Origin of the sequence: Actinomadura chokoriensis, from assembly GCF_041463665.1 — a bacterium.
Lineage (GTDB): Bacteria > Actinomycetota > Actinomycetes > Streptosporangiales > Streptosporangiaceae > Spirillospora > Spirillospora chokoriensis_A.
In genome coordinates this window covers 1-53696 of the sequence record NZ_JAXCEJ010000025.1, presented here as the reverse complement: position 1 = coordinate 53696, position 53696 = coordinate 1, and the positions used below count along the sequence as shown (strand labels likewise).

63 protein-coding genes, 1 tRNA gene and 1 pseudogene (1 of these 65 running past the window's edge) are annotated in these 53696 nt (G+C 71.5%); 32 read left to right on the top strand and 33 right to left on the bottom strand.

Going from position 1 to position 53696, the window contains the following annotated elements; genetic code table 11:
• The 4 genes in view from SM418_RS30690 to SM418_RS30675 are tightly spaced (at most 33 nt apart) and all read left to right on the top strand, a layout consistent with a single transcriptional unit that may run on beyond the window.
• On the top strand, positions 1 to 190 hold the 3' end of the coding sequence (locus SM418_RS30690) for an amino acid deaminase/aldolase (RefSeq protein ID WP_371944745.1). The gene continues 995 nt to the left of window position 1, outside the view; 190 of the gene's 1185 nt are visible here — the last part of the coding sequence; its start codon lies beyond the left edge, outside the window; it ends in the stop codon at positions 188 to 190.
• Positions 191 to 207: 17 nt separating this feature from the next.
• Positions 208 to 876, top strand: a complete 669-nt coding sequence (locus SM418_RS30685; RefSeq protein WP_371944743.1) for an SIMPL domain-containing protein — start codon at positions 208 to 210, stop codon at positions 874 to 876.
• Positions 873 to 2144 carry a family 4 glycosyl hydrolase gene (locus tag SM418_RS30680; RefSeq protein ID WP_371944741.1) on the top strand — a complete coding sequence of 424 codons (1272 nt, stop codon included), beginning with the start codon at positions 873 to 875 and terminating at the stop codon, positions 2142 to 2144. The genes SM418_RS30685 and SM418_RS30680 overlap by 4 nt, the downstream gene beginning before the upstream one ends.
• A gap of 33 nt (positions 2145 to 2177) precedes the next feature.
• The gene (locus tag SM418_RS30675; RefSeq protein ID WP_371944739.1) at positions 2178 to 2468 is read left to right on the top strand and encodes an anti-sigma factor family protein; all 291 of its coding nucleotides are present in this window, start codon (positions 2178 to 2180) and stop codon (positions 2466 to 2468) included.
• On the opposite strand, the gene SM418_RS30670 is transcribed toward SM418_RS30675, so the two are convergent.
• Positions 2419 to 2730: a DUF3618 domain-containing protein gene (locus SM418_RS30670; protein ID WP_371944738.1), complete on the bottom strand. Its 312-nt coding sequence runs from the start codon at positions 2728 to 2730 to the stop codon at positions 2419 to 2421. The genes SM418_RS30675 and SM418_RS30670 overlap by 50 nt on opposite strands.
• Before the next feature lie 151 nt (positions 2731 to 2881).
• On the opposite strand from SM418_RS30670, the gene bcp reads away from it, so the two are divergent.
• Positions 2882 to 3349 (top strand): thioredoxin-dependent thiol peroxidase, encoded by a 468-nt coding sequence (gene bcp, locus SM418_RS30665; RefSeq protein ID WP_371944737.1) that lies wholly within the window; start codon positions 2882 to 2884, stop codon positions 3347 to 3349.
• Between the two features lie 50 nt (positions 3350 to 3399).
• Here the strand turns inward: bcp and SM418_RS30660 are convergent.
• A tRNA-Leu gene (locus tag SM418_RS30660) sits at positions 3400 to 3484 on the bottom strand.
• On the bottom strand, positions 3447 to 5039 hold the full coding sequence (locus SM418_RS30655) for an MFS transporter (RefSeq protein WP_371944736.1): 1593 nt from the start codon (positions 5037 to 5039) through the stop codon (positions 3447 to 3449). The genes SM418_RS30660 and SM418_RS30655 overlap by 38 nt, the downstream gene beginning before the upstream one ends.
• A 38-nt stretch (positions 5040 to 5077) precedes the next feature.
• Between SM418_RS30655 and SM418_RS30650 the strand changes: the two genes are divergently transcribed.
• The 3 genes from SM418_RS30650 (at position 5078) to SM418_RS30640 (ending at position 7646) form a co-directional block, all read left to right on the top strand.
• The gene (locus tag SM418_RS30650; RefSeq protein WP_371944735.1) at positions 5078 to 5695 is read left to right on the top strand and encodes a TetR/AcrR family transcriptional regulator; all 618 of its coding nucleotides are present in this window, start codon (positions 5078 to 5080) and stop codon (positions 5693 to 5695) included.
• Between the two features lie 125 nt (positions 5696 to 5820).
• Positions 5821 to 6729 (top strand): MEDS and STAS domain-containing protein, encoded by a 909-nt coding sequence (locus tag SM418_RS30645; protein WP_371944733.1) that lies wholly within the window; start codon positions 5821 to 5823, stop codon positions 6727 to 6729.
• On the top strand, positions 6729 to 7646 hold the full coding sequence (locus tag SM418_RS30640) for an anti-sigma factor RsbA family regulatory protein (protein ID WP_371944732.1): 918 nt from the start codon (positions 6729 to 6731) through the stop codon (positions 7644 to 7646). Before SM418_RS30645 ends, SM418_RS30640 begins: the two co-directional genes overlap by 1 nt.
• Before the next feature lie 19 nt (positions 7647 to 7665).
• Here the strand turns inward: SM418_RS30640 and rdgB are convergent, their stop codons facing one another.
• The 10 genes from rdgB to clpS all read right to left on the bottom strand — a co-directional run bounded on the left by rdgB (position 7666) and on the right by clpS (position 14481).
• Positions 7666 to 8283 carry an RdgB/HAM1 family non-canonical purine NTP pyrophosphatase gene (gene rdgB / locus SM418_RS30635; RefSeq protein ID WP_371944731.1) on the bottom strand — a complete coding sequence of 206 codons (618 nt, stop codon included), beginning with the start codon at positions 8281 to 8283 and terminating at the stop codon, positions 7666 to 7668.
• On the bottom strand, positions 8280 to 8999 hold the full coding sequence (gene rph / locus SM418_RS30630) for a ribonuclease PH (protein ID WP_371944730.1): 720 nt from the start codon (positions 8997 to 8999) through the stop codon (positions 8280 to 8282). Before rph ends, rdgB begins: the two co-directional genes overlap by 4 nt.
• Before the next feature lie 20 nt (positions 9000 to 9019).
• Positions 9020 to 9769 (bottom strand): MBL fold metallo-hydrolase, encoded by a 750-nt coding sequence (locus tag SM418_RS30625; RefSeq protein WP_371944729.1) that lies wholly within the window; start codon positions 9767 to 9769, stop codon positions 9020 to 9022.
• A gap of 30 nt (positions 9770 to 9799) precedes the next feature.
• Positions 9800 to 10654: a glutamate racemase gene (gene murI / locus SM418_RS30620; protein WP_371944728.1), complete on the bottom strand. Its 855-nt coding sequence runs from the start codon at positions 10652 to 10654 to the stop codon at positions 9800 to 9802.
• Between the two features lie 143 nt (positions 10655 to 10797).
• Positions 10798 to 11604, bottom strand: coding sequence for a thioesterase family protein (locus SM418_RS30615; RefSeq protein ID WP_371944726.1), 807 nt, complete (start codon positions 11602 to 11604; stop codon positions 10798 to 10800).
• Between the two features lie 107 nt (positions 11605 to 11711).
• Positions 11712 to 12659, bottom strand: coding sequence for a PLP-dependent cysteine synthase family protein (locus SM418_RS30610; RefSeq protein WP_163052402.1), 948 nt, complete (start codon positions 12657 to 12659; stop codon positions 11712 to 11714).
• Positions 12660 to 12680: 21 nt separating this feature from the next.
• A complete protein-coding gene (locus SM418_RS30605) occupies positions 12681 to 12953 on the bottom strand; it encodes a MoaD/ThiS family protein (RefSeq protein WP_371944725.1) in 273 nt (90 codons plus the stop codon).
• Between the two features lie 257 nt (positions 12954 to 13210).
• Positions 13211 to 13630: a M67 family metallopeptidase gene (locus tag SM418_RS30600; RefSeq protein WP_371944724.1), complete on the bottom strand. Its 420-nt coding sequence runs from the start codon at positions 13628 to 13630 to the stop codon at positions 13211 to 13213.
• A 22-nt stretch (positions 13631 to 13652) separates the two neighbouring features.
• A complete protein-coding gene (locus SM418_RS30595; RefSeq protein WP_371944723.1) occupies positions 13653 to 14180 on the bottom strand; it encodes a DUF2017 domain-containing protein in 528 nt (175 codons plus the stop codon).
• 4 nt (positions 14181 to 14184) lie between these two features.
• Positions 14185 to 14481, bottom strand: coding sequence for an ATP-dependent Clp protease adapter ClpS (gene clpS, locus SM418_RS30590; protein WP_371944722.1), 297 nt, complete (start codon positions 14479 to 14481; stop codon positions 14185 to 14187).
• A 106-nt stretch (positions 14482 to 14587) separates the two neighbouring features.
• On the opposite strand from clpS, the gene SM418_RS30585 reads away from it, so the two are divergent.
• The 5 genes from SM418_RS30585 (at position 14588) to SM418_RS30565 (ending at position 18559) form a co-directional block, all read left to right on the top strand.
• Entirely contained in the window at positions 14588 to 15940 is a 1353-nt protein-coding gene (locus SM418_RS30585; protein ID WP_371944721.1) for a nicotinate phosphoribosyltransferase, read from the top strand.
• Positions 15941 to 16009: 69 nt separating this feature from the next.
• A complete protein-coding gene (locus tag SM418_RS30580; protein WP_371944720.1) occupies positions 16010 to 16591 on the top strand; it encodes an isochorismatase family protein in 582 nt (193 codons plus the stop codon).
• Positions 16592 to 16593: 2 nt separating this feature from the next.
• Positions 16594 to 17118 carry a gluconokinase gene (locus SM418_RS30575; protein WP_371944718.1) on the top strand — a complete coding sequence of 175 codons (525 nt, stop codon included), beginning with the start codon at positions 16594 to 16596 and terminating at the stop codon, positions 17116 to 17118.
• 124 nt (positions 17119 to 17242) lie between these two features.
• Positions 17243 to 17806 carry a Uma2 family endonuclease gene (locus tag SM418_RS30570; protein WP_371944717.1) on the top strand — a complete coding sequence of 188 codons (564 nt, stop codon included), beginning with the start codon at positions 17243 to 17245 and terminating at the stop codon, positions 17804 to 17806.
• A 156-nt stretch (positions 17807 to 17962) separates the two neighbouring features.
• Entirely contained in the window at positions 17963 to 18559 is a 597-nt protein-coding gene (locus SM418_RS30565) for a DUF1707 SHOCT-like domain-containing protein (RefSeq protein WP_371944716.1), read from the top strand.
• An 84-nt stretch (positions 18560 to 18643) separates the two neighbouring features.
• Here the strand turns inward: SM418_RS30565 and SM418_RS30560 are convergent, their stop codons facing one another.
• Positions 18644 to 18829, bottom strand: a complete 186-nt coding sequence (locus SM418_RS30560; protein WP_371944715.1) for a DUF397 domain-containing protein — start codon at positions 18827 to 18829, stop codon at positions 18644 to 18646.
• Positions 18820 to 19632: a helix-turn-helix domain-containing protein gene (locus tag SM418_RS30555; RefSeq protein WP_371944714.1), complete on the bottom strand. Its 813-nt coding sequence runs from the start codon at positions 19630 to 19632 to the stop codon at positions 18820 to 18822. The genes SM418_RS30560 and SM418_RS30555 overlap by 10 nt, the downstream gene beginning before the upstream one ends.
• Before the next feature lie 161 nt (positions 19633 to 19793).
• Here SM418_RS30555 and SM418_RS30550 point away from each other — a divergent pair, with 161 nt between their 5' ends.
• Both SM418_RS30550 and SM418_RS30545 read left to right on the top strand, forming a co-directional pair.
• Positions 19794 to 20195 carry an ATP-binding protein gene (locus tag SM418_RS30550; protein ID WP_371944713.1) on the top strand — a complete coding sequence of 134 codons (402 nt, stop codon included), beginning with the start codon at positions 19794 to 19796 and terminating at the stop codon, positions 20193 to 20195.
• A 56-nt stretch (positions 20196 to 20251) separates the two neighbouring features.
• Positions 20252 to 20533 (top strand): hypothetical protein, encoded by a 282-nt coding sequence (locus SM418_RS30545; RefSeq protein WP_371944712.1) that lies wholly within the window; start codon positions 20252 to 20254, stop codon positions 20531 to 20533.
• Between the two features lie 21 nt (positions 20534 to 20554).
• Here SM418_RS30545 and SM418_RS30540 read toward each other — a convergent pair whose 3' ends face one another.
• The 4 genes from SM418_RS30540 to SM418_RS30525 all read right to left on the bottom strand — a co-directional run bounded on the left by SM418_RS30540 (position 20555) and on the right by SM418_RS30525 (position 24361).
• Complete coding sequence (locus tag SM418_RS30540) at positions 20555 to 22297, bottom strand: DEAD/DEAH box helicase (RefSeq protein ID WP_371944840.1); 1743 nt, start codon at positions 22295 to 22297, stop codon at positions 20555 to 20557.
• Positions 22298 to 22333: 36 nt separating this feature from the next.
• Positions 22334 to 23275 carry a zinc metalloprotease gene (locus tag SM418_RS30535; RefSeq protein WP_371944711.1) on the bottom strand — a complete coding sequence of 314 codons (942 nt, stop codon included), beginning with the start codon at positions 23273 to 23275 and terminating at the stop codon, positions 22334 to 22336.
• Positions 23276 to 23508: 233 nt separating this feature from the next.
• On the bottom strand, positions 23509 to 23775 hold the full coding sequence (locus SM418_RS30530) for a DUF3039 domain-containing protein (RefSeq protein ID WP_131939198.1): 267 nt from the start codon (positions 23773 to 23775) through the stop codon (positions 23509 to 23511).
• A gap of 10 nt (positions 23776 to 23785) precedes the next feature.
• Complete coding sequence (locus tag SM418_RS30525) at positions 23786 to 24361, bottom strand: YqgE/AlgH family protein (RefSeq protein WP_371944710.1); 576 nt, start codon at positions 24359 to 24361, stop codon at positions 23786 to 23788.
• Between the two features lie 160 nt (positions 24362 to 24521).
• On the opposite strand from SM418_RS30525, the gene SM418_RS30520 reads away from it, so the two are divergent.
• Positions 24522 to 25151: a hypothetical protein gene (locus SM418_RS30520; protein ID WP_371944709.1), complete on the top strand. Its 630-nt coding sequence runs from the start codon at positions 24522 to 24524 to the stop codon at positions 25149 to 25151.
• Between the two features lie 30 nt (positions 25152 to 25181).
• Here SM418_RS30520 and SM418_RS30515 read toward each other — a convergent pair whose 3' ends face one another.
• On the bottom strand, positions 25182 to 26585 hold the full coding sequence (locus SM418_RS30515) for an NAD-dependent malic enzyme (RefSeq protein ID WP_371944708.1): 1404 nt from the start codon (positions 26583 to 26585) through the stop codon (positions 25182 to 25184).
• A 462-nt stretch (positions 26586 to 27047) separates the two neighbouring features.
• Positions 27048 to 28007, bottom strand: a complete 960-nt coding sequence (locus SM418_RS30510) for a tetratricopeptide repeat protein (protein ID WP_371944707.1) — start codon at positions 28005 to 28007, stop codon at positions 27048 to 27050.
• A 417-nt stretch (positions 28008 to 28424) separates the two neighbouring features.
• On the opposite strand from SM418_RS30510, the gene SM418_RS30505 reads away from it, so the two are divergent.
• Together SM418_RS30505 and SM418_RS30500 are read left to right on the top strand one after the other, a co-directional pair.
• On the top strand, positions 28425 to 29357 hold the full coding sequence (locus tag SM418_RS30505; RefSeq protein ID WP_371944839.1) for an ATP-binding cassette domain-containing protein: 933 nt from the start codon (positions 28425 to 28427) through the stop codon (positions 29355 to 29357).
• Positions 29350 to 30666, top strand: a complete 1317-nt coding sequence (locus SM418_RS30500) for a hypothetical protein (protein ID WP_371944706.1) — start codon at positions 29350 to 29352, stop codon at positions 30664 to 30666. Before SM418_RS30505 ends, SM418_RS30500 begins: the two co-directional genes overlap by 8 nt.
• Positions 30667 to 30780: 114 nt before the next feature.
• Here the strand turns inward: SM418_RS30500 and SM418_RS30495 are convergent, their stop codons facing one another.
• A complete protein-coding gene (locus tag SM418_RS30495) occupies positions 30781 to 31095 on the bottom strand; it encodes a DUF3817 domain-containing protein (protein ID WP_371944704.1) in 315 nt (104 codons plus the stop codon).
• Positions 31096 to 31225: 130 nt separating this feature from the next.
• Between SM418_RS30495 and SM418_RS30490 the strand changes: the two genes are divergently transcribed.
• Positions 31226 to 31909, top strand: a complete 684-nt coding sequence (locus tag SM418_RS30490) for a DUF4230 domain-containing protein (RefSeq protein WP_371944703.1) — start codon at positions 31226 to 31228, stop codon at positions 31907 to 31909.
• A gap of 23 nt (positions 31910 to 31932) precedes the next feature.
• Here SM418_RS30490 and SM418_RS30485 read toward each other — a convergent pair whose 3' ends face one another.
• Positions 31933 to 33123, bottom strand: a complete 1191-nt coding sequence (locus tag SM418_RS30485) for an acetyl-CoA C-acetyltransferase (protein ID WP_371944701.1) — start codon at positions 33121 to 33123, stop codon at positions 31933 to 31935.
• A 108-nt stretch (positions 33124 to 33231) separates the two neighbouring features.
• Here SM418_RS30485 and mce point away from each other — a divergent pair, with 108 nt between their 5' ends.
• From mce to SM418_RS30470, 3 genes are all read left to right on the top strand, one after another.
• Positions 33232 to 33666: a methylmalonyl-CoA epimerase gene (gene mce / locus SM418_RS30480; protein WP_371944700.1), complete on the top strand. Its 435-nt coding sequence runs from the start codon at positions 33232 to 33234 to the stop codon at positions 33664 to 33666.
• Between the two features lie 328 nt (positions 33667 to 33994).
• Complete coding sequence (locus SM418_RS30475; protein ID WP_371944698.1) at positions 33995 to 35308, top strand: DivIVA domain-containing protein; 1314 nt, start codon at positions 33995 to 33997, stop codon at positions 35306 to 35308.
• A gap of 92 nt (positions 35309 to 35400) precedes the next feature.
• Complete coding sequence (locus tag SM418_RS30470; protein WP_371944697.1) at positions 35401 to 36846, top strand: AI-2E family transporter; 1446 nt, start codon at positions 35401 to 35403, stop codon at positions 36844 to 36846.
• Positions 36847 to 36895: 49 nt separating this feature from the next.
• Here SM418_RS30470 and SM418_RS30465 read toward each other — a convergent pair whose 3' ends face one another.
• The 4 genes from SM418_RS30465 to SM418_RS30450 all read right to left on the bottom strand — a co-directional run bounded on the left by SM418_RS30465 (position 36896) and on the right by SM418_RS30450 (position 40413).
• Entirely contained in the window at positions 36896 to 37687 is a 792-nt protein-coding gene (locus SM418_RS30465; protein WP_371944696.1) for an alpha/beta fold hydrolase, read from the bottom strand.
• A 64-nt stretch (positions 37688 to 37751) separates the two neighbouring features.
• Positions 37752 to 38474 (bottom strand): alpha/beta hydrolase, encoded by a 723-nt coding sequence (locus SM418_RS30460; protein ID WP_371944695.1) that lies wholly within the window; start codon positions 38472 to 38474, stop codon positions 37752 to 37754.
• Positions 38475 to 38482: 8 nt separating this feature from the next.
• Positions 38483 to 38794 carry an Rv1322 family protein gene (locus tag SM418_RS30455; RefSeq protein WP_371944693.1) on the bottom strand — a complete coding sequence of 104 codons (312 nt, stop codon included), beginning with the start codon at positions 38792 to 38794 and terminating at the stop codon, positions 38483 to 38485.
• Positions 38795 to 38838: 44 nt separating this feature from the next.
• A complete protein-coding gene (locus SM418_RS30450) occupies positions 38839 to 40413 on the bottom strand; it encodes a 3-hydroxyacyl-CoA dehydrogenase family protein (RefSeq protein WP_371944692.1) in 1575 nt (524 codons plus the stop codon).
• Between the two features lie 55 nt (positions 40414 to 40468).
• Here SM418_RS30450 and SM418_RS30445 point away from each other — a divergent pair, with 55 nt between their 5' ends.
• Positions 40469 to 41452, top strand: coding sequence for an LLM class flavin-dependent oxidoreductase (locus SM418_RS30445; protein WP_371944691.1), 984 nt, complete (start codon positions 40469 to 40471; stop codon positions 41450 to 41452).
• 50 nt (positions 41453 to 41502) lie between these two features.
• Here SM418_RS30445 and SM418_RS30440 read toward each other — a convergent pair whose 3' ends face one another.
• On the bottom strand, positions 41503 to 41889 hold the full coding sequence (locus tag SM418_RS30440) for an SCO5389 family protein (protein WP_371944689.1): 387 nt from the start codon (positions 41887 to 41889) through the stop codon (positions 41503 to 41505).
• A 114-nt stretch (positions 41890 to 42003) separates the two neighbouring features.
• A complete protein-coding gene (locus SM418_RS30435) occupies positions 42004 to 42195 on the bottom strand; it encodes a hypothetical protein (RefSeq protein ID WP_371944687.1) in 192 nt (63 codons plus the stop codon).
• Between the two features lie 263 nt (positions 42196 to 42458).
• On the opposite strand from SM418_RS30435, the gene nucS reads away from it, so the two are divergent.
• The 7 genes from nucS (at position 42459) to SM418_RS30400 (ending at position 48644) form a co-directional block, all read left to right on the top strand.
• The gene (gene nucS / locus SM418_RS30430) at positions 42459 to 43139 is read left to right on the top strand and encodes an endonuclease NucS (RefSeq protein ID WP_371944686.1); all 681 of its coding nucleotides are present in this window, start codon (positions 42459 to 42461) and stop codon (positions 43137 to 43139) included.
• A gap of 97 nt (positions 43140 to 43236) precedes the next feature.
• Positions 43237 to 43644, top strand: a complete 408-nt coding sequence (locus SM418_RS30425; protein ID WP_371944685.1) for a DUF3224 domain-containing protein — start codon at positions 43237 to 43239, stop codon at positions 43642 to 43644.
• A gap of 30 nt (positions 43645 to 43674) precedes the next feature.
• Positions 43675 to 44259, top strand: coding sequence for a TetR/AcrR family transcriptional regulator (locus SM418_RS30420; protein ID WP_371944684.1), 585 nt, complete (start codon positions 43675 to 43677; stop codon positions 44257 to 44259).
• A 56-nt stretch (positions 44260 to 44315) separates the two neighbouring features.
• Positions 44316 to 45134 carry a site-2 protease family protein gene (locus tag SM418_RS30415; protein ID WP_371944683.1) on the top strand — a complete coding sequence of 273 codons (819 nt, stop codon included), beginning with the start codon at positions 44316 to 44318 and terminating at the stop codon, positions 45132 to 45134.
• Between the two features lie 42 nt (positions 45135 to 45176).
• Positions 45177 to 46532: a carotenoid oxygenase family protein gene (locus SM418_RS30410; protein WP_371944681.1), complete on the top strand. Its 1356-nt coding sequence runs from the start codon at positions 45177 to 45179 to the stop codon at positions 46530 to 46532.
• Positions 46533 to 46597: 65 nt separating this feature from the next.
• On the top strand, positions 46598 to 48097 hold the full coding sequence (locus tag SM418_RS30405) for an aldehyde dehydrogenase family protein (protein WP_371944680.1): 1500 nt from the start codon (positions 46598 to 46600) through the stop codon (positions 48095 to 48097).
• A 52-nt stretch (positions 48098 to 48149) separates the two neighbouring features.
• The gene (locus SM418_RS30400) at positions 48150 to 48644 is read left to right on the top strand and encodes a GNAT family N-acetyltransferase (RefSeq protein ID WP_371944679.1); all 495 of its coding nucleotides are present in this window, start codon (positions 48150 to 48152) and stop codon (positions 48642 to 48644) included.
• A 16-nt stretch (positions 48645 to 48660) separates the two neighbouring features.
• On the opposite strand, the gene SM418_RS30395 is transcribed toward SM418_RS30400, so the two are convergent.
• The 3 genes from SM418_RS30395 to SM418_RS30385 form a co-directional block, all read right to left on the bottom strand.
• Positions 48661 to 50046 carry an FAD-binding oxidoreductase gene (locus tag SM418_RS30395; protein WP_371944678.1) on the bottom strand — a complete coding sequence of 462 codons (1386 nt, stop codon included), beginning with the start codon at positions 50044 to 50046 and terminating at the stop codon, positions 48661 to 48663.
• 210 nt (positions 50047 to 50256) lie between these two features.
• A complete protein-coding gene (locus tag SM418_RS30390; RefSeq protein WP_371944677.1) occupies positions 50257 to 50706 on the bottom strand; it encodes a hemerythrin domain-containing protein in 450 nt (149 codons plus the stop codon).
• Between the two features lie 192 nt (positions 50707 to 50898).
• Entirely contained in the window at positions 50899 to 51042 is a 144-nt protein-coding gene (locus SM418_RS30385) for a hypothetical protein (RefSeq protein WP_371944676.1), read from the bottom strand.
• A 796-nt stretch (positions 51043 to 51838) separates the two neighbouring features.
• Here SM418_RS30385 and SM418_RS38045 point away from each other — a divergent pair.
• Both SM418_RS38045 and SM418_RS30375 read left to right on the top strand, forming a co-directional pair.
• Positions 51839 to 52347: pseudogene (locus tag SM418_RS38045) on the top strand (DUF5753 domain-containing protein).
• Positions 52344 to 52553, top strand: coding sequence for a DUF397 domain-containing protein (locus SM418_RS30375; protein WP_371944675.1), 210 nt, complete (start codon positions 52344 to 52346; stop codon positions 52551 to 52553). The pseudogene SM418_RS38045 and the gene SM418_RS30375 overlap by 4 nt, the downstream one beginning before the upstream one ends.
• A 24-nt stretch (positions 52554 to 52577) precedes the next feature.
• On the opposite strand, the gene SM418_RS30370 is transcribed toward SM418_RS30375, so the two are convergent.
• Positions 52578 to 53696, bottom strand: a 1119-nt coding sequence (locus SM418_RS30370) for an HNH endonuclease signature motif containing protein (RefSeq protein WP_371944673.1), incomplete at its 5' end; no start/stop codon positions are given.

Sequence of the window (53696 nt, the reverse complement as noted above, 5' to 3'; positions counted from 1 at the left end):
CGCCGGCGAGGTGCAGACGCCGCTGCTCGGCCGCGCCGCCGACCTGCTGGCCCTCGGCGACCGCGTCTGGTTCCGCCACACCAAGGCCGGGGAGCTGTGCGAACGCTTCGACGCCCTGCACCTCATCGATGACGGCCACCACGTCCGCACCGTCCCCACGTACCGGGGCGAGGGAAAAACGTTCCTGTAGCGCGTAGGTTGGGCCTCATGAGCGAGGCTCCCCTGATCTGTGTGCGCGGCGAGGCGGTGCTGGAGGCCGAGCCGGAGATCGCGCGGCTGTCGGTGCACGTCCAGTCGCAGGAGTCCGACCGGCGCGCCGCGCTGGACCGGCTCACCGAGCGGAACCGGCGCTGCCTCGACCTGGTCGAGTCCTACGGCGACGCCGTGGAGAGGGTGGAGACGGGCGGGCTGTCGATCATGCCGGTGCTGAAGTACCGGCGCCGCGAGGGCGACGTCCGCGGCTACCGCGGCACCGTCTGGATCAAGATCGCGGTCGTGGACTTCGGGGTGCTCGGCGAGCTGGTCGCCCGGCTCGGCGACCTGGAGCGGACGTACGTCGACGGCCCCGACTGGGAGCTGCGGCGCGACAGCGAGGTGTACGGGCGGGCCGCGCGGCAGGCGGCGCACGAGGCCGTCGCGCGGGCCCGCAGTTACGCCGAGGCGCTCGGGGCCCGGCTCACCGGCCTGGTGGAGCTGTCGGACGAGGGGCTGCACCGCACGCCGGAGGCGCCGGTCGCGCTCGCCGCCGCGTACGCGCCGGGGGCGGCCGAGGCCGGGGAACCGGAGCCGATCGACCTGGAGCCGGAGACGCAGATCGTCCGGGCCACGGTCCTGGCCCGCTTCACCGCGACGCAGCCCGACCTGGAACCGCGGTGAAGATCGCGATCGTCGGGGCCGGCAGCGGCTACATGCCGGGGATCGTCCGCGGGCTGCTGCACCGCGCCGACGACCTCGCCGGGGCTGAGCTGGCCTGCTACGACACCGACACCGCGCACCTGGAGGTCATGGCGCGGCTCGCGCGGAACATGTTCGCCGCGCGCGGCGCCGCGTTCACCGTGTCGTCGCACACCGCTCTCAAGGCGGCGTTGGACGGCGCGTCCTACGTCTTCACGACGTTCCGTCCCGGCGGTCTCGCGGCGCGGCATCTGGACGAGTCGATCCCGCTGCGGCACGGCGTCGTCGGGCAGGAGACGGCCGGGCCCGGCGGGTTCCTGATGGCGCTGCGGTCGGTGCCCGTCCTGCTGGACATCGCGGCCGAGGCCGACGCGGGCGCCTGGATCGTCAACTACACGAATCCGACGAGCGTGGTCACCGACGCCGTGGCCCGGCACACCGGCGCGCGGATCATCGGGCTGTGCGACCAGGCCATCGGCGACACCGAGATGTGGGCCGGCCTGCTGGGGTTGCCGTCCGAGGGGCTGGAGGCCGACTGGATCGGCCTCAACCACGCCACCTGGGCGCAGCGGCTCCGGCTCGACGGGCGGGAACTCGACGTCCCGCTCCTGCTGGAGGACCTGGAGGTCCCCGGCGGCGGGGCGACGCCGTGGCGCGACCCGTCCCGGATGGCGGAACTCGCCAAGACGCTCGGGTTCCTGCCGAACTCGTACTCGAAGTACTACTTCTTCCACGACGAGGTCGTGGCGGAGCTGCGGGCGAAGGACACGACCCGCGCGCAGGACATCCTCGTCATGCTGCCCGGCTACTACGAGCAGGTCACCGCCGAGGCGGGGAAGGCCGATCCCGACCCGTCCCGGGAGCGCGGCGGCGGCGAGCACGGCGAGTTCGCCGTCGACGTCATCTGCGCCCTGCACCGCGACGAGGGGCGCCGGATGATCGTCAACACGCGGAACAACGGGGCGATCGCCTCGCTGGACGCCGACGCGATCGTGGAGGTCCCGTCCCTGGTCGGACGGTCCGGGCCCGTCCCGCTGACGATGGGCCCGCTGCCCGGCCCGGTGCGCGGCCTCACCCAGGCGATCCACGGTTACGAGCGGCTCGCGTCCGAGGCCGCCGTCACCGGCGACCGCCGGACGGCGCTGCAGGCGCTCATGGCGCACCCGTTCGTCCGGAGCAAGCACACCGCCGAGAAGATCCTGGACGAGGGGCTCGCCGCCCACCGCGACCATCTCCCCCAGTTCGGCTGAACGGGGCGGGCCGCCGTCCCCGTACTGCATGACGTGGGAGGAACGGACTGCGGGGCGTACCGGGTGGGGCTCGGCGTCTACGCCATCGGGCGGCTCGCCGGCGCCGAGGCCGCCGAGCTGTCGGCGCACCTGCGCGGCTGCCCGCCCTGCCGCGCCGAGCTCGCCGAGCTGCGCGACGTCGCCGGGCTGCTGGCCCGCTCCGTCCGGGCGGGCGCCCTCCCGGCACGCGAAGGCGCCGGCCGCGGACCGCGGACCGGCGCCTCCAGGACGGGCCTCAGCGGCGCCTGCGCCTGCGGTTCCAGAGGACCAGGGCGGTCACGGTGACCGCGGCGCCGACGCCCGCGAGCACGAGCCGCCTGTCGATGCCGCCGCCCTGACCGTCGTCATCCTCGCCGGACGGCCGCATCAGCCCGCCGATGGCCTTGGCGACGTGGTCGGCCTCCTCCTTCAGCCGCTCGACGCCCCGGTGCGCGACGTTCTTCGGGTTGACCCGGTCAGCGAGCTCGTCGACATTGCGCGCCAGGTCCTTGCGGGTGCGCTCGATATAGCGTTCCAGCTCCTCCGGGTCGCTGAACCTGTCAGCCATGCCGTGTCCTTATCGTGTCGGGCGAACTCGCGGCGGGGCGGAACCGCGAGCGAAGCATGATCCGAACAGTGTGGCAGGTCTGGCCCCGGGACGCCCGGCCAACCCCGGCCGGTACGGTTGGTTCCACCATCCGAGCGAAAGGCGGGTCAGGGTGTCCGAGCGGCTGCAGCCGGGCGACGTCGCCCCCGATTTCGAGCTTCCCGACGCGGACGGGGCCGCGGTGTCGCTGGCCTCGCTGCGCGGCAGGCGCGTGATCCTCTACTTCTACCCCGCGGCCATGACCCCCGGCTGCACCAAGGAGTCCGTCGACTTCGAGGGCAGCCTGGCCGAACTGGAGGCCGCCGGCGTCACCGTCGTCGGCGTCTCCCCCGACAAGCCGGCGAAGCTCGCGAAGTTCCGGGAGAAGGAGGGGCTGACGTTCCCGCTCCTGTCCGACCCGGACGCCGAGGTCCTGCGGGAGTACGGCGCGTACGGCGAGAAGAAGCTGTACGGGAAGGTCGTCGTCGGCGTCATCAGGTCCACCTTCATCATCGACGCCGAAGGCAAGATCGAGAAGGCGTACTACAACGTGAAGGCGACGGGCCACGTGGAGCGGCTCCGCCGCGACCTCGGGGTCTAGCAGGCGCCTCGGCCCGCGCGTCGCGCGCGGGCCGGGTGCGGGCTCGTCCGTGCGGGCGGGGGGATTCGAACCCCCACGGTGTCTCCACCAGCAGGACCTAAACCTGCCGCGTATACCTGATTTCGCCACGCCCGCCGGTGCTTCCCTCGGGGAGCGCGTTCAGCTTATCGGCTTGATCCGCGGCCGCGGGAGCGGAATCGGCGGCCGCCCGGCGCGGCGCGCGGTACAGGGCCGCGACGGCGACGGCCGTGACGGCGAGCGCGATGGAGGCGGTGAGGAACGCGGCCTGGACGCCGTCGCCGAACGCCGTCCGCGCCTGCTCGGCGACCTCGGGGCCGAGCCGCGCCGCCGCCGCGAGCGACTCCCTCGCCTGCTGCGCGGCCGGGCCGGGCAGCCCGGCCGGGTCCAGGTTCGCGCGGTAGACCGACTGCAGGAGGCTGCCGAGGACGGCGATCCCGAGCGCGCCGCCGAGTTCGCGTGCCAGGTCGTTCATCGCCGAGCCCACGCCCTGCTTCTCCGGCGGCAGCGCGTCGGTGACGGACGCGGTCGCGGGCGTCATGGCGAGGCCCATGCCGGAGCCGAGCGGGATCAGCCCGGCGAGCAGCAGCCAGTAGGAGCTGCCCTCGTCCAGCAGGGAGAAGACCAGCATCGCGACGCTGACCAGCAGCAGGCCCGCCGTGATGACGCGGCGCGGGCCGAGCTTGGCGGTCAGCCTGGGCGCGATGACGCGGGCGGTCGGCATCATCGCGAGCGCCATCGGCACCAGGCTCAGCGCCCCGACGAGCGCGCTGTCGCCCTTCACCAGTTGCAGGTACTGCAGGACGATGAAGACGAAGCCGAAGAAGGCGAAGAACTGGAGGGTGAGCGAGAACGCGCCGGCGGAGAACGCGCGGATGCGGAACAGCCGCGGGTCGAGCAGCGGATTCGGCCGCTTCAGCTCCCAGACGACGAACCCGGCGAGGATGACGAGCGCGGCGGCGAGGCCGAGCAGGGTCCGGGCGCTGCCCCAGCCCTCGTTCGGCGCCTCGATGATCGAGTAGACGCCCGCGCCGAGCCCCGCGACGGTGATCGCGGCGCCGGTCACGTCCAGCCTGGGGGCGTCCGGGTCGGCGGACTCGGGGACCACCGCGAGCGTCACGACCAGCGCGACCACCGCGAGGACGACGTTCATCCAGAACACCGACCGCCAGGACCACACCTCCAGCAGGCCGCCGGACACCAGCAGCCCGAAGATCGCGGACGCGCCGGCGACGCCCGCCCAGGCGCCGACCGCGCGGGTGCGCTGCGCCTCCGGGAACGTTGCGGTGATCGTGGACAGCGTCGCCGGCATCACCAGCGCGGCGCCGGCGCCGAGGACGCCGCGCATCGCGATCAGCCAGTTCGGGTCGCCGGCGAGCGCGGCGGCGGCCGAGCCAGCACCGAAGATCACCAGCCCGGCGGTGAGCGCGCGGCGGCGCCCGTACCGGTCGCCGATGGCGCCGCCGAGCAGCAGCAGCGCGGCGAAGACCAGCGCGTACGCGTCGATGATCCAGGCCAGCTCGGTGAGCCCGGCGCGGGTGTCGCGGGCGATGGACGGCACCGCGGTGTTGAGGGACGCCACGGCCGACACGACGGTGGCGAGGGAGAGCATCACGGCCGGCAGCACCGCGCGGTGGACGGTGCCCGGGCCCTCCGGGATGGTCGTCTTCATGCCTCGAATCTCGCTCCCGCCCGGCCTATATTTCAATCATGATGAATAAACCGGGGGCGGGGCCGCGCGGCCGCCGGCGCGGCAGCCCCGACACCCGCGAGGCGATCCTCGCGGTGGCCCGCCGCCGCTTCCTCGCCGACGGCTACGGGCCGGTCACGATGCGGTCCATCGCCGCGGAGGCGGGCGTCGACGCAGCGCTGATCAGCTACTTCTTCGGGTCGAAGAAGGGACTGTTCGGCGCGGTGCTCGGCCTGATCGCCAACCCGCCCGAGGTCCTCGCCGGCGCGCTGCCCGGTGACCCCGCCACGCTGCCCGAACGCGTCCTGCGGGCGCTGCTGGCCGCGTGGGACGACCCGGCGGGCGGCGCGCGGCTCGTGCTGATGGTGCGGGCGGCGGTGCAGGATCCCGAGCTCACCCGGCTGGTGCGCGACCTCCTCGAACGGGAGATCATCGGCCGCATCGCCGACCACGTCGGCGGACCGGGGGCGAGCGCGCGGGCCGGGGCGTTCGGCACGCAGCTCGCCGGGCTCATCTTCGCCCGCTACATCATCGGCGTGGAACCCGTCGCGTCGATGACGCACGATGAATTAATCCGGCACCTCGCACCGGGGCTCCGCGCCGTCCTGTACCGCTCGCCCCGATCCCGCGTCCGGTGAGGGACGGGCGGCCGCCCCGGACCTGCCCGCATGGACGGAGGGTGAGGAACTCCGTGCGTTGGGCTTCCAAAACCTCTCCGGCGGCGTACGCTGAACGGATCCGCTGAGAACCCGATGGGCAGGCCATGGAGACACCCTGGTTCGCCGAGCGCGCCGTCAGCGCCGTCCGGCCCGGAGACCACGGCTGGCTGGCTTACAACGGCCCCGAGGAGCGCGACCGGGTCATCGGGCCCTTCGTCCGGGAGGGCCTGCAGACCGAGGAGAAGGTCGTCTACGTCACCGACCTCCCCGCCGAACGCCTCCCCGGGCTCGGCCGCGGCATCGACGTGGACGAGTGCGTCAGGTCGGGCCGGCTGCGCGTCGTCTCCCGGCGGGACTCCTGCCTCGACACGGCCGGCGCCTTCGCCCCCGCCAAAATGCTCGACACCATCGAGCGGGAGGTCGGCGCAGCGTTCGGCCAGGGTTTCCGCGCGGCGCGCGTCACCACCGACTACAGCTGGCTGCTGCGCGAGCCCGGACGCGCCGACCTCAACCGGATGCTGGGCTGCGAGCACCGGGTCGACGACGCCGTCTCGCCGAGCACGATGGCGATGGCGATCTGCCAGATCGACCGCCGCGCGTGCCCGCCCGACCAGCTCATCGCCCTCCGCGACACACACGAGGTCCTCGTGGAAGTGAACCCCGAATTCGACGACGGGATCCTGAAGATCGTGCGCACCTTCGAGCCGGCCGGGCTGCGGATCGAGGGGGAGCTGGACGCCGCCCGGCACACGGTGGTCGCCGAGAACCTCGCCCGGCTGGTCGCGCTGCGCGGCAGCGTCCACCTCGACCTGTCCCGGCTCGGCTTCATCGACCTCGGCGGGCTCAACCTGCTGGCGCGGCACGCCATCCGGCTGCCCGCCGACGGGTCGCTCGTCCTCGACCATCTCCGGCCGAACGTGCAGAGCGTCATCGAGACGGTCGGCTGGGACCGGCTGCCGGGCCTCACCCCCGGCGCGGCACTGGGCCTCCAGGAGACGGAGGGCCCCGCCTGATGGCACTGGAGCACAGCGCGTTCATGTACGCCGGCGCCGACGACTTCCTGGCGGTCACGGTGCCGTTCCTGCGGTCCGGCCTGGAAAGCGGCCAGGCCGTCGTCGCGGTGGTACGCGAACCCAACCTGACCGCGCTGCGCGACACGTTCGGGGAGGGCGACATCATCTACGTCGACTCCGCGGGCTTCTACCGGCATCCCGTCCACACCCTGCGCGACTACCAGACCATCATGAAGGACACGGCCCCGCGCAGCTTGTGCGCGGTCGCCGAACCGGTCTGGGAGGGACGCGACGAGCGGCAGACCCTGGAGTGGATCCGGTACGAGTCCCTCATCAACGTCGTGTTCAGGGACGCCGACGCGCGCGCCCTGTGCTCTTACGACGCCTCGACGCTGCCGGACGGCGTCCTCGCGGGGGCGCGGCGCACGCACCCGCTGCTGGTGCCCCCCGGCCGCGACGGCGCGAACGACGAGTACATCGACCCGGTGGTGTTCGGCTCCGGCTGCGACCGCGAGCTGCGCTTCGACCGTCCGGACGACGCCGGGTACCTGCCCATCGACGGCGCCGACCTGCACGCCCTGCGGGCGTTCGTCGCCGAACGGGCGGCCCGGCACGGCCTCTGCGAGCAGTCGGCGCAGAACCTCGTCACCGCCGTGAACGAGGTCGCGGCGAACGCGCTGCAGCACGGCACCCCGCCCATCGGCCTCTGGGTCTGGCAGGACGGCCCCGACCTGATCTGCGAGGTCGCCGACCACGGGTTCTGGCGTCCCGGCCCCGGCCCGCTCGTCGGCTTCGTCCCGCCGGAGTCGGCGCTCCAGAACGGGTTCGGCCTCTGGACCGTCCGGCTCCTGGTCGACCTGATGGAACTGCGGGCCGGCTGGGACGGCACCTTCGTGCGCCTGCACAAGCGCCGCTGACCCGCGCCGTCGCGGGAGGTCAGGGGCGGCCGGCCGCCAGGGCGTCCGGGATGAGGGCCGCGAGCTCGCGGAACGCCTTGCCGCGATGGCTGATGGCGTCCTTCTCGGCGGCGGACATCTCGGCGGTCGTGCGGGTCTCGCCGTCCGGGACGAAGATCGGGTCGTAGCCGAAACCGCCCGCGCCGCGCGGTTCGCGGATGACGGCGCCGTGCATGCGGCCCTCGACGGCGTGCTCGCCGCCGTCCGGGGTGACGAGGACGGCGGCGCACACGAAGGCGGCGCCGCGGTGGGCGTCGGCGACGTCGGACAGCTGGTCGAGGAGCAGCTGAAGGTTGGCGGCGTCGCGGTCGCCGGTGGCCGCGCCGAAGCGGCCCGACCACCGCGCGGACAGGATGCCGGGCATGCCGTTCAGCGCGTCCACGCACAGGCCGGAGTCGTCGGCGACGGCGGGCAGGCCGGTGAACGCGGCGATCGCGCGGGCCTTCAGGAACGCGTTGCCCGCGAAGGTCGACTCGGTCTCGGCCACGTCGGGGGCGCCCGGGAAGCCGTCCAGGCCCACGACGTCGAGGGAGCCGAGGATGCGGTGGAGTTCGGCGACCTTGCCCTGGTTGTGGGTGGCGAGGACGATCCGGGTCATCGGCCGAGGGCCTCCTTCTGGAGGCGGGTCAGGTCGGCGCAGCCGCCGGCGGCGAGGTCGAGCAGCGCGTCCAGCTCGGCGCGGTCGAACGGGGCGCCCTCGGCGGTGCCCTGCACTTCGACGAACCGGCCGTCGCCGGTGCAGACGACGTTCATGTCGGTTCCGGCGGCGGAGTCCTCCTCGTAGCAGAGGTCGAGGCGGGCCTCGCCGTCCACGACGCCGACGCTGACCGCCGACACCGAGGTGATCAGCGGGTCGCCCTTGAGGAGCCTGCGTTCCCCCATCCAGCCCACCGCGTCGGCGAGCGCGACGTACGCGCCGGTGATCGCGGCGGTGCGGGTGCCGCCGTCGGCCTGCAGGACGTCGCAGTCGAGCTGGACGGTGTTCTCGCCGAGCGCCTTCAGGTCGAGGCACGCCCGGATCGAGCGGCCGATCAGCCGGGAGATCTCGTGGGTGCGCCCGCCGACCCGGCCCTTGACGGACTCGCGGTCGTTGCGGGTGTTGGTGGCGCGGGGCAGCATCGCGTACTCGGCGGTGACCCAGCCGAGGCCGCTGTCGCGCCGCCAGCGCGGCACCGACGCCTGCACGGACGCCGCGCACAGCACGCGCGTCCGGCCGAACTCGACGAGCACCGAGCCCTCCGCGTGGTCGAGCCATCCGCGCTGGATCTTGACGGGACGGAGCTGGTCTGAAGCGCGATCATCGGGGCGGGCCATGCAATCAACCCTAGCGGGACTCAGAGGGTGTAGCGGGCGCCCACGCGGGCCAGCTCGATGTCGCCGTCATAGGCGGTGGCCTTGGCCTCCTTGAGGGAGAGGTCCGCGTCGTTCCACGGGACGAGGTGCGTGAGGACGAGCCCTCCCACCTCGGCGCGGGCGGCGTGCTCGGCGGCCTCGCGGGCGGTCAGGTGCAGCTCGGAGGGCAGGCCGGGCCCGTCCAGGAAGGACGCCTCGCACAGGAACAGGTCGGCGCCGCGCGCCAGCTCGACCAGCTCGTCGGACGGCCCCGTGTCGCCCGAGTAGGCGAGGGCCTTGCCGCCGTGCTCGATGCGGAACGCGTACGCCTCGACCGGGTGCGGCATCAGCGCGGTCGTCACCCGGAACGGTCCGATCTCGTAGGGGCCGCGGCGCAGGTGCCGGAAGTCGAACGTCTCCGACATGCCCGGCTCGGGGTCGAGGTCGTACGCGCGGGCCATGCGGGCCGCGGTGTCGGCGGGACCGTGCACCGGGATCCGCGGCGGCGGGCCGCCCGGGCGGTAGGTGCGCGCCACCCAGTACCCGCACAGGTCCAGGCAGTGGTCGGCGTGCAGGTGCGAGATGCAGACGGCGTCGATCTCGTACATCGAGCGGAACCGCTGCAGCGACCCGAGCGCGCCGTTGCCGAGATCGAGCACGAGCGCGTAACCGTCGGCCTCGATCAGGTAGCTGGACGCGGGGCTGTCCGGCCCTGGGAAACTGCCGGAGCAGCCGATCACAGTGACCCGCACGCTCACTCCTCCTTCGTGTCCCCCGAGGAATCAGGTGGTCAGTGCCTTGTTCGACACGGCCTCGCCCAATGTGGTCTCCACCGAGCCGATCTCCGGTCCGAGGAAGCGGCGGCCGAGCTCGGCGAACACGGCGGGGTCCCCGGTGGCGCGGAACCGGTGCCGCGGCCGGGGCGTCGCCTCGGCGCGGGTCAGTCCCCGGTCGTGCAGCACTCGGTACACGTCCTTGGCGGTCTCGTCTGCGCTTGACACCAGTGTGACCCCGTCTCCCACGACATACGAGATGACGCCGGTCAAAAGGGGGTAGTGGGTGCATCCGAGGATGAGGGTGTCGCAGCCCGCGTCCACGATCGGGCGCAGGTAGCCGCGGGCGGCCTCCAGCAGTTCCCCGCCCATCGTCACGCCCGCCTCGACGAACTCGACGAAGCGCGGGCAGGCGGCGCTGACCAGCTCGATGTGCGGGGCGGCGGCGAACGCGTCGTCGTAGGCGCGGCTGGTCACGGTCGCCTGCGTGGCGATCAGCCCGACCCGCCCGTTGGACGTGGCGCGGGCCGCCCGCCGGGTGGCGGGGTTGATGACCTCCACGACGGGGACCGTGTACCGTTCCCGGGCGTCGCGCAGCATCGCCGAGCTGGCGCTGTTGCAGGCGATCACCAGCATCTTCACGCCCTCGTCGACGAGCCGGTCCAGCATTTCGAGGGCGAAGGCGCGGACCTGCGCGATGGGGCGCGGCCCGTACGGCTGGCGGGCCGAGTCGCCGAGGTAGACGATCGGCTCGTTCGGGAGCTGGTCGAGGATGGCGCGGGCCACCGTCAGCCCACCGAAACCGCTGTCGAAGATCCCGATGGGAGCGTCTGGGAGGCCGTCCCCCCGGGATGGATCTGACATGGTGCACAAGGCTAAGCGACACCGCCCCGCCCGGGTGGGTCATGCGTCGGACATCACACCGTAACGCGCCGGAAAATCGTCCAGGTCACGCCCCTCGCGCGTGATCCGGTCGTTCCCCGGCGCGAAACGCCGAAGTCGTCGGTTCAGGAGCCGGTGCGGGGCACGCGGGCGATCTGGCGGCTCTGCGCGACGAGCCGGCCGGTGGTGTCGCGCACCTCGACCTCCTCGTCGAACCAGCCGTCCGCGAGGAGCCGGCCGGTGCCGTGGACGGCGAGCCAGCCGGGCACGGGGACGGCCCGCAGGTGCCAGGTCAGCTCGACGGTCGGCGCCCAACCCTGCGCGCCGAGGTTCAGCGCGACGGGCGGCAGCGCGTCCACGGCGAGGGCGAGGGAGAAGGCGTCGATCTCGTAGCCGTCGCGGTGCCGGAACCAGGCGCGCATCTCGGGGCTGCCGCTCGGCGTCCCGTCGAGCCAGCCCATCGTCCTGCGGTCGAAGCGCATGTCGACGCGGTCGGCGAAGCCGCTGCCGCCGGTCGGCGGCCGGAGGTCGGTGCACTCCTCCAGCGGCGGCACCGGTGTGGGCGGCGGGCCCGCGTAGATGGGCTCGGCGGCGGTGTCGAGCGTGCCGGTGGTGATCAGCGCGTCCACGACGGGACGGTCGTCCTGGACGAGCGTGACCAGCGCCGACGCGGCCGTGCGGCCCGTCTTGCGGGAGTCGACGATCACCTGCGCGGGGCCCGGTTTCGCGACCCGGTGGAAGTTCGTCGCGGTCGAGATCGGGTGCGCGTGCGGGGAGGCGTCCACGGCCGCGCGGGCGAGCACGACCATCAGGTAGCCGCCGTTGATGGCCCCGAGGATGCCGTAGCCCGGGTCCAGGACGGCCTCGTAGCGGCCGTCGTCCACCCGCTCGACGGCGGTCGCCTCGCCGAACCCGCTTCCGCTTGCGCTCATCCGCACACTCCCACGTCGCCCGGGGCGCGAGCGTCCCGCCGACACGCTTCTAGAATCACATTCGAAAATGCACTCTACCTGCCGGACGGGACTCCACGCGTGCGAGTTCAGGCCCAGAGCTGCCCTTCGAGGCGGGCCTCGGCCTCCTCCAGCGTCCCGCCGTAGGCGCCGGTGGACAGGTACTTCCAGCCGCCGTCGGCGACGACGAACGCGATGTCGGCCCGCTCGCCGGCCTTCACCGCCTTCTTCGCCATGCCGATCGCCGCGTGCAGCGCGCCGCCGGTCGAGATGCCCGCGAAGATGCCCTCCTGCTCCAGCAGCTCGCGGGTGCGGCGCAGCGCGTCCCCCGAGGTGACGGAGAACCGCGTGGTCAGCACCGTGTCGTCGTACAGCTCGGGGATGAAGCCCTCGTCGATGTTGCGCAGCCCGTACACGAGGTCGCCGTACCGGGGCTCCGCCGCGACGATCTTCACGTCCGGGACCCGCTCGCGCAGGAACCGGCCGACGCCCATCAGCGTGCCCGTGGTGCCGAGACCCGCGACGAAGTGCGTCACGGTCGGCAGGTCCTCCAGGATCTCCGGGCCGGTCGTCTCGTAGTGCGCGAGCGCGTTGGCCTCGTTGCCGTACTGGTAGAGCATCACCCAGTCGGGGTTCTCCGCCGCCAGCCCCTTCGCCACCCGCACGGCCTCGTTCGAGCCGCCCGCCGCCGGGGACGAGATGATCTCCGCGCCCCACATCTCCAGCAGCTGGCGGCGCTCGGCGGAGGTGTTCTCCGGCATCACGCACACCATCCGGTAGCCGCGCAGCTTGGCGACCATGGCGAGGGAGATGCCGGTGTTGCCGGACGTCGGCTCCAGGATCGTGCAGCCGGGCGTCAGCAGCCCGTCCTTCTCCGCCTTCTCGATCATGTAGAAGGCGGGACGGTCCTTCACCGAGCCGGTGGGGTTGCGGTCCTCCAGCTTGGCCCAGATCCGGACGTCCTCGCTCGGCGACAGCCGCGGCAGGCCGACCAGCGGCGTGCGGCCGAGCGAGTCCAGTAGCGAGTCGAAGCGCATGAGATGCTCGCCGGGCCCGGCTCAGCCGCCGGCCACGGCGGGAAGGATGGTGACGTTGTCGCCGTCGGCGACCTGCGTCTCCAGCCCGCTGAGGAAGCGCACGTCCTCGTCGTTCAGGTAGACGTTGACGAACTTGCGCAGGCCCTTGTCGTCCACCAGCCGGTCGCGCAGACCGGCGTGGCGGGAGTCCAGGTCGGTGAACAGTTCGTCCAGCGTGCCGCCCTTGCCCTCGACGGCCTTCTCGCCGTCGGTCAGGTTGCGCAGGATCGTCGGGATCCGGACCTCGATCGCCATCGCGGTGATCTCCTTCTACGTCGTACGGGGCTGCCCGCCCTCTGCGTCAACCGGGCGGGCGGCGGGATGATTCCAGGCGTGATCAGCGCGTCAGCGACAGTCGTAGACGACCTCGGCGCGCGAGTGCCCGAACAGGAAGCTCTGCACGGGGGGCACAGCCGCGGACCCGGCACGACGCCGAGCGCCGCCCGCCTCATGCCCGCTCGTCCACATGTCGACCAGTTTACCGGCCGCGACCATCCCGATCCGTTCCGGTTCTACGTCGTATAGGTGTCCACGAAGGTGACCTCTTCCTCGGTCACCTCGCCGTCCACGATCCGGAACGACCGGAACTCGGTGTCGCCCTCCTCGCGGGTCGACACGAGCACGTAGTGGGCGTTCGGCTCGGACGCATAGGAGATGTCCGTCCGGGACGGGTACGCCTCCGTGGCGGTGTGCGAGTGGTAGATCACCACGGGCTCCTCGTCCCGGTCGTCCATCTCCCGCCACACCTTCAGCTGCTCCTTGGAGTCGAACCGGTAGAAGGTCGGCGACCGCTCGGCGTTCTCCATCGCGACATACCGGACAGGACGGTCGGAGCCGATCGGGCCGGCGACGATGCCGCAGGCCTCGTCCGGATGGTCGGCGCGCGCATGCGCGATGATCTTCTCCACGAGGGCGCGCTCGATCGTCAGCATGGCCCCGAGCTTATGGCAACGGCTACCAGAGGACGCGGACGAGGCTCTCCTGGAGCATCGTCAGCCAGTCGTAGGCGGCGAACAGGGGGGCGCGGGGGTCGCGCGGATCCATCTGGTTCGTCTCCTCGTACCAGTCCTCGGTGATGTCGAGCCGGGTGCCGAGCGCCAGCCGGACGTCGTTCAGCGCGCGCAGCCAGCCCTGCGCCTGCTTCTCGTCCAGGACGATGTCGCCGCCCTCGTCGTCCAGCGCGCCGAGCACCATCCCCGCGGCCTCGCGCTTGCCGTCCCGCAGGCCCATCTCGGTGTAGCGGCGGAACTCCCCGGCCGCCTCGCCGTCGTCGCGGTAGGCATCCGGGAACAGCCGCGCCAGGACCGGATCGTCCGGCGTAACGGCGTTCTCGGCGATGCCCATCGCGGCCAGCTCGTCGTCCGCGCCGGGAGCGTCGCCGATCAGCGCGAGCATCTGCTCCATCAGGGCGCGCAGCAGCGCGGTCTCCTCGGCCTCCAGCCGCACCCGGATGCCCCGGCGGGTCTTGTCCACCTGGCTCATCGGCTCAGTCGTCCCGCTTCACGGTCGCCCACAGCCCGTAGGAGTGCAGGATCTCCACGTCCCGTTCCATCTCCTCGCGGGTGCCGTTCGCCACGACCGCGCGACCCTTGTGGTGCACGTCGAGCATCAGCTTCTCCGCCTTGGTCTTGGGGTAGCCGAACACGGCCTGGAACACGTACGTGACGTACGACATCAGGTTGATCGGGTCGTTCCAGACGATCGCCAGCCACGGCCGGTCGGCGCTCACGTCCTCTTCGGTCTCCGGCCGTTCCAGCTCGACCGGTGCGGGCGCCGTGCTCATGGCGCTCATTGCCCGGGACCGCCCCCTCTCTCGCACGCTGTCGGTCCGCCCACCGCACCCGATGCTATGCGGCACTCCCCCGCCGGGTGCGCGAGCCCGCACATCCATGGTGCCCACAGTCGGGCTTAAGGTTCCACTTGTGGACGATGGCGACGGCACGGCGCTGCTGACCGACCAGTACGAGCTGACCATGCTGCAGGCCGCGCTGCGCAGCGGGACCGCCGGGCGCCGGTCGGTCTTCGAGGTGTTCGCGCGGAGCCTGCCCGCCGGGCGGCGCTACGGCGTCGTCGCGGGCGTAGGACGGCTGCTGGACGCGATCGAGGCGTTCCGGTTCGAGGCCGCCGAACTGGAGTTCCTCGCCGCCAACGGCATCGTCGACGAGCCCACGCTGCGATGGCTGGAGAAGTACCGCTTCACGGGGAACGTCTGGGGCTACGCCGAAGGCGACTGCTACTTCCCCGAATCGCCGATCCTGGTGGTCGAGGGGACGTTCGGAGAGGCCGTCCTGCTGGAGACGCTCGCGCTGTCGGTCCTGAACCACGACTGCGCGATCGCGTCCGCCGCGTCCCGGATGGTGCAGGCCGCGCAGGGCCGCCCCATCATCGAGATGGGGTCGCGGCGCACCCACGAGCGCGCCGCCGTCGCCGCCGCCCGCGCCGCCTACGTCGCCGGGTTCTCCACCACGTCCAACCTGGAGGCGGGCCGGCTGTACGGCGTCCCGACCGCCGGGACGAGCGCGCACTCGTTCAGCCTCCTGCACGACAGCGAGCGGCACGCGTTCGAGGCGCAGCTCGCCTCGCTCGGCGACGGCACCACCCTGCTGGTCGACACCTACGACGTGGAACGGGCCGTGCGGACGGCGGTGGAGCTCGCCGGGCCGCCCCTCGGCGCCGTCCGGATCGACAGCGGCGACCTCGGCGTCATGGCCCGCCGCGTCCGCGCCCAGCTCGACTCCCTCGGCGCGCACGACACCCGCATCGTGGTGACCGGCGACCTGGACGAGTTCGGCATCGCCGCCCTGGCCGCCGCCCCCGTCGACGGCTACGGCGTCGGGACGGCCCTCGTCACCGGCTCCGGCGCCCCCACCGCTTCCCTCATCTACAAGCTCGTCGCCCGCGCCGACAGCCCCGACGAGGACGCGCCCATGCGCCCGGTCGCGAAACGCTCGCCGGGCAAGCCGAGCCGGGGCGGGCGCAAGACGGCCATCCGCCGCATCGACGGGCACGGCACCGCCTTCAGCGAGACGATCTCCACCGGCGAAGCGATGCCGGGCCAGCGCGACCGCCTCCTGCACGTCCCCCTCGTGCGGAACGGCGACATCGTCGGGCGCGAACCGCTCGGCTCGGCCAGGGAGCGACACGCGCGCTCGGTCGCGGAACTCCCCACGACGGCGATCCAGCTCTCCAAGGGCGAACCGGCCGTCCCCACCGAGTTCGTCCAGGGCGGCCCCCGCCCGTAACGGCACATCGGCGCGGCCCTGGGGTACGGTCAAGGTGATCCGGCGGGGCAACCGGTACAGGGAGCGGTCATGGGCAAGAAGGCTCTGATCATCGTGGACGTGCAGAACGACTTCTGCGAGGGCGGCTCGCTCGCGGTGGACGGCGGCGCCGACGTGGCCACCGCCATCTCCGCGCACGTGGCCGAGCACCGGCCCGAGTACGCGCACATCGTGGCCACCCGGGACTTCCACCTCGACCCGGGTGACCATTTCTCCGGCGAACCCGACTTCGTCGACTCCTGGCCGCCGCACTGCGTGATCGGCACGCCCGGCGCCGACTTCCACCCCAACCTGGCCCTCGCCCCCATCGAGACCGTCTTCAGCAAGGGCCGCGAGACCGCCGCCTACAGCGGCTTCGAGGGCTACGCCGACGACGAGACGCCCCTCGCCGACTGGCTCACCGCCCGCGGCGTCGACACCGTGGACGTCGTCGGCATCGCCACCGACCACTGCGTCCGGGCCACCGCCGTGGACGCCGCCCGCGCGGGCCTGAACACCACCGTCCTGCTCGACCTCACCGCCGGCGTCAGCAAGGCGACCGTCGACCGCGCCCTCGACGAACTGCGCAAGGAGGGCGTGAACCTCTCCGGCGCACCGGTGGTGAACGCCTGACCATGACGACTCCCCCCGAAGTCATCGTGATCGCCGGCGTCTCCGGCAGCGGCAAGACCACGGTCGGCGAGCTCCTCGCCGAACGCCTCGGCTGGGACTACGCCGAGGCCGACGCGTTCCACTCCGAGGCCAACGTCGCGAAGATGCGCTCGGGCCGCCCCCTCACCGACGCCGACCGCCTCCCCTGGCTCCGCGCCATCGCCGCCTGGATCGACGGACGCCTCGCCACCGGCCGTCCCGGCGTCGTCACCTGCTCCGCCCTCAAGCGCAAGTACCGCGACCTGATCTCCGGCGGCCGCCCCGAGGTCGCCATGGTCCTCCTGGACGGCGACCGCGACACCATCGCCGCCCGCATGAAGGCCCGCAAGGGCCACTTCTTCACAGAGGCCCTCCTCGACACCCAGTTCGCCGACCTGGAACTTCCGGGCCCAGACGAGGACGTCGTCCTCGCCCCCATAACGGGCACCCCCGAGGAAACGGTCACCCACATAGTCAAGGCCCTGAACCTGGCCCCCACCCCCCGCTGAACTCACCTCCCCCACCACGCTCGCCCCCGCGAGCGTGGCTGCTCAGCACCCGGCCGAACAGTCACGCGGTGTTAGGGTTTGCGCATACGGGGCCACCACCACTGAGATCATTAGGAGACCTCTGATGACGGCGATGCCCGGAGAGCCGCCGTTCGTCCGTGAGGACTTGCGCGAGGCTTTCGCCTTGCTCAACGTGCTGCCGGGTTTCCGTGCCGAGCTGGTGGATGGAGAGATCATCGTGTCGCCGCCCCCCGACGGGCAGCACGAGACCATCATCGTCGCGGTCCATGACTGGGTGCGGGAAGCGCACGGTCTCCGCCTGCACCGCAATCTGACGTTGATCAGCCCGGAGGGCGAGTACGTGCCCGACGGCATCGCCGCCCCCAAGGGAACGTTCGCCGGGCGCGAGTGGCACAGCAAGCCCGACGGCGTCGTGATGGTGCTGGAGGTGACCTCCGGACGGCGGGGCGATCGCAAGGCCGCCGAGCGCGACCGCGGGCCCAAACGCCGAGGCTACGCCGCCGCCGACATCCCGCTGTACCTGCTGATCGACCGGCTGGACGGCAAGGCCACGATCTTCTCCGAACCTCGCGGCGACGACTACACGCACAGCACCTCGGTCGCTCTCGGCGAAGACCTCCCCCTCCCCGCACCGCTCGAAAGCGTCCTCCCCACCGCTGAGTTCTGACCTCGCGTTGAATGGCGCGTCCACCTCGAAGACGGCGCCGGGCCCATTACGCCCACGCCCCGCATCTGAACCACCTCGTCTCGGTACTGTCTCCTTAGACCGATCAGTCCTGACTTGGGTGGCCCGGTGCCGCCACTTCACCGCCGGGGAGGCCGGATGCCGGCAGATCCGCCCAGCTCACCCTCGCTGCGCGCGTCCGACGCGGACCGCGACCGGGCCATCGACGTGCTGCGCGCCGCCGTCGCCGACGGCCGGCTCGACCCGGCCGAGTTCGACGAGCGGCTCGACGCTGCGCTGACCGCCCGCACCATCGACGCGCTGAAGCCCCTCATCACCGATCTGGTCCCGGCGCCGGGGAGCGGCGGCGCACTCACGCTGCCGTCGCCTGGGAAACCGGCCGTCGATCTGCTCACCATCAAGGAGAAGCACGGTTCAGTGCGCCGCGAAGGCCGGTGGACGCTGCCGCACCGGCTGGCGCTCCGCACCGCGTGGTGCGAGGTGAAGCTGGACCTGACCAGCGCGGTGCGCAGCGCACCCGAACTGGTCATCGACCTGCGGGTGAACGGCGGCAACGTGGAACTGGTCCTCGCGCCGGGCATGACGGTGGACGCCAACGAGCTGTCGGTGCGGCACAGCGCGCTGGCGATCAACCGGAGCGCTGGCGACGACACACCGGAGACGCTGCACGTCCGCCTGGTGGGCAAGTTGCGCCACGGACTGCTCACCACCCACTGGCAGGCCCCACCCCGGTAACGCCCCCCAACGGCCAAGCCGACCGGCCCCGCAGCTCCACCACCGGATGGGCGCCCTCTCCACTCGTAAGAGGGCGCCCGTGTACTACGCGTTCTTGAGGTCCTGGGTGAGGTCTCGGAGGGACTGGGGGGTGAGGAGGAGCTTGGGGCCGTCCGGATCCTTGCTGTCACGGATGGCCACGGTGTCGTCGATGCGCGCGAGTTCGACGCAGTTGCCGCCGTTGTTGGAGCTGCGGCTGGACTTGCGCCATGCGGCGGTACTCAGGTCCATTTCTCCTTCGCCACCTTTGCGATCAGTTCGAGGGACTGGTCCACGGGGTACGCGGCGGACTGGATTGACGCGAACAACTCGGTGAGCCGTTTGATTTCGAGGCGGTCGGTGGTCGTGTCGCCATTGAACGCGTTGTCTTTGTACCCTACCTCGCTTCCGTCCGGAAGCGCTCCGATGGCGAAGGCCCCACCGATGCCTTCGTGCAGGCAGAGCGGGGCGATCTGGATTCGGATGCGGCGGCAGGAGACCGCCAGGAGATGCTGGAGTTGGTCACGCATCACCTCGGGATCCCCGGTGCCGCGGTGGAGCACGCTCTCGTCGATCACGTACATCAGGTGCGGTGGCGTTTCACCGGCCAGGATCTCCTGCCGCGCCAGGCGGGCCTCGACGGCGGTCTCGTCGTTGTCGAGCAGGTGGGCGGCGTAGGCGGGCACCTGGAGAAGGCCGGGGATGACCAGAGGCTCGTAGCCTCGGATGGCGTCGAACTTCGGTTCCTGCATGGCCCAGTCGACGAACCACACCGGGACGGCGTTGGTGCCCTTGAACAGGCCGTCCCACAGGTGGGTCAGCGCCTCGCGGGTGTCGAGGACGCGGTCGCCGTTCACGGCGAGGAGCCTGTCGGGGCGAGACTCTCCGCGCTCCACGGAGCCGATGGTGCTCTTCGAGTAGGGGGCGCTGTCGTGGATCTGTTCACAGAAGGCGGCGATGCTCAGCGCCGCCGCCTCCCGGTAACGCCGTAGCTCGGAGCCGAAGAGCGCGTTCGGCGACTCCCAGGGGCGTAGATCGTTCGGTCGTTGTCCCATCTCCCTCTCCTTTGCGGACGGCCGGATATGACCGGCCATGAGCGGCGGCTGCCCAGGGATGCGCGGACCGTGGGCACTCATCGTGCATTGTCCATTGCACAGCGTGACACACGAGCGATGATTTCACCACCGGATTTCGCGAATCGACAGCGTTCTGGAGGGTGTTCGTCGTGATCAATTCAAATCTGGCCGCGGAGGTGGGAGCGATACTGCTCAATTCCTCCGCGCGCGCGCCGGAGAGCGCTCGAAAGTGGCTTGCAGATGTGTTCTGTCAGTGGGGCCTTGGGGACGACTACATCGGGCGTACGGTCGTCACCGAGTTGGTCACGAACGTCCACACACACACGGACACGGAAGTCATTCCCGTGCGTCTTCTCTTGGAGGACGGTCGCCCCGTGGTGGAGGTTGAGGACCGCTCCGACGAACTCCCCATCGTGCGGGACGAGGACGGCACGGCCGAGTCCGGGCGGGGGCTCCTCATGATGTCCATGCTCGTGGAGGAGTGGGGCGTCCGGGCACTGGACAAGGGCGGGAAGGTGACGTGGGCGCGGCTGGGCGGGTGAGGGTGCCGCGTGGCCGTCTCGGGGTGTGGTGGGTACGGGCTCGTTACCGGCACCACGTGGCCGAAGGGCATCTGGATGCCTTGGCCGATGAGTTGCGGGCGCGGGGCTGGGCTCGATTCAAGATGTACGCCGAATCCCCGCCGGTGTTGTGGGTCTTCCCCAAAGGGGGCGAAGGCACCGCGTTGGGCGTCGCCGCCGTGCGGGTCGACGGGCGGTGGGTTTTCCAGATCTCCCGCTTGATCGAATACCCGTGTGAGGCGGCCGTCCAGGTGGCGGACATCCTCGACAACGTCCTACGGGACCGCATGGGACGGCTCGATGCCCCGAGTTCGCGGTGATTCCCGGCCACGCCTGCGGGGTCAGTGGCGGCGTTTGGCGGCCCAGTCGCGGATTTTGGCTATGCGTTCGCGGATCTCGGCGGCGCTGGCCTGTGGGACGGGTGGGCCGCCGCAGGCACGGCGCAGCTCGTTGTGGATGACGCCCTGGGGCTGGCCCGTGCGGTGGTTCCAGGCGTTGACGAGGCCGTTCAGTTCGCGGCGGAGAGCGGCGATGTCCTCGGCGGTGGTGCGGTCGGCGCGGGGGTCGCCGGTCTTGCGCTTGCGTTCGCCGGCGAGTTGGTCCGCCTGTCTTTTGCGGAGCAGGGCCGACACCTGGTCGGGTTCCAGGAGACCGGGGATGCCCAGGTACTCTTCTTCCTCGGCGGAGCCGGGCTGGGCGTTCATGCCGAACTCGCCGCCGTCGTAGAGGACGCGGTCGAACGTCGCGGACGCCTCGACCGTCTCGAAGGGGAGTTCTTCGCCGACGTCCGGGGTGTCCTGCTTGCGGTTGGCCTCGGCCAGAAGGTCGTCGTCCAGGCCGTCCTCGCGGACGGGCCGGTCGAGGACGTGGTCGCGCTCCTCCTCCATCTCGGAGGCGTGGCCCATGAGGGTCGGCACCGAGGGGAGGAAGACCGAGGCCGTCTCGCCGCGCTTGCGGGCGCGGACGAAACGGCCGATGGCCTGCGCGAAGAACAGCGGCGTGCTGGTCGAGGTGGCGTAGACGCCGACGCACAGTCGCGGGATGTCGACGCCCTCGGACACCATGCGGACCGCGACCATCCAGCGGTCGTCGGTCTCGGCGAACGCCTTGATCTTCTTGGACGCGGTCGGGTCGTCCGACAGCACGATCGTGGCGCCCTGGCCGGTGACCGCGCGCAGCATCCCCGCGTAGGCGCGGGCGGTCTCGTGGTCGGTGGCGATGACCAGGCCGCCCGCGTCCGGGATGACGCGGCGCAGTTCGGTGAGGCGGCGGTCGGCGGCGCCGATCACCTGCTTGATCCAGTCGCCCTTCGGGTCGAGCGCGGCCCGCCACGCCTGGGCGGTCTGGTCCTGGGTGAGCGGCTCGCCGAGGGTGGCGGTGATCTCGTCGCCGGCGCGGGTGCGCCAGCGCATCTCGCCCGCGTACGCCAGGAAGATCACCGGGCGGACGACGCCGTCGGCGAGGGCCGGGCCGTAGCCGTAGGTGTAGTCGGCCTGGCTGCGGCGGACGCCGTCCGGTCCCTCCTCGTACTGGACGAACGGGATCGGGTTGATGTCGGTGCGGAACGGCGTGCCGGAGAGCGCGAGGCGGCGGGCCGCGGGCTCGAACGCCTCGCGGACCGCGTCGCCCCAGGACAGGCCGTCGCCCGCGTGGTGCACCTCGTCGAAGATGACGAGGGTCTTGCGGTCCTCGGTGCGGTTGCGGTGCAGGGCGGGCCGGGCGGCGACCGTCGCGTAGGTGACGGCGATGCCGTGGAAGTCCTTGCCGACGGGGCCCTGCCCGTTCTGGTACTCCGGGTCGATCCTGATGCCGACGCGGGCCGCCGACTCGGCCCACTGCCGCTTGAGGTGCTCGGTCGGGCACACGATCGTGATCGCCGCGATGACGCGGCGCTCCATCAGCTCACGGGCTAGGCGGAGCGCGAACGTCGTCTTGCCCGCGCCGGGCGTCGCGACGGTGAGGAAGTCGCGCGGACCGGGCTGGGAGCCGTCCGTACCGAAGTATGCCTCCAGCGCCTGCTGCTGCCAGGCGCGCAGGGACGACGCCGTCCCCCAGGCGGCACGCTCGGGGAACGCGGGGGGCATGCTCGATGCGGCGAAGGTACTCACGGTCGTTGAAGGCTACCGAGCCCCACCGACAGTTCGGGCCGCACCCGCCGCACGTGTGCCCGGATCCACACGCTGGCGGCCGAGCTTGCGGGACCGGTAGGCCGCCCAGGCCGCCCGGATGCGACGCCCCTGACCTGCGGTGAAGGCGTGCATGCAGTCGTCGTGGGCGTAGTCCATGAAGTTGTGGATCGGATCGTCGCCGCGCTGCGGGCACGTGTCGCGGTAGTCCGGGCATCCCGCCGCGGGCTCCGCCTCGTACGGGGTGTCGGCCACCCCGTCGCCCGGCGAGACGCAGCCGCCCTCGAAGGTGTGCAGCAGGCCGAGCCAGTGCCCGATCTCGTGGACGGCCGTGTGCCCGCGGCTGAACGGCCCGTACGACCCGCCCGGCAGGCTGCGGTAGTCGATGACGACGCCGTCCAGGCGCGGGTCACTGCGGTACCACTGGGGGAATGTGGAGAAGCCCAGGACGTCCGACCCGACGATGGCCGTGTAGACGTTGAGAGTGCCGCGCCCGCCCTTGCGCAGGCGCTTCTTCATCGGACGCTCGTACCGCTCCGGCTCGTGGAACCAGGCCGCCTTGTTCGTGCTGTCCAGGCCGGTGAGGCGGAACCGCACGCGCGTGTCGACACCGCCCTTCCGGCCCCCGTACGCGGCGTTCAGCGTGGAGATCTGCCGCTTGACGGCCCCCTTCGACAGCCGCCCCTTCTGCCCGCTGTGGACGACGTGGAACCGCACCGGGACGACGAGAGGCCTCGCCAGGCGGCGGGCGGAGTCGAGACGGCCCTCGTCGGATGTCCCGAACCGGTCGAGGAGCGTCCGGCGAAGGTCGGCGAGCATGCCGACGACCTGGTCGTGCCCGAGATCGGCCCGGACGCGCGGACGGGCCGCCCGGGCGTTCGAGCGCTGGAGGCACCCGCCGTCCCGCGCGGCGACCGGAACGGGCCGCACCCGCACCCCCTCACCCTCCGAGATCGGAACGGAGCACACCGTAACCGACAGTGCGCATAGCGAAACCCCGGCCAGCCGCCGCAATTCATCCCCCGTGTGTAGAAAGCGTGTGTGGAAAGCGTCTGTCAGAAAGCTCGTCGTGTCACGAGCCGCGGGCCCCGCGGCATGCCCCCACCGCGGGACCCGAAAGCGCGCAGCCCGAAATGGCGGCGCGCCGCCCGCCGCGTATCAGCGGCGGGTCATTCGCCCTTGTCGCCCTTGCCTCCCGGCTGCATGGACTCGTAGATCTCCTTGCACTCCGGGCAGACCGGGTACTTCTTCGGATCCCGGTTCGGCACCCAGACCTTGCCGCACAGCGCGATCACCGGCGTGCCGGTCACCGCGCTCTCGGTGATCTTCTGCTTCTTCACGTAGTGGGCGAACCGCTCATGGTCGCCGTCACCGTGCGAGAGGTCCGGCCGGACGTCCTGCTGGGTGTCACTCTCGGGAAGGATCTTCGTACTCACGTCGTTCACCTTAGTTCAGCGTGGGGTCGTCGGGGAAAGTGGAGACGAACGCCAGGTCACCGCCCTGCCTGCGCAGAACGTTCTGCCACAGCCGGTCGGGGTCGCCGGCGAAGACGTCGCCGGCCTCGGCCTGCACCAGGTACCACGAGCCCTCCTCGATCTCGGCGCGCAACTGCCCCGCCGACCAGCCCGCGTAGCCCGCGAACACCCGCAGCTGGAGCAGCTCGGCCGCCAGCAGCCCGGGCGGGGCCTCCAGGTCGACCACCCCGACCCGCGCGACCTCGGCGCCGCCGTCGAGGGCCCGCCAGCCGAGCGGCTGCTCCTCACCGGGGAGGCGGGCCAGGGCGAGCGGATGCTCCAGCGCGACGGGGCCGCCCTGGAAGACCACGGCGGGCCCGGTGGCGAGTTCGGCCCAGGGCGGGAGGACGCGGTCAACGGGAACCTCGGTCGGCCGGTTGAGGACAACTCCCAGCGTTCCTCCGCCGGCGTCGTGCTCGACCAGCAGGACGACACTCCGCCTGAAGTTCGGATCCTCCAGCTGAGGGGTCGCCACCAGCAGGAGCCCCACCCTGATGCCGTCTTCCATGGGATCCATCATGCGTTGCGCGGACCTCCGGCGGCACGTCTCCGCGCTCGTTAGCCTGTTACGCATTCCTATCGATGGGGATATCGGCACCACAAGGTCCTAGGTTAAGAATGATCTAGGATCATCGGCCACCCGCTTGGTGCGCGCCGGGAGGACAGCGATGCAGTTGCCCAGGGTCGTCATCGCCGCAGTGTTCGTCGTGATCGGGGCGCTGATCGCCATCCCGGCCCTGTTCAAGTCGGACGGGTCCGCGGAACCGGCGTCCAGCACGACGTCCGCGAGCCCGAGCCCGTCCGGCACCTCCGCGTCGGCCACGCCCAGCGGGTCCGGGACGCCGAAAGCGCCCGCGCAGCCGGTGACCGCGAGCATCGGGTCGGTCTCCTGCCCGGAGCGGACCGTGCACGTCAAGATCCGCAACACCGGGACGCAGACCGAGGACTTCTCCGTCGAGCGCGACGACGGCGCCGCCGCGATCCCCGGCCAGATCCGTCCGAACAACACCCGGACGCTCTCGGTCGACCTCCGCGAGGACCGCCGCACCGCCCTCAGCGTCACCTGGGCGAACAAGCGCATCGAGTCGAAGACGGTGCGGGCGAACTGCAAGAAGGCGGGCGGCGGGGCGCCGACCGAGACGCCGCCGACCAGCCTGCCGCACACCGGCCCCGACACCGTCCTGTGGGCGCGCGCGGCGACCGGCGTCGGCATCATCCTCACCGGCGTGATCATCTTCTGGTACGGCGGCATCTGGCCCCGCCGCCGCGAGAAGATGTTCGCCGGCGAGAACGACTGACCCGAGCCCCGGGCGCTACGCCCGGGGCCGCTACGCCTCGGTGCGGGAGCGGCCGCCGGCGGCCTCGCGGACCGCTCCGGCGACGCGGGTGGCCACGTCCGGGTGGAAGACGCTCGGCACGATGTAGTTCGGGCCGATCTCCTCCGGGGTGACGACCTCCGACAGCGCCGCCGCGGCGGCGGCCAGCATGTCGAGGGTGACGGCGCTGGCCTGGGCGTCCAGCAGGCCGCGGAAGACGCCGGGGAACGCCAGCACGTTGTTGATCTGGTTGGGGTAGTCGCTGCGGCCGGTGGCGACGACCGCGGCGTGCTCCCGGGCCTCGTCCGGGGACACCTCGGGCTCGGGGTTGGCGAGCGCGAACACGATCGCGTCGTCCTTCATGGTCGCGATGTCGTCACCGGTCAGGATGCCGGGAGCGGAGACGCCGATGAACACGTCGGCGTCCTTGACGGCGCCGCGCAGGTCGCCCGCGTAGCCGGACGCGTTGGTGTGCTCGGCGATCCAGCGGAGCGAGTCGTCCAGGTCGTCGCGGCCCCGGTGGACGGCGCCGCGGTAGTCGCACACGACGAGGTCGCGGGCACCCGCGTGCATCAGCAGCTTGAGGATCGCGGTACCGGCGGCGCCCGCGCCCGCCATCGTGATGCGGACCGTGCCGATGTCCTTGCCGACGACGCGCAGCGCGTTGGTCAGCGCGGCCAGCACGCAGATCGCCGTGCCGTGCTGGTCGTCGTGGAAGACGGGGATGTCGAGCAGCTCGCGCAGCCGGGCCTCGACCTCGAAGCAGCGCGGCGCGGAGATGTCCTCCAGGTTGATGCCGCCGAACGCGGGCGCGAGGATCTGCACCGTCCGGACGATCTCGTCGGCGTCCTGCGTGTCGAGGCAGATCGGCCACGCGTCGATCCCGGCGAACCGCTTGAACAGCGCCGCCTTGCCCTCCATGACGGGCAGCGCGGCCTCCGGGCCGATGTTGCCGAGGCCGAGCACCGCCGACCCGTCGGTGACGACGGCGACGCTGTTGCGTTTGATCGTCAGCCGGCGGACGTCCTCGGGGTTGCGGGCGATGGCGAGGGAGACGCGGGCGACGCCCGGCGTGTAGGCCATGGACAGCTCGTCGCGGGTGCGCAACGGCACCTTGGACTGCATCTCGATCTTGCCGCCGAGGTGCATCAGGAAGGTCCGGTCGCTGACCTTGTGGATCTTGACGGACTCGATGCGCTCCAGCGCCCCGGCGATCGCCTCGGCGTGCTGGGTGTCGCGGGTCGCGATCGTCACGTCGATGCGCAGCGTCTCGTGGCCGGCGGTGTTGACGTCGAGGGCCGTGACGATGCCGCCGGCGTTCTCGACCACGTGGGTGATCTGGCTCACGGCCTTGCCGCCGGCCGGGACCTCCAGCCGGACGGTGATGGAGTACGAAACGCTCGGCACGCTCGCCACGACGACTGCTCCTTCTGGGCTCCGGGTTGTTCTCGTCCCGTGCGCGCCGCCCGTGAACGTGGACGGTGCGTCCGGGGGCCGCGGCCCGGTATCGCCCCCGCGGCCCGGGAGGCCCGCGCCGCGGCGACGATCGGCTCGACGGTCGCGGGCACCGGCGGCCCCACGATGTCGATCGCGCACGATGTCGATCATGAAGTCGCGGTGCCGCGGATCGGCGGGTCCGGCCCCGTGAAAGCGCTGCGCACGGGCCGTCCGGGCACGGTCATCGGCATCGAGCATACGCTCAACACCAGGGCGAGGTGTCCCGATCGCCCCAGCTCATTCGCCTTTCGGCGCGGGTCGGATACGGCGTTGTGGCGGCGCGGAGAGCACCGATCCCGGAACAGCTCCGATCCCGGAACAGCTCCGCTCTCAGAACAGCTCCGCTCTCAGAACAGCTCCGGTCTCAGAACAGCTCCGGTCTCAGAACAGGGCGGACTGCAGGCCGCGGCGGGCCCTGCCGATGCGCGGGTCGTCCGGCGGCAGCAGCTCGAACAGCGACAGCAGGTGCTTGCGCGCCGCGTCGCGGTCGTCGCCCGCGCTGCCGCGCACGGCGGCCAGCAGCCGGTCGAACGCCGCGTCGATGCGGCCGGACACCATCTCCACGTCGGACGCGCTGATCTGGGCCTGGACGTCGCCGGGCTTGTCGGCGGCGTCCTGGAGGGTGCGCTCGGCGTCCAGCGCCCCTACGCGCAGGCTCAGCTCGACCAGAGCGAGGCCCTGCTTGGCCTGGTCGTCCCTCGGGTCGCCGGCGAGGATCCGCTCGAAGGAGGTCTTGGCGGCGGCCAGGTCGCCGCGCTGGAGGGCGTCCTCGGCCTCGGCGTACACGGGGTCGACGGCGGGCATGGCCCCCGCGTCGGCGGCCGCGGGCTGCTCGCCCTCGGGCGCGTCCGGCAGGATGCCCTCCTTGCGCAGCGCGTCGAAGAGCTGGTCGACGGCCTCGCGCACCTGCGGCTCCGGCGCCGCGCCGTTCAGGAACGGCAGCAGCTGTCCTGCGACGACCGCCGCGACGAACGGGATGCCGCGCACGCCCATCTGCTGCATGTACGCGGCGAGCTGCGGGTTCGCGTCGATGTCGACCTTCGCGAGGATCCACTTGCCGGCCGCCTCGGCGGCGAGCTTCTCCAGGATGGGGCCGAGCTGCTTGCACGGCCCGCACCACTCGGCCCAGAAGTCCACGAGGACGGGGACGGACTGCGACCGCTCCACGACCTCGGCGTTGAACGTCTGGTCGGTGACGTCCACGACGTACTGGCCGGCGGGCGCGCCCGCGCCCGCCGGCGCGCCGCCGCCCTGGGCGCGGCGTTCCTGCTGCTTCCTTGTGGCCGCCTGGCGCGCCCCCAGGTCGATGGCCCCGTGCAGCGAAAAGTCCCGAGAAGGCATGGCTCCATCCTGCCCCATGACCGCACCGGGCTGCGCCTCCGTACGCTCCCAGCGGAGCGCGCCGCCGGGGCCGGACGCCCGGACCGCCCCACCTCGGTGATAAAAATCGGGAATTGTCCGCCTTTCTCGAATTCTCACCTTCGGCGCGGTAGGCAAAGAATCCAGGCGTGCTGCCGTAAAGGCAAAAAGATTGCTGACACCGATCACCAAGCCCGGTTATAGTCACGATGTCGATGCATCGCGGCTCGGCAAAAGCGGCCGGTGCCCGCCGAACGGCGGCCCGGTCCGGCGGGCACCGCGTGGCGGGTTGGGGGACCCGGGGCCACCGGAGCGTCCGTGCCGGCGCCGCGACCGCATGACGAGCAACGGGGGGAAACACTTGTGATCGCGGAGCATTCCGTGATCGTGGCCCGAGGAATGGGTGTCCGCCGCGGGGGGCGGTGGCTCCTGCGCCCGGTGACCTTCGGCATACCCGAAGGCGTGGTCGGCTTGGCCGGTCCACCTGGTGCCGGTAAATCCACTCTGCTGGCCACGTTCGCGACCTTGCGCAGGCCGAATGCCGGCCTGCTGCGCATTCTCGGACATGACATATCGAACGCCGCGGGGCTGCGGGCCGCACGGGCCGGGATCGGTTACCTGCCGACCCGGTTCTCCCGCGCCGAGAACATGACGGCCGGCGAGTTCGTCGCCTACGCGGCGTACTACAAGCGGACGAGCGCGTCCGCCGCGCGCTCCATGCTGAGGCGGCTCGACCTCGCCGACGCCGCCGGGACGGAGCTCGCGCTGCTGCCGCCGGAGGTCCGGCTGCGCGCCGGGCTCGCCGCCGCGTGCGTCCACGAGCCCGCCGTGGCGCTGCTGGACGACCCGTTCGGCGAGCTGTGCGCCGCCGCCGAGCCGTGGCCCACCGGCGCCGCCGGACCCGACGAGCTCGGCGGGCTCGGGCTGACCGCCGCGATGGCGGAGCTGATCCCGGTGCTGCGCTCGCTGGCGCCGACGGTGGTCGTCACGGCCGACGCCACCGACACGCTCACCGGCTGGTGCGACCAGCTCTTCACGCTCGCCCGCGGCAGGCTGAGCGAGCAGCCCACGCACTCGGCCGGCGTGCGGCGCGGCCGGTCCGCCGCCGACCGGCGCGGCCTCGACGTCCTCGACCGCCACGACGCCCTCGACCGCCACGACGCGCCGCGGGACGCGGGCACGCCGCAGCCGCGGCAGGCCGCCGTCGACGTGATGAGCCGCCGGCCCGCCCGGCCGGCGCTGCCGCAGCTCGTACTGCCGCAGCTCTCGCTGCCGCAGCTGACCGTGCTGCGGGCGAGGCGGCCGCCCGCCGGGAGCGCCACCGGTGTCTGACCTCGGGCGGGTGCTCCGGCTGGACGCCCGTCGTACGGCACTGCTGATCGCGGTGCCGGTCCTCACCATGGTCGGGACGGCGGCGGCGCTCCCGACGCTCTGCCTTTCCGTTGCGTACTGGGACAACACGGTCGTCGCGCTGGTCAACGCCGTCCGTTTCCTCGGGCCCGTCGCCGCCGCGCTGGCGGCGTGGGCGGCGGTCCGCGAGCGGCCGCTCGACTACCTGCGCGACCTCACCGCGCGCTCGCCCGCCACGGGCGCGCTGTTCGACCTCCTGCTGCTGTCCACGGCGGTCCTGGTCTCCTATGCCGCGGTCACGGCGCTCGTCGTCGCCGTCACGCTCGCCCAGGCGGAGGTCGGACACCCCCACCCGCTGGGCGTGATCGCGGGCGCGGGCGCGCTCGTCCTGCACGTCGTCGTGGGCTACCTGATGGGACGCGTCGTCCCCCACCGTGCGACGGCGGCCCTGGCGTTCGGCGCGACGTCGATGTGGGCGGCCCTGCGCATCCCCGGCGTGTCGTGGTGGAGCCTGCTGCCCCCGGCCGCGCTCACCCGCATCGACCTGTTCACCACCCTGCGCCCCCGGATCTTCGCCGACCAGGTGCTGTGGACGGCCGGGCTCACGGCCGCGCTGATCCTCGGCTACGTGCTGTGGGCGACGCGGCGGTTCCTGCTCGTCCTGCCGCTGGCCGCCGCGCTGGCCACGACGGGCACCGCCACGCTCGGCCTCCAGGGCTCCGGCGGTGGGACGGTCCGGGCCGCCGCCGCGCAGCCCGTGTGCCGGCAGTGGCCAGTGATCGTCTGCGTGCATCCCGCCCTGCGGGACGCTCTGTCCCCGCTGATGGCGGCGATCGTCCCGCTCGCCGCGCGGCTGAACGGGACGCCGGGCGCGTTCACGGAGGTGCGGCAGCGTCCCGCCTGGGCGCCGGTCTCGGTGGCGGACGGCGTCGCCCTGATCCACCTCGACGAGAACCTGTCCCCCGGCTACGCGGCCCGGACCGTCCGGCAGATCGGCGAAGGGCTCAAGGACTCCCGCGCCTGCGCGGGCGACTCCCCCGCCGGCTACCAGGCGCTGGTCGACGCCTGGCTCCTCGGCGACGATCCCCCGTCCATCGGCGACACCGGCGCGGCCCGCCGCTTCGCGTCGTTGACCGAGCACCAGCGTCGTACGTGGCTGCGCAACCACTTCACCGAGTACCGCACCTGCGCCCTCGGCCCCGGGGACTTCCGCCCGAACCACCCGAGGAAACACCGGGCGACGGACAAGCCCCGCCACGGAACGCCGGATCAAACGAGTTACCCCGCCTGACCGCTCACCCCCGCGCGAGCGTGCACCCCCGCGTGACCGTGCACCCCTGCGTGACCGTGCACCCCTGCGTGACCGCGGGCGACCACCCCCAGCCGGCCGCGGTCACGCAGAGCTTCAGGCCCGTCCGGCCGGCTCCGGCTCGGCGGCGGGCGTCGCGGGCCGGGTCCAGTGACGCTCCACGAGGAACGGGGCCACCGGGAGGACGGCGGCGCCGAGGGCCAGGACCGTGCGCTTGAGGTCCCAGCCGAGCTGCTCGCGGACGAGGAAGACCAGGCCGATGTAGGCCATGAACAGGACTCCGTGCAGCGGCCCCATCAGATGGACGCCCACCGGCGCGTCGGCGCCGTACTTCAGCGGCATCGCGACGAGCAGCAGGAGCAGGAACGAGATCGCCTCGGCGACGGAGGCGAGCCGGAAAACACGGATCATGTCCACGCCCCGACAACGGACCGTCCACACCCGGGGTTTCGGTGCGCCGTATGGCCTTGATCACACAGATCCCACGCCGACCTCACCGGCCCGGCAGGTATGAGGGGGACATGCCGGGAATGTCATGTGCATGGCTCGCTCCGAACCGAAGACCGACGCACCCCCCAGACCCCCCCGGCGCGGTCTGCTCACCCCCGTCGTGCTGGTCGTCGCGACCATCGCGCTGGTCCTGGTGGCGCAGCAGGCGCTGCGCGGGCTGCCGCACTGGCTGAACCCGTTCGCCGAGGAGACGAAGGACCGCAGCGGGCCCGTCCTGCTGAAGTCGATCCGCGACCTGCACCGCTACGAGGCGGCGAGCGGCAGCTTCCAGGTCGTCGTGGACCTGGAGAAGGACGCCAAGTTCCTGCCCGGGTCGCTGCGCGGCAAGCGCACGCTGTTCGTCGGCAACGGCACCGTCGACGCCTACGTGGACCTCTCCGGCCTCGGCTCGGGCGCCGTCAAGGTCAACGAGAACCGGACGTCCGCGACGATCACGCTCCCGCGCGCCCAGCTGGAGAAGACCAACCTGGACACGAAGACCAGTTACGTCTACGCCACCGAACGCGGCCTCATCGACCGCTTCGGCGATTTCTTCAGCAGCAACCCGAACAACCAGCAGCAGCTCTACGTCGTCGCGTCCCAGAAGATCCAGACCGCCGCGCAGCAGAGCGGCCTGAAGGAACGCGCCGACGCCAACACGAAGACGATGCTGGAGAACATGCTCAAGGCGCTGGGCTTCACGACCGTCGTCGTCCAGCAGTCCAGCGCCCAGTGAGCGTTGCGAGCGCCCGGTGAGCGTTACGCGGTGGGGACGCGGAGGATGAGCGCGTCGCCCTGCCCGCCGCCGCCGCACAGCGCGGCGGCGCCCGTGCCTCCGCCGCGGCGCTTCAGCTCGTAGGCGAGGTGCAGGGCGATGCGGGCGCCGGACATGCCGACCGGGTGGCCGAGCGCGATGGCGCCGCCGTTGACGTTGACCTTCTCGGGGCCGACGCCGAGGTCGCGCATCGACTGGATGCCGACGGACGCGAACGCCTCGTTGATCTCGATGACGTCGAGGTCGTCGACCGTCAGGCCCTCCTTGCCGAGGGCGTGCCGGATCGCGTTGGACGGCTGCGACTGGAGCGAGTTGTCGGGCCCCGCGACGTTGCCGTGCGCGCCGATCTCGGCGAGCCAGGTCAGGCCCAGTTCCTCGGCCTTGGCCTTGGACATGACGACGACGGCCGCGGCGCCGTCGGAGATCTGCGAGGACGAGCCGGCGGTGATGGTGCCGTCCTTGCTGAACGCCGGACGCAGCCTGGCCAGGCCCTCGGTGGTGGTGTCGCCGCGCACGCCCTCGTCCTTGGCGAACACGATCGGGTCGCCCTTGCGCTGCGGGATCTCGATCGGGGCGATCTCTTCGTCGAGCACGCCGTTCTTGATGGCCGCGGCGGCGCGCTGGTGGGAGCGGGCGGAGAACTCGTCCTGCTCCTCGCGGGAGATGCCGAGCTTGGCGTTGTGGCTCTCGGTCGACTCGCCCATGGCGATGCCGTCGAAGGCGTCGGTGAGCGCGTCGTAGGCCATGTGGTCGAGGACCTCGACGGAGCCGTACTTGTAACCGCCGCGCGACTTCGGCAGCAGGTGCGGGGCCTGGGTCATCGACTCCATGCCGCCCGCCACGACGATGTCGAACTCGCCCGCCCGGATCAGCTGGTCGGCGAGGGCGATCGCGTCCAGCCCGGACAGGCACACCTTGTTGATCGTGATCGACGGGACGTTCATCGGGATGCCCGCCTTGACCGCCGCCTGCCGGGACGGGATCTGCCCCGCGCCGGCCTGGAGCACCTGGCCGAGGATCACGTACTGCACCTGGTCTCCGGCCACCCCGGCCCGCTCCAGCGCCGCCTTGATCGCGTGCGCCCCGAGGTCGGCCGCGGAGAAGTCCTTCAGCGAGCCCATCAGGCGTCCGATGGGGGTGCGCGCACCTGCGACGATCACGGACGTTGCGGTCATGAGGGGCCCCTCCAGGGTGGTGCTGCGGCGACGTTTGCCACCATACCCAGGGGAACGTCGTTCGGTTCCGTTCGCCCCCGCCTGGCCGCCCGAGTAGGGAGAAAGCCCATGCTGACCCGTATCGACCACATCGGCATCGCCTGTCATGACCTCGACGCGACGGTCGAGTTCTACAAGGCGACCTACGGTTTCACCGACGCGCATTTCGAGGTGAACGAGGAGCAGGGCGTCCGGGAGTGCATGCTCAAGATCAACGAGACCGGGGACGGGGCGGCGAGCTACCTGCAGCTGATCGAGCCGATCCGGGACGACTCGGCGGTCGCCAAGTGGCTGGCGAAGAACGGCGAGGGCGTCCACCACATCGCGTTCGGGACGGACGGGACGGTCGCGGACGAGGCCGCCGGCATCGCGGGCAAGGGCGTGCGGGTGCTGTACGACGCGCCGCGCAACGGATCCATGGGATCCTTGATCAACTTTTTGCACCCGAAGGACTGCCACGGCGTGCTCACCGAGCTCGTGCAGAAGCGCCGCGAGGCGGAATGATCTTCCGATCCGGGCGCGGCGCGGGCGCGACCGGATCGTGACGTGTTCGATATCACGGTCGCGGGCGGCGGGGCATTGACCGCCGCTCTGTGATCATTCAGACACATCTGGTGCATTTGCCCCCTCGCACCTGGGCACCTGTGGCACGCCCGAACACAACAACAAACCGGACATTCCACGCAGCGCGTCAAGATGAGCCCCCAACACGGCAGTGTCCGGAGTACGCTTCATTCGCCGGAAGAGGTCTGGGGCACTGCGCCCGTTCATGTCAGGCGATCAACCGGTCCCCGGAACCACCCGTAGCCCCGTCACATCAGGATTGAGCCACATGCAGTCCGACATCGACGCCCAGCTCAGCAACTTCTTTGAAGACACGCCCCCGCGCGAGTTCGACGTGGTGCTTCGCGGCTACGACCGGCACCAGGTCGACGAGCACATCAAGCAGCTCGACAACGAGGTCCGGCAGACCCGCGAGCAGACCCAGGCCCTGCAGCGGGAGCTGTCGGACGCCCATCGTCAGCTGCAGGAGCAGGAACGTCCCACCTACTCCGGTCTCGGCGCCCGCATCGAGCAGCTGCTCCGGCTCGCCGAGGAGCAGGCGACCGAGCTCGTCCAGGCGGCCCGCTCCGAGGCGAACGAGATCAAGGCCGCGGCCAAGGTCGACGCCGCCGAGCAGCGCGCCAACGCCGAGAACGACGCCGCCGAACTGCGCGCCAACGCCCAGCGCGAGGGCGACGACATGCGGGGCGCGGCCGAGCGCGAGGCCGAGGAGGTGCGCACCTCCGCCCACCGCGAGGCCGACGAGCTGACCTCGACCACCGAGCGCGAGGTCGCCAAGCTCCGCGCCACCGCCGACCACGAGGTCGCCGAGAAGCGGGCCGGCGCCGAGCGCGAGATCGCCAAGCTGCGGACCACGACCGAGCGCGAGGTCGCGCAGCTGCGCGCGTCCACCAAGCGCGAGCGCGACGAGATCCTCACCACGGCCAAGCGGCAGGCCGACGAGATGCGCGCGCAGGCCCAGCGCATCCTGGAGGAGAGCGAGGCCCAGCGCGCCCAGGCCGAGGCCGAGTTCGAGATCCAGCTGGCCGCCCGCCGCGAGGAGGCCGACCGGCAGGACGCCGAGCGGCACTCCGCCGCGCAGGCCGCCACCCAGAAGCTGGTCGCCGAGGCCGAGCAGCGCGCCGCGTCCGCCGAGCAGCGGGCCGGGAAGGCGACCCAGCAGGCCGAGCAGACCCGGCGCGAGGCCGACTCGCACGCCAAGCAGCTCATGGCCAACGCCCGCAAGAACTCCGACAACGTGATCGCCGAGGCGAAGTCGCAGGCCGAGCAGCTGCTCGCCGAGACCAAGTCCGAGGCCGACCGCGTCCGGACGGCGGCGCAGCGGCAGGTCGACGAGCTCACCCGGCAGCGCGACAGCATCACCAGCCACCTCAACCAGCTGCGCCAGCTCATCGGCGGCGTCGCGCCGACGATGGGCGGCGAGCCCGAGCTGGCCGCGCCCGCGGAGAAGCCCGCGATCCCGGCGGCCGAGCCCAAGCCCGCCCCGGCCCAGCCGAAGCAGCCGCAGCCGGTCGCGAAGGCCGCGCCCGCCAAGCCGGCCCGCAAGTCCGAAGAGGACGACGAGGACTGGTGGCAGGAGTGAGTTCCTGAGATAGGCGTCGGGGAAAGCCTAGAGGCGGTGAACGCCTCTAGGCTTTCCTTCGTCTCAGCAGACCGACGAACGAGGAGAGCGGCGTGCCCGACGAGACCTCCCGCGAGGACGGGCCGGAGGCGGTGCCCGGCCCGGGACGGCCCGCGGGCGACCCCGCGGTCCCCGCTCCCGCCCCGCCCGCCGACGACCACGACGGCGCAGGCGAGACCAGCGGCAAGACGAATGGCAAGACCAGTAGCGGAACCGGCGACCGCGAGGCCGAAGGCGAGACCCGGGGCGAGGGCTTCGCGCCGAGCGGTGCGCTGACGCCCGAGGGGACGGACGAGCCCGTGGGGGAACGCGACCCGGCGACCGGCACCCCGGTCACCCTTCCGGCGACGAAGGTCGCCGAGCAGGTGCCGGCCGAGCCCGGCGCCCCCGACCCGGCGCACGACGTCGAGCAGCGCCGCCGCGAGGCGGGCGTTGACCACCGGTTCCCGTTCGGCCGGCCGGGCGAGCCGCTCGGCCGCGCCCACCCGTTCGTGTTCGGCTTCACCGCCGCCCTCGGCGTCATCACCGCCTGGATGCTGGTGAAGACCGCCACGAACGCCAAGTCCGTCATCGTGATGATCATCGTCGCGATGTTCCTCGCGGTCGGCCTCAACCCGGCGGTGGAGCGGCTGCGCAGGTTCGGGTTCCCGCGCGGCGCCGCGGTCGCGTCGGTGTTCCTGCTGGTGATCCTGTTCTTCGCGGGGTTCGTCGCCTCGCTCGTCCAGCCGGTGTCCGAGCAGGTCACCGAGCTGCGGCACAACATCCCCGAGTACGTCACGCAGTTGCAGGACAACAAGACCCTCGCCGAGTGGGACAAGCGCTACGGGCTGCTCGACCGCGCCGAGAAGACGGTGACCGGCGAGGACTTCCAGAAGACCCTCACCGACACCGCCACCGGCATCGGCAAGGTCGCCGTCAACGGCATCTTCCAGACGATCACGATCCTGATCCTGACGCTGTACTTCCTCAGCTCGCTGCCGCAGATCAAGACGTTCTTCTACCAGCTCGCGCCGCGCTCCCGCAGGGCCCGGGTCGCCCTGCTCGGCGACGAGATCCTCGACCGGATCGGCGGATACGTCGCCGGGCAGTTCACGATCGCGTTCATCGCGGGCGTGTCCTCCTACATCTTCCTGTCGATCCTCGGGGTGAAGTACGCGCTCGCGCTGGCGCTGATCGTCGCGGTGACCGACCTGATACCGCTGATCGGCGCCACGATCGGCGCGGTGATCGTGTGCCTGGTCGCGTTCCTCACCGGGACCACGACCGACCTCATCGTCTGCGCGATCTTCTACGTGGTGTACCAGCAGGTCGAGAACTACCTGGTCTACCCGCGCGTCATGAAGCGGACGGTGGACGTGCAGCCCGCGGTGACGATCGTCGCGGCCCTCGTCGGCGCGGCGCTGCTCGGCGTGGTCGGCGCGCTGCTGGCGATCCCGACGGCGGCGGCGATCTCGCTGCTGATCCGGGAGATCGTCATGCCGCGCCAGGAGACGCTCTAGCCCGTCCGGCGGCGCGTCCGACGGCCCGGCGGGCGGCACGTCCGGTGGCTCAGCGGGCGGTCCTGGCGAGGGCGGCGGCGAACTCCGCCACCGCCTGGTTGAACAGGTCCGGCTGCTCGACCGCGCACAGGTGCCCGGCGCGCGGGATGACCAGCAGCTCGGCGTTCGGCAGCGCGTCCGCCATGGCGCGGGCCTCGTCCTCGGTGGCGAGGGCGTCCTCGTCCCCGATCATGACGAGAGCGGGCGCCCGCAGGCCGCGCAGGGTGTCGAACGCGTCCGGGCGGGCGGCCATGGCGCGCTGCGCCCACGCGGCGGCCAGCGGCGGCGTCGCCTGGACGAGGCCGCGGACGCGCCCGTAGATCAGCGCGCGCTGCCGGTAGGTGGTGGGCCCGACGAGTCCGGGCAGCACCTCGTCCACCAGGACCCGCGGGCTGCGGTCGCGTTCGAGCCGTTCGGCCTGCCGGAGCCGGGTCTCCCGGACGGGTCCGGTGTCGGCGGAGGCACGGGTGGCGGCGAGCACGAGGCCGAGCACCAGTTCGGGGTGGCGGCGGCACAGCGCCATCGCGACGTACCCGCCCATGGACAGGCCGCCGACGACGGCGCGCCGGACGCCGAGGTTGCGGAACATGCGGGCGAGGTCGTCGGCCATCGTGTCGACCGAGGGCTCGTCGTCGCCGAGCACCGAGCCGCCGAAACCGCGCAGGTCGGGGGTGATGACGCGGAACCGGCTCGCGAGGCCCTCCCGCTGGGCCAGCCACATCGCCGAGGAGAGCGGGAACGCGTGCACCAGGACGAGCGGCGTGCCGGAACCGACATCCCTGGCATACAGCTGCACCGTCATTGGCCAATGGTCACCCGCGAGCGCGTCCGGTGGGACGGGAGTGGCCGCGATCGGCCGCGAGAGTTTATCTGTCCGGTTCGTCCCATTCGGTGGGGAGCGGGAAGGCGGCCGGTGCGACCCGCCGGACGATCTCGTTCAGGACGATCCGGACGTACGGCTCGCCCACCCAGAGATGCTTGGCGTTGTCCACCGCGACCACCTCGGCCTGCGGGACGCGCTTGAACCGCTCCCGCGCCTCCGCCGGACGCAGGTAGTCGTCGAACTCCGGCACGAGCGCCACCACGGGCCGTCCGTCGGCGCCCCACGCGTCCAGGTCGGCGTCCCCGGCCCGTTTCAGCGGCGGCGACAGCAGGATCGTGCCCTCGACGAGCGGGTCCCGCCCCCACTTGAGCGCCAGTTCGGTGCCGAACGACCAGCCGAGCAGCCACGGCCGCGGCAGGTCGTGGTACTCGGTGTACTCCAGCGCCGCGGCCACGTCGAACCGCTCGGTCTCGCCCTCGCCGAACTCGCCCTGGCTCGTGCCGCGCGCCGACGTCGTCCCGCGCGTGTTGAACCGCAGCACGGCGAGATCGGCGAGCGCGGGCAGCCGGTAGGACGCTTTGCGCAGGACGTGGCTGTCCATCATGCCCTCGGCCGTGGGCAGCGGATGCAGGCAGACCAGCGTCGCGACCGGCGGCCGCTCCGGCGGCAGCGCCAGTTCCCCGACCAGCTCCAGGCCGTCGGAGGTGTGCAGCGTGATCTCCTCGCGCCGCGCCGGCAGCACCGTCGCCGCCCTGATCTCCGCCATGTCTCTCCTTAGTAGCGCGGGGCGTTGCGGGACCGCAGGACGCGCGGGGACCGTCTGCCCCGGGCCTGCCAGCAGGGACGGTGCCAGTGCCGCCGGTCGTCGCCGCCGTCCCCGGCCCGCCAGGCGACGACGTGCGCGGCGCCCGGCGGGATCTCCTGGTCGCATCCGGGGCACCGGTAGGCCTTGGTGGCGGCGGCCCCGGCGATCGGGCGGACGATCCACTCGCCGTCCGGCCCCTCCTCGGTCTGCGGAGCCCACGACCCGCCGCCGCCCTGCGGCGGACGTCCAGCACCGGTTCGGCGGTTCTTCCGGGGGCTCATGCTTCGAGGATATTCATCGGGTTGGCGGCGGCGGTGCAGGACGGTCAGCGCAGCGGGCTTCCCGCGGTCACGTGCTCGACGAGGAGCGGGGTCGGCGACAGGGCGGGCTCGCGGGTTTCGGCGTGCAGGGCGCGCAGGACGGTGACGGCCCGGGGCAGGCCGAGGCGGTCGAGGTCGGCGATCGGGCCGCTCGGGTAGCCGCAGCCGAGCGTCATCGCGGCGTCGATCGAGTCGGCGTCGGCGTATCCGGCGCCGAGCATCGCGGCGGCGTCGTTCAGGTACGGGAAGCGCAGGGCGTCCACGATGAACCCGGCGCGGTCGCGGCAGCGGACGGCGGTGAGGCCGAGCCGGGCGAGCAGGTTCGCGGCGCGGTCTGCGACGTCCGGGCCGGTCGCGACGGTGGCGGCGATCTCGGCGAGCGTCCCGGCCGGGTCGGGCAGGTGCAGCCCGACGACGTCGGCGGGACGTCCGGTGGCCATGGCCTGCTCGATCACCGAGCCGTCCACGGACGTGACGGCCAGCACCGCGTCCGGCTTGGCGGCCTGCGCGGCGGCCGACAGCAGCGCCCGGGCGGCCTCGGCGTCCTCCGCCGCCTCGATGACCAGGTCGCAGCCGGCGAGGTCGGCGGCCGAGTCGCGGATCTGGACGCCCGCGCGGTCGCACAGCGCGGCGATCGCGTCGGCGAGCGGGCCGACGCCGACGATGCCGACGACCGGCGGCTCCCCTTCGGCCGCCGCCTCCGGCGCGGCGCTCGCGGAGGCGTCGTAGGAGTGGAAGCCGCGGCCGGTCTTACGGCCGAGCAGGCCGGCGGTGACGAGTTCGCGCAGGACCGGGGAGGCGGCGTGGCGGCGGTCGCGCGACTCGGCGTAGATCGCGTCCAGCACCTCGAGGCAGGTGTCGAGGCCGATCAGGTCCATGAGGGTGAACGGGCCCATCGGCAGCCCGGCGCCCTGCTTCATCGCGGCGTCGATGTCGTCGCGGGTCGCGTGCCCCGACTCCAGCATCCCGGCGGCCTGGTTCAGGTAGCCGAACAGCAGGCGGTTGGCGACGAACCCGGCGCGGTCGCCGATCGTGACCGGGGTCTTGCCGAGGCCCTGCACCAGGCCGGCGACGCGGGCCACGGCGTCCGGCTCGGTCAGGACGGTCGCGATGACCTCGACCAGCTTCATCACCGGCGCCGGATTGAAGAAGTGCACGCCGACGATCTTGGTGGGGCGGCCGGTGGTGACCGCGATGTCGGTGACCGACAGCGACGAGGTGTTGGTGGCGAGGACGGCGTCGTCCCGGCAGACCCGGTCCAGCTCGGCGAACACCTTGCGCTTCAGGTCGAGCCGCTCGGGGACGGCCTCGATGACGAGGTCGCAGTCGCCGAGGTCGGCGAAGTCGGTGGACAGCTCGACCCGGCCGAGGATCTCGCGCTGCGCGTCCTCGGTGAGCTTCCCGCGCTTGACGGCCCGTCCGGTCGAGCCCTCCAGGTGCCCGCGCCCGCGCTCCAGCGCGTCCTGGTTCACCTCGATGCCGACGACCGCGAGGCCGCCGCGCGCCAGCACCTCGGCGATGCCCGCGCCCATGGTGCCCAGTCCGACGACCCCGACCCTGCTGAACGAACCCTCAGTCATGGTTGGCAGTCTTGCAGAGGGCGCGGGTGCCCTCGATGCCGGGTACGACGGGTACGTGCGCCTCGGAATCTTCCTCCTCACGACCCGTTTCCCCGGTCAGGGCGACGCCGCCGCCCTGTCCCGCACCGTCGAGGCCGCCGTCGCCGCCGAGCGCGCCGGGTTCGACGACGTGTGGCTGGCCGAGCACCACTTCATGTCGTACGGGGTGGTCCCGTCCGCGACGCTTCTGGCGGGGCATCTGCTGGCCGTCACCGAACGGATCGACGTCGGGACCGCGGTGAGCGTCCTTTCCACCCGGCATCCGGTGGCGCTGGCCGAGGAGGCGGCGATGCTGTCGCTGCTGTCCGGCGGCCGTTTCCGGCTGGGCGTCGGGCGCGGCGGGCCGTGGCGCGATCTGGAAGTCTTCGGCACCGGCCTCCCCCGCTACGACCACGGCTTCGCCGAGTCCCTGGATCTGCTTCTTACCTGGTTGGACTCTGAGCGTGTCTCTTGGGAGGGGGAACACTTCCGGTTCCGTGAGGTGCCGGTCGTCCCGCGCGCACTTGCCCGACCGCCTGTGACGGTTGCCTGCACGTCCCCCTCGACCGAGGCGCTCGCGGCGGAGCGCGGCCTGCCGATGCTGCTCGGCATGCACGTGGACGCCGGCGAGAAGGCCGCCGCGGTCGGCCGCCACGGCCGTCCCGACCTCCCGCACATCTCCACCCACGTCGCCCAGGTCGCCGGCACGCGCGAAGAGGCCGTCAAGACCCTGCTGGACGAGATGCCGCGCTGGCTCGCCCCCGGCCTGGAGGGATACGTCACCGTGGACGACCGTCCGCGCCCCTCCCCCGACCCCGTCGGCTACACGCGCCGCATGTGCGACATCCACCCCGTCGGCTCACCGGACGACTGCGTCGAGTCCCTCGTGACCACGGTCGAGCGGACGGGGATCAGGCACCTGATCCTGCTGGTGGAAGCCGCCGGTTCCCGTTCCGCCACCCTGGAGAACATCGCCCGCCTGGGTGCCGACGTCCTCCCCGAGGTCCGCGCCGCGACATGAGCGTGCGGCACGCCCGAATGGATCGGCGCGCCGCAAGCTCACGGACGGGGTCAGCAGTCGCGGAGTTCGGGAGACTGGTTGAGGATCTGCTCGCGGACCGTCACGAACGTCCGGTGGGCGGCGGATTCGCCCGCCGGGAAGACGGCGACGCGGTGGCAGTTCTGGAAGGCCAGCTTCACGCCGAAGTAGCGCTCCAGCGTGGACCGCATGGCGTCGCTCGCGAGGACGCGGAGCAGCTGGCCGCGGGCCTGCTCGTCCGGTGGCGGGGTCAGGTTGTCGGCGAAGTCGCCGCCGTCCACCTGGAGCCTGGCCACCAGGCCGCTGATCATGTCCCACGCGTACGGGAGGGACGTCCTGATGCACTCGACGAAGGCCGCGTCGCCGACCTCGCCCTTCTGCGCCGTTTCGAGCAGTTCCGGAGTCACGTCGAGGGACATGTGCGGGGTCCTTTCGCCGATGGAGGATGAACACCCACTCGCCGACGCTAATCACGGCGTCCGGAGAATTCCAGGCTTGACAAAGGTTTTCATTTGCCAAACGCCCGGGGCGGCTCATCCAACCGGCGCCGCTCCCCGGCGGCAGGTGCTCTGGACCTTCCGCCTCACGGCGAACCGCTCGGCGCGGTCGGCCCAGAACTCCCTGGCCCGGCGCACCAGCCGCGCGTCCCGCTCGGCCGCGGCCCGCGCCCGCAACTCGCGGCCCCGCTCGTGCATGATCGACTGCATGATGTCGTGGTGGAACACGGCCCCTCCCCGAATGTTCCGGGTCACTCGGCACGACCCGACATCCAAAAGACTCGTTCTAAGGGCCCCGCCGCCACATCAGCAGCACGCCTTATCTCCGCCATTCCCAGCGCCTTAGAGGCACACCCGTCACGGCAATATCGCGGCATGACGAGCGGCGGCCCGCCGCACCGCGTCCCGGCCTGCCCGCCGACCACGACGAGCGCCGCCGGTATGCGGGTCTCGCCTGTAGCGGGCAGGTGGCCGCACTAAGGTGAGGCAGCGTGCGTCTCGTTATCGCCCGCTGCAGCGTCGACTACGCCGGCAAGCTCACCGCCCACCTGCCGATGGCCCCCCGCCTGATCCTGATCAAGGCGGACGGGAGCGTGAGCATCCATGCCGACGACCGCGCCTTCAAGCCGCTCAACTGGATGAACCCGCCCTGCTCGCTGCGGGAGGAGAGCTACGAGGAGAACGGCGCCGTCGCGCGCTGGACGGTCACGCACGGCAAGTCGGGCGAACGGCTCATCCTCACCATCGAGGAGATCCTGCACGACACCAGCCACGAGCTGGGGATCGACCCGGGCCTGCAGAAGGACGGCGTCGAGGCGCACCTCCAGGAGCTGCTCGCCGAGCACATCACCACCCTCGGGGACGGCTACACGCTGATCCGCCGGGAGTTCCCCACCGCGATCGGCCCGGTCGACATCCTGTGCCGGGACGCCGCCAGCGCCACGGTCGCCATCGAGATCAAGCGGCGCGGCGAGATCGACGGCGTCGAGCAGCTGACCAGGTACCTGGAGCTGCTCAACCGGGACCCCCACCTCGCGCCCGTCCGCGGCGTCTTCGCGGCCCAGGAGATCAAGCCGCAGGCCCGCGTCCTCGCCACCGACCGGGGCATCGACTGCGTCACCCTCGACTACGACGCCCTGCGCGGCATCGAACATGAAGGCACCCTCTTCTGACCCTTCCCACGTGTGCGACGCCCCGTGCGGCATCGAGCACAAGGCAGCCTCTTCTGAACGTTCCCGTCCGTCGGACGTGACGGGCATCATGTCGGGCATGACGTTTCAAGCCAGCGGCAGCTTCGACATCGAGGCGTGGGACTCCGAGAAGCCCTACGAGGAGCGGGACGGCGCCAAGCTGACCCGCGTCCACGTCGGCAAGACCTTCCACGGCGACCTCGTCGGGACGAGCACCACCGAGCTGATCAGCGTGGAGACGTCCGCCGGGCCCGCCGCGTACGTGGCGGTCGAGCGCGTCCAGGGGATCCTGCACGGCCGGGAGGGGACGTTCGTGCTGCAGCACAGCGCGGGCAGCGAGGACGGGACGCCCGACACCCAGTGGCTGCGCTGGCTGATCGTCCCGACGTCCGGGACCGGCGAGCTCGCGGGCATCCGCGGCCTCGGCCAGATCACCGTCGCCGAGGACGGCTCGCACACCTGGTCACTGGAGTACACGTTGGATTGAGCGCCGCCGGGCGGCCGGTAATGTTCGGGCATGGCCCCCGTCACCACCGACGCGACGCGCGAGCGGATCATCGACGCGGCCGAAGAGTGCTTCGGCCGGTTCGGCGTCGCCAAGACGACGGTCGAGGACATCGCGGCCACCGCGAAGCTGTCGCGGGCGACGGTGTACCGGAGCGTCACCGGCGGGCGGGACGAGCTGATCCTCGCCGTGGTGGTGCGCGACCTGCAGCGGTTCCTGGACCGGCTCGCCGAGCGGCTGCGCCGGGAGCGGTCGGTGCCGGAGGCGATCGTCGAGGGCACGCTGGACGCGGTCGAGTACGTCCGCGGCGAGCCGACCATCGCGCATTTCCTCGTCCCGGAGGCGGCCGGCCACATGCAGGCGGCGGTGGCGGGGGCGGTCGAGCACGTCCTCGCGCTGTGCTGCGACTACGTCCGGCCCCACTTCGAGCAGGCGCAGCGCCAGCGGACGCTGCGCGCCGACATCGAGGTGGAGGGAGCGGTCGAGTTCCTCTTCCGCATCATCACCTCGCTGATCGTGATGGACCGGGACCGGGACGCCGACGGGCTGCGCCGCTTCCTGCGCACCTATGTCGTTCCGGTCATCGCGGCGCCGTGACTCCGGCGAGCAGGTAGTTTCCGTAGGAAGATCGTGCGCGAGAGGGGCCGGGAACGATGAACGGGACTGCACACGAGGCGCGGGGAAGCGCGGCCGTCCGGCCGAGCCCGGTCTTCCTCGCGGTCGTGGCGGCGACCGTGCTGTGCGGCCTGATCGCCTGGCGGTACGGGATGATCCTGGAGAGGCCCGGACGGATCGCGCTGTTCGGGTTCGTGATCGCGGCGTGGGTCCTGTCGCTGTCGCTGCACGAGTTCGGGCACGCCTACACGGCCTACCGGTCGGGCGACCGGAGCGTCCTCGCCAAGGGCTACCTCACGCTGAACCCGCTGAAGTACTCCGACGTCGTGCTGAGCTTCCTCATCCCGCTGGTGTTCATCGTCCTCGGCGGGATCGGCCTGCCCGGCGGCGCCGTGTGGATCGACCGGCACGCGATCCGCGGAAGGCTGCGGCACAGCCTGATCTCGGCGGCGGGCCCGCTGTCGAACGCGCTGTTCGCCGTCATGCTGGCGGTGATCTTCAAGAACTTCGCCGACAAGGACCACGCGCTGTTCTGGTCCGGGCTGGCGTTCCTGGCGTTCCTCCAGGTCACCGCCGCGATCCTGAACCTGCTGCCGATTCCCGGCCTGGACGGCTTCGGGATCATCGAGCCGTACCTGCCGCGGCACTTCGTCGAGCGGGTGAGCCCCTACGGCGGCTACGTCTTCCTCATCCTGATCGCGCTGCTGTGGCTGGGCCCGATCAACGAGGGATTCTTCAACGTCATCTTCTACATCACCGACGCGCTCGGACTGGGTAAATTCCCCTTCAGCGTCAACGAGGCGATCAACCACCCGATCCAGCTCGGGCACACCCTCTTCCTGTGGTGGCAGAACTGACGCCTCGGCCGTCCGCCCGCCGACTTCGAAAGGGCCACCGCCATGAGCGAGAACGTCAGTGACAAGCCGGCCGCCTGGATGGAGGGCCCCCTCGCGCCCGTCCCCGACGAGATCGACGCCTACGACCTGCGCGTCACCGGCACGCTCCCGGCCGAGCTGACCGGCCGGTACTTCCGCAACGGCCCGAATCCGAAGCCGGGCAAGCCGAGCCGGCACTGGTTCACCGGGCACGGGATGATCCACGGCGTCCGGCTGCGGGACGGCCGCGCCGAGTGGTACCGCAACCGCTGGGTCCGGACGGACGTGTTCACCAAGGGAACTCCCTACGTCCGCGACGACTACACGTTCGACCGGCGCTCGGTGCAGGCGAACACGCACGTCGTCCCGCACGCGGGCCGGATCTGGGCGCTGGTGGAGGGCGGCTTCCCCTACGAGGTGACCCCTGAGCTGGAGACCGCCGGCCCGTGCGACTTCGGCGGCCGGCTCACCACCGCGATGACCGCGCACCCCAAGGAGGATCCGGTCACCGGCGACCTGCTGTTCTTCGGCTACGGTGTGTTCCCGCCCTACCTGACCTTCCACCGGCTGTCCGCGGACGGGACGCTCGTCGAGAGCCGCGAGGTCGAGGTGCCCGGCCCGACGATGATGCACGACTTCGCGATCACCGAGAACCATGTCGTCTGGCTCGACCTGCCGGTGGTGTTCGACCTGGACATGGCGCTGTCCGGCTCGTCGGGCCTGCCGTACCGGTGGGACGACGGGTACGGCGCCCGGCTCGGCGTGATGCGGCGGGACGGGTCCGGCGGCGTCCGCTGGTTCGAGGTCGACCCCTGCTACGTGTTCCACGTCGGCAACGCGCACGAGGACGCGGCCGGGCGGGTGGTGCTGGACGCGGCGCGCTACCGTCCGGAGACCTTCGTCCCCCTCTGGGGCGGGATCGGCGGCGCCGTGGACCCGGCCACCGAGGCGGCGCAGTCGGAGAGCGCCCACCTGCATCGCTGGACCCTGGACCCGGCCACCGGGAACGCGACCGGGGAGCAGCTCGACGACCGGAACGTGGAGTTCCCGACCCACGACGACACCCGGACGGGCCTGGAGCACCGCTACCTCTACACGGTCGGCGGGCACTCGATCGTGAAGTACGACCTGCGCGGCGGCGCGTCGGTCCGCGACTGCGGGGACGGCGCGCACGTCGGCGAGGCGGTGTTCGTGCCCGCTGCGGGCGCCCGCGCGGAGGACGACGGCTGGCTGCTGTCGATCGTCTCCGCCGGCTCCGGTTCCGAGCTCGTGGTGCTGGACGCGTCGGACCTCTCGCACACCGCGACCGTCCACCTGCCGCGGCGCGTGCCGGCCGGATTCCACGGAAGCTGGATCCCCGACTCCCCGCAGCGGGCTTAGGGTGGTTTACTAGCCGGTACATCGCGCAAGCAATCACTTACCAGGCTCCTCCCGGGAGGTTCCCCATGTCCGTGGCCACGGAGAGCGCCGAGACGTTCGCGTCACTGAACCCCGCCACCGGCGAGGTCGTCGCCGAGCACCCCGTCCAGGACGGTGCCGCCGTGGCCGCGGCGATCGAGCGAGCCCGGGAGGCCGCCGAGTGGTGGCGCGCCCTCGGCTGGAAGGAGCGCCGGCTCCGGCTGCTCAACGTCAAGGGGTCGCTCGCCCGCAACCTGAACCGGATGGCCGAGCTCATCCACCAGGAGACCGGCAAGCCGGTGCAGGACGCCCAGCTTGAGACGATCATGGCGATCACCCACCTGGACTGGGCCGCCCGCAACGCGCAGAAGATCCTCGGACCGCGCAGCGTCTACCCCGGCCTCATGGCGATGAACCAGAAGTGCGTGCTGGAGTACCAGCCGCTCGGCGTCGTCGGCGTCATCGGCCCGTGGAACTACCCGATCTTCACCCCGATGGGCTCGATCGCCTACGCGCTCGCCGCCGGGAACGCCGTCGTGTTCAAGCCGTCCGAGTACACCCCGGGCGTCGGCGAACTCCTCGCCGAACTGTTCGACGCCGTGATCCCCGAGCACCCCGTCCTGCAGACGGTCACCGGCCTCGGCGAGACGGGCGCGGCGCTCGCCTCGTCCCCGCACGTCGACAAGATCGCCTTCACCGGCTCGGCCCGCACCGCCAAGCGCGTAATGGCGGCCTGCGCGGAGAACCTCACCCCGATCGTCGCCGAGTGCGGCGGCAAGGACGCCTGCATCGTCGACTCCGACGCCGACCTCGACGCCGCCGCCGACGCGGCGCTGTGGGGCGCCATGTCGAACGCGGGCCAGACCTGCATCGGCGTCGAGCGCATCTACGTCGTGGACGACGCGTACGACAAGTTCCTCGGCAAGCTCACCGAGAAGGCCTCCGAGCTGCGTCCCGGCTTCGACCGCGAGGCCGCCTACGGCCCGATCACCATGCCCTCGCAGCTCGACATCATCGAACGGCACATCAAGGACGCCCTGGCCAGGGGCGGCAAGGCCGTCGTCGGCGGCGCGGAGTCGGTGCGGAAGCCGTACGTGGAGCCGGTCGTGCTGACCGACGTGCCGGACGACTCGTCCGCCGTCTGCGAAGAGACGTTCGGGCCGACGATCACCGTCCACCGCGTCAAGGACCTCGACGAGGCCGTCGAGAAGGCCAACCGGACCAGCTACGGCCTCGCCGGGACGATCTTCTCCGGCGACAAGTCCCGCGCGCTGGACATCGCCCGGCGGATGCGGTCCGGGATGACCTCCATCAACGCCTTCGCCGCGTTCGCCCAGGTCGCCGCCCTGCCGTTCGGCGGCGTCGGCGAGTCCGGGTTCGGCCGCATCCACGGCGCGGACGGGCTGCGCGAGTTCACCCGCCCGAAGGCCATCACCCGGCAGCGGTTCGCGACGCTGAACCTCACCACGTTCGCCCGCACCGAGAAGGAGATGGCCCGCGTCCTCGGCATGATCAACATGATCCACGGCCGCCGCTACAAGCGCTGACGCCGCGGGTGCCCCCGGGCCCGGCCCGGGGGCGCCACCTAGACTCGAAACCATGACATCCGGGACATTCGGTGCGCCCGTGCGCAGCCGCCTCCAGGTCAACCTCGGCGCCACGCCTCCGCCCGCGCCCGGCCTCCGGCCGTTCAGCGACGCCGACGTCCCGCCGCTCGCCGCCGCCATGTGGGCCGCCTACCGCGGCACCGCCGACGAGGCCGACGTAGGCGACCTCGTGGGCGCGGCGCACGAAATCCAGCTCACCCTGAACGGCGAGTACGGCGCCTTCCTTCGCTACGCCTCATTCGTCGCCGACCACGACGGCCGTCCTGTGGGCGCCACCCTGGTCACCCTCTACAAGGAGGAGCCGCTACTGGCGTTCCTCTTCACCGCCCCGTCCTGCGCCGGCCAGGGCCTGGGCCGGGCCCTGGTCAAGGCGACCATGCACGCCCTCGCCGAGCAGGACCACGACACCCTCTCCCTGGCCGTGACCCGCCGCAACCGCCGCGCCCGCCGCCTCTACGACCACCTCGGATTCATCGAGATCGCCTGAGCACCCGGACAGGCCGTCAGCCGGGCGCGGCCGGGGCGATGTTCTGGTTCGCCCGGAAGAAGTTGTCGGGATCGTACTTCGCCTTGATCTGAGCGAGCCGGTCGTAGTGGTCTCGGTAGGTGGCCCGGACCCTCTCCTGGCCCTCGTCCGCGCCGAGGAAGTTCACGTAGGCACCGCCCATCGAGTACGGGTGGAGTTCCTCCCAGTAGTCCACGCTCCACCGCCGGATGGTCTCGGCGTTCGCGGGGTCGGGGTCGATGCCCGCATAGATGCCGGACCAGGTGGCGTCCCGGTAGCTCCAGGCGGTGTCGTCCTTCCCCACCCGGCCGGCCGCGCCGTCGATCGGGTACAGGTGCATGGTGGACAGGGCTGTCGGGATCTCGGCGCCGTACCTGTGGTGCACCTCGATGGCCTCGTCGGTGATGCGGTCGAAGAAGTCACCCCGCCAGTACCACTGGAGACCGGTCGGCAGGAGGCCGTCGAACATGGACTGGAGCATCGGATAAGGCATCGGGCTGGTGAACTGGAAGGCCGGCGGGCCGGGCGCGCCCGCCGCCGCGAGGATGCCCTCCAACTCGTCCGGATCGCCGGTGTGGCACCAGACGACGGCGCACATCTTCTTCCCGTGGAGTTCCTCGGGGAACGGCGGCGCGGGAGGGATCACGAGGACGGCGAAGAAGCCGCTCAGGTCGTCTGGAGCCTGCGGCAGGAAGTCGCGGTACCACTCGAGGATCTCGCGGGTGGCGTCGACCGGCCATGCGGTGAGGCCGACCCCGACCGTGTCCACGGGGTGAAGCCGGTAGGTGAACGAGGTGACGACGCCGAAGTTCCCGCCTCCGCCGCGGAGCGCCCAGAACAGGTCGGAGTTCCGCGACTCGGACGCGGTGACCCACGTGCCGTCCGCCAGGATGACATCGGCGGCGAGCAGATTGTCCACTGTGAGGCCGTACTTGCGGGTCAGGTGGCCGTGGCCGCCCCCGAGCGTGAGACCGCCGACCCCCGTCGTCGAGACGATTCCCGCAGGTGTCGCCAGCCCGAACCCGTGGGCCGCGTGGTCGAGGTCGCTCAGCAGGCTTCCCCCGCCGACCTCGGCCGTGCGCGCGTCCGGGTCGACCCGCACCCAGCGCATGGGCGACAGGTCGACGGTCACGCCGCCCTCCACCAGGCACAGACCGGACCCGCTGTGCCCGCCGCCCCGGACGGCCGCCGCCGCGCCCACCTCGTGGATCAGGCCGAGCGCCGCCACCACGTCCGCGGCGTCGGCGCACGAGACGATGGCGGCCGGACATCTGTCGATCATCGCGTTGTAGATCGCGCGGGTCCGGCCGTACTCCGAGTCCTGCGGACCGACCACCGGGCCGCGCAGCGCCGTCCGCATGGATTCCAGAACCGTGGCCGTCATCAGGCCTCCCCCGGTCGGGCCACGGCACATCCTGCACCCCGCGCACCCGTGGTATCGATGACCCACCAGGCCCCTCCCGGCGGGAGTTACCCGCAGCAGTACCCCGCCCCACTCTCTCCGCAATCAGACAAAAGAGGAAAAATTACCCCAACTCAGGCACAGGAGCGCTGCCGATGACGCCCTTCCTCTCCCCCGCTGCTCCCCATCCGGTCATTTCCGGGCCCGCACGCACACCCATTCCGCGGGCATCTCGCCGGATTCAAGGAAGGCCCGCAGCCGCTCGCCCTGCGGCTCCGGCACCACCCGATCAAGCTCCGGGTAGAGGATCTTCTCCTCCTTCAGGTTGTGGTGCAGGAGCTGGACGGTCAGCCGCCGGCACAGCACGATCGCGGCATCGGCCTCCGGCTCGCCATCGAGCGCGTCGAGCGTCGCCCACATCTCCCCGTGCTCGCGCAGCATGACGAGGACCGGAGCCATCAGCCCCGCCGCGTGCAGAGCGGGGAACAGGAATTCCTCTTCGAGGTAGATGTGGCGGCGCAGCGCACGGACGGCACGCGCCAGCGGCTCCCGGTCCCGCCCCCCGGCCGTGAACGCCTCGATCCCCGCGTCGATCTCGCGATGCTCCCGCTCAAGGGCCATCGCCAGTGACTCGATCTCCATGCCGCAACCTCGATGCCGCGTTCAGCCGGTGCCCCGGCCGCCTCCGGCGGCCAGCGCTGGACTCCACGATATTAATACAGATCTAGCTGGTAAATATTGAGTCCAACATGGGAAACCAGCCACCAAACACGGCGTGGGTACGGACCGCCCACTCCCCCGTCCCTCCGGACGGGGGCGCGCTTCTCGTCTCGGTCAGGGCGCCACCCGGCGCAGCGCCGTCTTGACCTGCACCAGGGCCTCGGTCACGTGGTCGCCCTCGCACATCCATATGCCGCCGCCCCACGTGAACCACCACCGGCCCCCTGCGCCGGGACGCGGATGGCATTCGATCTTCACCCCGCGCGACTCCGCCCCATAGTGACTCGAAGCCGCCCGCCGGTCCTCGTCGCCGTGCAGGCGTGGCCGCGCAACACTTCCGACAGCCGACCGTCGCCGCCCGCCCGGGGGCCTCCAGCGTGAGCACGTCGAGCACGGGGTAGCCGTCCAGGGCGGTGAACGCCGTCACCAGTCCCGTGGCCGGCACGAACAACCGAGCGAGCCGCGCCAGGAAGATGACCCGCTCGCGCTGCGGGATCGGCGTCTCCGGACGGTCGCCGGGGTCCGGCTCATCCGAGGGCGGCGGCAGTACAGGTTCGCCGGACCGCCGTTCGTGGGCTCCCATGATTCACGCCCCCAGCCGATCGCCGGCGGCGCACCATTCAACGATTTTCATGATCGACTTCTTTGTCGTGCGGAAACTGCCTTTGCCCTCCAATCGTCGGACCCACCGATTACTCTCGGCCATAGATCGATCCCCACAAGCGATCCAGAGGCCGCACAAGGCCCTGTGCAGATAGAGAGGACCCCGGCCCCGTCAGAATCGGCGCGAGCATTTTTCGCTTTTCACCTCAAGCGACACCGAGAGGAAAAGGGCTGGTCACAGCCCGCCCTTGGTGCGAAAATCCACATATCCGGCAGCCTCGTCAGCGGGATCGAGCTGTGCACCCGCCTCCCGACCTTCAAGGTCTGCCAGAATCTGGACGAGGTCTTCGGCCTGATCCAGTACTTCGAGGCCCTGTACCCCCGCGTCATCGAGGAGACCGGCCTCCCCGCCGGCTTCCCCGAGTTCATCGACGCCGAGGCCGAGGCTGGGATGATCAAACTCTACGAGAACTTCGTGATCACCGGACTTTTCCAGACGGAAGAGTACGCACGCGCCGTCCTGCGGGCGGGCTCCAGCAGCCCGAGAAGCTGGAAAGCCTCATCGCCGCGCGGATGGAGCGGCAGGAGGTCCTGAAGCGAGACAACCCGCTGGTGATCAGCGCACTCCTCGACGCATCGGTACTACGCCGTTCGTTCGGCGGCCCAGAGGTCATGCGCGCTCAGCTCGAGCACCTGCCGACGCTCTCGGAGCTGCCTCACGTCCACATCCACGTAGTACCGGACGACGCCGAACTGTGCCCGGAGGGAGCCTTCATGATCTTGTCCTCCGCAGGAGAGCCGGATACGGGCTACGCCGAATCCGCAGGTGCCCGTGGCCGTCTGATCGACGATGACGGATATGTCGCCGAACTTGGCATACTGTTTGAGTTGATCAAATCCAAGGCCCTGAACGCCGAGGACTCGCAGGCCGCAATCCGCAAGGCGTCGGGGGAAATGTGAAGAAGACGATCAATTTCTCATCCGCCCACTGGCGCAAGAGCAGTCACAGCGGAGGAGCGAGCGGCCAGTGCGTGGAAGTGGCGCAGGCGTGCGGCCTCATCGGCATCCGCGACAGCAAGGACCCGGACACGGGCCACCTCACCATCGAGCAGGGTGCCTTCGCCGGGCTGGTTGCGCGAGCCAAGGCAGGCACGCTCGATCTCTGACCGCTCCCTAGCCGTTCCCGGGGATCACTGCCGGTCGGGGCGGACGATGTACCAGGCTCCGGACGGTGTGATCCAGATCAGCAGTCCGGCCCAGATCTGGAAAAGTCTCCAGTCGGTGCGCTGCTTCAGTCTGTGGTGGCGTCTGCACAGCGGCGCGAGGTTGCAGTGGCAGGTAACCCCCGGCTGCCAGGGGACGGTGTGATCCAGGTCGCACCGGTGCGAGGGCTGGTTACAGGTCGGGAACACACAGGTGGCATGACGCGCCTCGATCTCTCGCCGCATCGCGGCGGGTGGCCGGTAGACGAGTCGGCCGTGGATGTCATCGTCACCTTGGCAGGCGGTGGCGCGGGCTTGTGCGAGCTGGCCGTGGATGTTCCGGGCGGTCTGCCGGATGGCGTGCGGCAGGTCGCGGGGGTCGACGCGTCCGCGCACATGGTTCAGGCGCTGGTCCACCTCGTCGGCGAGGGCGGCGATGCCGGTATCGGCAGCACCCGGATCACCAGGCAAATCGCCGTGACCACCAGGCAGATCGCCGTGGAGGTGGTCGGCGCTCGCGGCCTTCCCGGGCTTCGCGGGCTTGGGGCTGGCGACGTTGATCGTCGCGCCGGTTCGCGGGCTCTGGGGCATAGAGATGGTGTCGGCGGTCCCGCCGCCGACGGGACGGACGGGGTCGGTGTCGGGGTTGTCGCGGGTCTGGGTCAACAGGGTACGGACGGCGTCGGGAAGCTGGGCCCCGTGCAGAAGTTGGGTGGCCAGGTCGGCGCGGATGGCGTTCAGTGGGCGGGTGTCGCCGTCGGCCTTGATGCCGCGCGCGGCGGCGGTGATCTTGTTGTGGATGGCGTGGGCGTCCTCAGGGGCCAGGTCGCACAGCGCGAGATCGGAGGTGCCGGACGGGGTGTCCCACACCTCCAGCCGCCGTTGCCGCAACGCTTCCCGTTTGCGTTCTTCGATCGCCTCGGGTGCCAGGCGCTGCGCGATCCGCTTGATCCGGCGGCGCAGCTGCCCGGTGGTCTGCTCGGGCGCCTTCTCCAGCGCCGCGGACTCCACTCGACCGGCCGTCTCCGGCGGCAGGTGCTCGGTGACCTCGCAGATGACGCGGGCCTTGGCCATGTCCAGACGCCCGGCTTCCAGCGCATCCCCGGT

Excerpts from the sequence above, each read along its gene's own strand:
- SM418_RS30685 (WP_371944743.1), top strand. The coding sequence starts at position 208 with ATGAGCGAGGCTCCCCTGATCTGTGTGCGCGGCGAGGCGGTGCTGGAG.
- SM418_RS30670 (WP_371944738.1), bottom strand. The coding sequence starts at position 2,730 with ATGGCTGACAGGTTCAGCGACCCGGAGGAGCTGGAACGCTATATCGAG.
- SM418_RS30655 (WP_371944736.1), bottom strand. The coding sequence starts at position 5,039 with ATGAAGACGACCATCCCGGAGGGCCCGGGCACCGTCCACCGCGCGGTG.
- SM418_RS30650 (WP_371944735.1), top strand. The coding sequence starts at position 5,078 with ATGATGAATAAACCGGGGGCGGGGCCGCGCGGCCGCCGGCGCGGCAGC.
- SM418_RS30645 (WP_371944733.1), top strand. The coding sequence starts at position 5,821 with ATGGAGACACCCTGGTTCGCCGAGCGCGCCGTCAGCGCCGTCCGGCCC.
- SM418_RS30640 (WP_371944732.1), top strand. The coding sequence starts at position 6,729 with ATGGCACTGGAGCACAGCGCGTTCATGTACGCCGGCGCCGACGACTTC.
- rdgB (WP_371944731.1), bottom strand. The coding sequence starts at position 8,283 with ATGACCCGGATCGTCCTCGCCACCCACAACCAGGGCAAGGTCGCCGAA.
- rph (WP_371944730.1), bottom strand. The coding sequence starts at position 8,999 with ATGGCCCGCCCCGATGATCGCGCTTCAGACCAGCTCCGTCCCGTCAAG.
- murI (WP_371944728.1), bottom strand. The coding sequence starts at position 10,654 with ATGTCAGATCCATCCCGGGGGGACGGCCTCCCAGACGCTCCCATCGGG.
- SM418_RS30615 (WP_371944726.1), bottom strand. The coding sequence starts at position 11,604 with ATGAGCGCAAGCGGAAGCGGGTTCGGCGAGGCGACCGCCGTCGAGCGG.
- SM418_RS30610 (WP_163052402.1), bottom strand. The coding sequence starts at position 12,659 with ATGCGCTTCGACTCGCTACTGGACTCGCTCGGCCGCACGCCGCTGGTC.
- SM418_RS30605 (WP_371944725.1), bottom strand. The coding sequence starts at position 12,953 with ATGGCGATCGAGGTCCGGATCCCGACGATCCTGCGCAACCTGACCGAC.
- SM418_RS30600 (WP_371944724.1), bottom strand. The coding sequence starts at position 13,630 with ATGCTGACGATCGAGCGCGCCCTCGTGGAGAAGATCATCGCGCATGCG.
- SM418_RS30595 (WP_371944723.1), bottom strand. The coding sequence starts at position 14,180 with ATGAGCCAGGTGGACAAGACCCGCCGGGGCATCCGGGTGCGGCTGGAG.
- clpS (WP_371944722.1), bottom strand. The coding sequence starts at position 14,481 with ATGAGCACGGCGCCCGCACCGGTCGAGCTGGAACGGCCGGAGACCGAA.
- SM418_RS30585 (WP_371944721.1), top strand. The coding sequence starts at position 14,588 with ATGGTGCCCACAGTCGGGCTTAAGGTTCCACTTGTGGACGATGGCGAC.
- SM418_RS30580 (WP_371944720.1), top strand. The coding sequence starts at position 16,010 with ATGGGCAAGAAGGCTCTGATCATCGTGGACGTGCAGAACGACTTCTGC.
- SM418_RS30575 (WP_371944718.1), top strand. The coding sequence starts at position 16,594 with ATGACGACTCCCCCCGAAGTCATCGTGATCGCCGGCGTCTCCGGCAGC.
- SM418_RS30570 (WP_371944717.1), top strand. The coding sequence starts at position 17,243 with ATGACGGCGATGCCCGGAGAGCCGCCGTTCGTCCGTGAGGACTTGCGC.
- SM418_RS30565 (WP_371944716.1), top strand. The coding sequence starts at position 17,963 with ATGCCGGCAGATCCGCCCAGCTCACCCTCGCTGCGCGCGTCCGACGCG.
- SM418_RS30560 (WP_371944715.1), bottom strand. The coding sequence starts at position 18,829 with ATGGACCTGAGTACCGCCGCATGGCGCAAGTCCAGCCGCAGCTCCAAC.
- SM418_RS30555 (WP_371944714.1), bottom strand. The coding sequence starts at position 19,632 with ATGGGACAACGACCGAACGATCTACGCCCCTGGGAGTCGCCGAACGCG.
- SM418_RS30540 (WP_371944840.1), bottom strand. The coding sequence starts at position 22,297 with ATGCCCCCCGCGTTCCCCGAGCGTGCCGCCTGGGGGACGGCGTCGTCC.
- SM418_RS30525 (WP_371944710.1), bottom strand. The coding sequence starts at position 24,361 with ATGGAAGACGGCATCAGGGTGGGGCTCCTGCTGGTGGCGACCCCTCAG.
- SM418_RS30520 (WP_371944709.1), top strand. The coding sequence starts at position 24,522 with ATGCAGTTGCCCAGGGTCGTCATCGCCGCAGTGTTCGTCGTGATCGGG.
- SM418_RS30510 (WP_371944707.1), bottom strand. The coding sequence starts at position 28,007 with ATGCCTTCTCGGGACTTTTCGCTGCACGGGGCCATCGACCTGGGGGCG.
- SM418_RS30505 (WP_371944839.1), top strand. The coding sequence starts at position 28,425 with ATGGGTGTCCGCCGCGGGGGGCGGTGGCTCCTGCGCCCGGTGACCTTC.
- SM418_RS30495 (WP_371944704.1), bottom strand. The coding sequence starts at position 31,095 with ATGATCCGTGTTTTCCGGCTCGCCTCCGTCGCCGAGGCGATCTCGTTC.
- SM418_RS30490 (WP_371944703.1), top strand. The coding sequence starts at position 31,226 with ATGGCTCGCTCCGAACCGAAGACCGACGCACCCCCCAGACCCCCCCGG.
- SM418_RS30485 (WP_371944701.1), bottom strand. The coding sequence starts at position 33,123 with ATGACCGCAACGTCCGTGATCGTCGCAGGTGCGCGCACCCCCATCGGA.
- mce (WP_371944700.1), top strand. The coding sequence starts at position 33,232 with ATGCTGACCCGTATCGACCACATCGGCATCGCCTGTCATGACCTCGAC.
- SM418_RS30475 (WP_371944698.1), top strand. The coding sequence starts at position 33,995 with ATGCAGTCCGACATCGACGCCCAGCTCAGCAACTTCTTTGAAGACACG.
- SM418_RS30465 (WP_371944696.1), bottom strand. The coding sequence starts at position 37,687 with ATGACGGTGCAGCTGTATGCCAGGGATGTCGGTTCCGGCACGCCGCTC.
- SM418_RS30460 (WP_371944695.1), bottom strand. The coding sequence starts at position 38,474 with ATGGCGGAGATCAGGGCGGCGACGGTGCTGCCGGCGCGGCGCGAGGAG.
- SM418_RS30455 (WP_371944693.1), bottom strand. The coding sequence starts at position 38,794 with ATGAGCCCCCGGAAGAACCGCCGAACCGGTGCTGGACGTCCGCCGCAG.
- SM418_RS30450 (WP_371944692.1), bottom strand. The coding sequence starts at position 40,413 with ATGACTGAGGGTTCGTTCAGCAGGGTCGGGGTCGTCGGACTGGGCACC.
- SM418_RS30440 (WP_371944689.1), bottom strand. The coding sequence starts at position 41,889 with ATGTCCCTCGACGTGACTCCGGAACTGCTCGAAACGGCGCAGAAGGGC.
- SM418_RS30425 (WP_371944685.1), top strand. The coding sequence starts at position 43,237 with ATGACGTTTCAAGCCAGCGGCAGCTTCGACATCGAGGCGTGGGACTCC.
- SM418_RS30420 (WP_371944684.1), top strand. The coding sequence starts at position 43,675 with ATGGCCCCCGTCACCACCGACGCGACGCGCGAGCGGATCATCGACGCG.
- SM418_RS30415 (WP_371944683.1), top strand. The coding sequence starts at position 44,316 with ATGAACGGGACTGCACACGAGGCGCGGGGAAGCGCGGCCGTCCGGCCG.
- SM418_RS30410 (WP_371944681.1), top strand. The coding sequence starts at position 45,177 with ATGAGCGAGAACGTCAGTGACAAGCCGGCCGCCTGGATGGAGGGCCCC.
- SM418_RS30405 (WP_371944680.1), top strand. The coding sequence starts at position 46,598 with ATGTCCGTGGCCACGGAGAGCGCCGAGACGTTCGCGTCACTGAACCCC.
- SM418_RS30400 (WP_371944679.1), top strand. The coding sequence starts at position 48,150 with ATGACATCCGGGACATTCGGTGCGCCCGTGCGCAGCCGCCTCCAGGTC.
- SM418_RS30395 (WP_371944678.1), bottom strand. The coding sequence starts at position 50,046 with ATGACGGCCACGGTTCTGGAATCCATGCGGACGGCGCTGCGCGGCCCG.
- SM418_RS30390 (WP_371944677.1), bottom strand. The coding sequence starts at position 50,706 with ATGGAGATCGAGTCACTGGCGATGGCCCTTGAGCGGGAGCATCGCGAG.